We start from the raw sequence: 56,932 nt of genomic DNA, 5'->3' as shown, positions 1-56,932 counted from the left end.
CCTCGCCCTGCGCCACCGGCAGGGACTCGAGCCCCACGATGACGCCCTCCACCTGCTGCTCCCGGCCCAACCGCGCACGCACCCGCGCGCCCTTGATCTGCCCCAGCAGCGCCGTGAGGCTCCCCGAGTCCGGAATCCGGATGGTGGCCTCCTGCAGCAGCTGCTCCAGCGGCTTGGTGGAGTCGTAGCTCACCGCCGATACTGAACCACCCGATAAATCCAATACCGTCATCGACTTCAGGACGTCATTCATGTCCCGTGCCTTGAAGTCGAAGTGAAGTGTTTCACTTCCGTTCACCTTGCCGCGGCGCTCGAAGTAACCAACGCCATGCTTGTAGAGGACGACGCGGCGGATGGGCAGGGACGGGGGCATGCGCGCGGCTCCAACGAAAGATGGGAGTGAATACACTCCCGGTGTATCAAGTCTCCCATGCAAATGCGCCACTCCCCTCTTTCCATCGCCGCGCTGCTGGGCGCGGCACTGTCCCTCCTCCCGGGCTGCGAGAGCATGAAGTCGAGCGGCCCCTCCCCTTCCGACACCCAGACCCAGAAGGACGCCCCCGTGCAGACACAGGACGCCTGGCAGCGCGCCCGCGTGGGCGACCGGGTCACCTACTCGTTCTCCGCCAAACAGGGCCCGGATCCCCGCGGCGGCACCGCGCGAACGCTCAACGGGCAGGTGACGCTGGAAGTGGAGGCCGTGCAGCAGCCCTGGGTCTGGGTGCGCGTGACCTTCTCCGATGAAGCCGGCAAGCCCCTCGCGCAGACGCGGCTCGCGCAGGATCAACTCATCCCCGTGCGCACGGACGTGACGCGCCCGCTCGACGTGCCCCACGCGGGCGAGGCCACCGCCGAGAGCCCCACCACCGCCGGCCGCACCTGGGAGGCCATGCGCTACGTGAGCGACCAGCGCCCCGTGGATGGCCCCCTGCGCACGCGCGTGTACGCCAACGAGCCGGGCCCGCTCTACCTCACCCAGGGCCTGCTCGAGTCGAACACCGAGTCCGCCGGCTTCCACGTGCCGGGCGGCATCCAGGTCTCGCTGCGCGAGTTCCGCGAGGGCTCGGGAACCAACGCCGCCGTGCCCGCGCTGGACAGGCCGCTGGGCCCCGGCGCGTACTACGACCGGCGCGTGGACATGGGCCCCTCGCCCGCCGTGCATCGCGTGTGCTTCTCCGCCGAGCGCGGCTTCCTCCTGCGCACCGAGGGTCCCATCGACACCAACGCGGCCCCCTGCTCCGACTTCTCCCAGGCCGAGCCGGAGCGCCTCGAGGAGGTGCTGCTGGGCCTGCCCTTCGAGGCGCTGAGTGCCGGTGACTGGCCTCCCACGGCCGCCGCGTCCGGCACCCGCGGCACCTTCACGGTGGAGGAGCGCGCGGTGCCCGCCATCACCGTGCAGCGCACCGAGACCTCGGATGGCATCCAGCGCGTCTACTCGGAGACGGTCGCGGCCGATCCCTGGGGGCCGGTGCTCTCGGGCCTGCCCTACGAAGCGCGCTTCCGGACGCTCAGCGAGGGCACCGAGCGCGTGCTCCCGGACGGCAAGCGCGAGCCCGAGGGCAGCTCCCGCCTCGTCCGGTGGGGCACCTGGCTCGGGGGTCAGAAGTAAGGCACGCCGGCCAACGTCGCCGAGCAGCGCGCGCACGACCGGGCGCTGCTCGAACGATGGGCGGAGGGACGCTCGGGTGGCTCAGGCCACTTCGGACGAGAGCTTCACCTCGATGTTGCCCTGGGTGGCCAGCGAGTACGGGCACACCTTGTGCGCGGCGTGCATCAGCTCCTCGGCCTCGGCCTGAGACACGCCCTCGAGCTTGCCGTGGAGCTCCACCGCCAGGCCGAAGCCGCCCGTCGGCGTCTTCCCGATGGTGGCCTTGGCCGTGATGTGGGCGTCCTTGATCTGCTTCTTCATCTGCCCGGCCACCAGGCGCAGCGCGCCCTCGAAGCACGCCGAATAGCCCGCGGCGAAGAGCTGCTCGGGGTTGGTGGAGCCCGGGGTCTCCGGACCGCCCAGGGCCTTGGGCATGGTGAGCGCCATGTCGATCGTCCCGTTGTCGGAGCGGACGCGGCCGTTGCGGCCCCCGTGCGAGGTGGCGGTGGCGGTGTAGAGCGGCTGGATGGAGATGGGGGCCATGAAAGGACTCCTCGAGAGGGGACGGCGAGTGGAGCGCCCCTTCTAATCTCCCCACCCCACGGGTGCAGGCTCATTCTTCCGGCCAGTACACTGTCCATCAGAACGAAGCCCACCCTACCGGCGCCCGCGCACCGTGCGGCCCTTCGTCAGGTGCGCCACCGCGTCTCCCAGTCCCTCCAGCGTCAGGGGGAACATGTCGAAGACGCTCTTCACCGCCTGGATGGTGTTGCCCCGCCACGTCTGCGGAGGCTCCGGGTTGAGCCAGGCGCTGCGCTCGAAGTGGCGCGCCAGCTCCATCAGCCACACCAGCCCCTCCTTCCCCTCCGCGGGGTCGTAGCGGCCCTCCGCGTTCGTCCGCATCGCCAGCTCGTACGGCGCCATCAACGCGTCGCCCACCACCACCAGCTTGTGGTGCCGCCCCACCTGCCCCAACAGGTCCGGCACGCTGATGCCTCCCACCAGGTACGGCGAGTCGAACACGCGCCCGTACACGCAGTTGTGGAAGTAGTAGGTGCGCAGCTCCTTGAAGTGCGTGGCCTGCTTCGCCACCGAGAAGAGCCGGCTCACCAGGTGCGCGTACGGGTCCATCGACCCGCCCACGTCCATCATCAACACCACGCGCGTGTTGGGCCGGCGCGGCGGGCGCGTCACCACCTCCAGCTCACCCGCGTTCTTCGCCGTGGCCGCGATGGTGCCCTCCACGTCCAGCTCGTCCGGAACACCCTCGCGCGCGAAGGCCCGCAGCTTGCGCAGCGCCACCGCCATCTGCCGCGTGTCCAGCACCACGTCGCCCCGGTAGCCCTGGTACCTGCGCGCTCCCGCGAGCTTCATCGCCATGCGGCTTCCCGTGCCCTCGCCCCCCACCCGGAAGCCCTCGCGCGGGTTCCCCGAGTGCCCGAAGGGCGACGCGCCCCCCGTTCCAATCCACTTCGTCCCACCGTCGTGCCGCTCGCGCTGCTCGTCCAGCCGCTGCTGGAAGAGCCTCTCCAGCTCCTCCACGTCGAACTGCTCCAGCAGCGCCCGCTCCTCCGGGGTGAGCTCGCGCCGCTCGCGCGCGTCCTTCAGCCACTCCAACAGCTCCTGCGTGAGCTGCTGCCCCGCGCCCTCCATTCCCTTGAAGTGCGCCAGGAAGGCCTGATCGAAGGCGTCCAGGTGCGTCTCCGCGTGCACCAGCAGCGCCCGCGCCACATGGTAGAAGCCGTCCAGCGAGCTGTCGTGCAGGCCCGCCTTCAGCGCCGCCGCCAGCGAGAGCGCCTCCTGCGCGCCCACCGGCACCCCGCGCCGCCGCAGCTCGTAGAGGAAGGGCAGGTACATGGCTCGCCCTCGCTCAGGCCTTCGTCCGGCGGCCGCGCCCGAAGGCCTCCGCCACCGCCATCAGATCCTGCTCGCGCTTGAGCAGCGCGCCCAGGAAGGGCAGGTTCTCGTCCAGCTTCATGCTCGTGACACCGTTGGCCTTCAGCACGGCGATCCAATCGACGAGCTCGCTCGTGCTCGGCCGCTTGCGCAGCCGCGTGAAGTTGCGCAGCTCGTAGAAGATGTCGAGCGCCTGCTTCGTCAGCGACTCGTCCAGCCCCGGGTGGTGCACCGCGACGATGCGCCGCATCAGCTCCTGGTCCGGGAAGTCGATGAAGTGGAAGACGCAGCGGCGCAGGAAGGCGTCCGGCAGCTCCTTCTCGTTGTTGCTGGTGATGATGACGACGGGGCGGTGCGTGGCCACCACGTCCTCGTTCGTCTCCGAGACGCGGAAGCGCATCCGGTCCAGCTCGTGGAGCAGATCATTGGGGAACTCCACGTCCGCCTTGTCCACCTCGTCGATGAGCAGCACCACGCGCTCCTTCGAGGCGAAGGACTCGCCCAGCGGTCCCATGCGGATGTAGCGGCGGATGTCCCGGACGTCCCCGTCACCGAAGCGCGAGTCGTACAGGCGCTGCACGGTGTCGTAGACGTAGAGGCCGTCCTGAGCGCGCGTGGTGCTCTTCACGTGCCAGGTGAGCAGGCGCAGCCCCAGGCTCTCGGCGACGGCCTCGGCCAGCAGCGTCTTGCCCGTGCCGGGCTCGCCTCGGACCAGCAGCGGACGCTGGAGCGTCAGCGCACAGTTGACGGCGGCCTGCAGGCCCTCGCTGGAGAGATAGGAATCGGTTCCGCGGAAACGAGAAGGAGAGGACGTCATGGCGTGCCCCTTCCTTTAACACCACCCCGGCTCCTCCGCCTGCCTGGCGTCCGTCCCCGCCCACCCGCCATGCGTCCTTGCTTCCGGGGCACGACGTCCCCAGGGGGTGCATGCCCCCCCGGGGACCGGGCAACCCCGGTGGCGGCGGGGTATCCCGAGCTGGGGGTGACGCACCCGGACCGGGGCGCTCCCCCCCGGAAGGAAGAGGCAATACGTTCCCCCTACCTTTCCGCTTCCACACGACGCACGAGCGAGTATGGCCCAGACGCCTCTACGCATCGTCAGTTACAACGTCCGCTACTTCGGACATGCCCTGCGCGGGCTCGCCAGCACGCTGGGGCCCAAACGACGGGTCGCCGCGGCCCTGGCCACGTTGGAGCCACTGCCGGACATCATCTGCCTGCAAGAGGTGGAGACCCAGTCCTTCCGCAGCAGCGTCGCCCACCGCCCCTCCCACCCGGACGAGACGCAGTTGGAGGCCTTCATGGGGCGCATGGAGGAGACGTTCGCCAACCTCCGCCGGCCCATGCCCTACGAGGCCTTCTACTTCCGCGCCCACCACTACAAGCTGAGGGAGTTCTCGCTCTACACCACCGGGCTGGCCATCATCGTCAACACCCAACGGCTCGCGGTGGACACCCACAACGTGGACTCGCCCCACCACATCACGCACCACCACGTGCGGATGTTGCGCGAGCGCAAGCAGAGCCGCATCTGCGCGCACATGCGGCTGCTCCGCAAGGAGGACGGACTCCCCCTCCACGTCTTCAACACCCACCTCAGCCTGCCCACGCCCTTCTCCCGCGCCTTCTGGGCCACCCGGGACAAGATGGGCAACGGCATCAACCAGCTCCACGAGGCACGCGCGCTCTGCACCCTGGTGCGGCACCGGGCGGCCGGCGAGCCCTTCCTCATCTGCGGCGACTTCAACTCGCCGCCGGCCTCGCCCGTCTTCCACTACTTCTGCGACGAGGCCCACCTCGCCTGTGCCCAGGCGGCGGTGGGACAGATCGATCCGCACCTCTCGCGAGGCTTCCCCACCGCCGGCTTCATGCACATGCGCATGCACCTGGACCACATCTTCTCCGGGAACGGGGTGCGCTGGTTGGACGCCGACGAGACGCGCCCCTTCGGGGACACGCGCAGCCGCTTCCACGGACTCTCGGACCACATGCCGCTCATCGCGCGCTTCCAATTGGAACCACCGGCCGCGCACGCCGAGCCGCCCTCCCCTCCGTCCAACGAGCCGTCCGCTCCCACCGGGGCATGAGACGCCCCCCGCGCGCACCGTTGCCCGGCGGACAGGCAGCCCGAGACCCCGCTCCATCGCCTGCTTCGCGAGCCGGGCTTCGGCCCTCCGGCATCCGGACCGGGAGGACTCACGGGTCAGCAAGGCCATAGCCAACCTGTAGGCTCTAAGGAGGTGGCCCTCTCACACGAAAGGGATGCATGTCCGGCGATGACTTCAGGGTGCTGATGGATGCGATGGCGGATCCCCTCGTGGCCTGCGATGGCGACGAGCGCGTCCTCTACCTGAACCCCGCCGCCGAGCGCTTGCTTGGCTGGAAGTTGAAGGAGCTGGCGGGACAACCCTTCGACCGCCTTGTCCCCCAGCGTCTGCATGCCTTCGATGGGCAATCCTTCCTGCGCTACCTGCTGAGACGGCGGCGCGCGCTGAGCGGGCGCCCCGTTCGGGCCACCCTGCTGTGCCGGGGTGGACCGGAGCTGGAGCTGGAAGTGACGGTGGGAGCCGCCGAGGCGGCGAGCGGAGAGCGCATCACCGTGGTGCTGCGGCGCACGCCCGAGTTCCCCGACTACACCGACGAGCCCCTGGAGCGCCTGTCCTCCGCGGTACGCACGCGCGCCCTCCACCCGATCTCCACGGGGGAGCGCGTCTACCGGCTCGTCTTCGAGAACGCGCCGATGGGCCTGTTCCACTTCGACACCACCCCCACCCTCCTGGCGTGCAACGACTACTTCGTGCGCATCCTGGGCTCCTCCAAGCGGGCGCTCATCGGACTGAACCTGCTCTCGCTCCAGGACGAGGCCATCATGACCTGCGTGCGCGAGGTGCTCGAGGGACGTCACGCTTCCTATGAAGGGGACTACCGCTCCATCACCGCGGACAAGGTGACCCCGGTGCGCGTCCACTTCGCGCCCTGCCTCAATGAGTGCGGCGAGGTGGAAGGGGGCGTGGGCATCGTCGAGGACGTCACCGAGCAACGCATCGCGGAGGCCGAGCGCTCCCGCCTCTTCCGCGAGGCCCAGGAGGCCATCCGCGTGCGCGACGACTTCCTCACCATCGCCTCGCACGAGCTGAAGACGCCCCTCACCCCGCTCTCGCTGCGGCTGGCCAGCCTGGAGCGCCGGCTGGAGCGCCATGAGCCGGTGGACCCCACGCTGCTGCGTCACGCGCGCCAGCACCTGGTGCGGCTGGCGGCGCTCATCAACGACCTGCTGGATGCCTCCCGCATCGAGGCCGGCCGGCTCGCGCTGCACTTCGAGCCCACCCGGCTGGATGCCATCGTGGAGCGCGCGCTGACCGTGATGGACGCCGAGCGGGGCCAGCACCGCATCGACTACTCGCACCCGGAGGAGCCGGTCCCCATCCGCGGAGACCCGTACCGGCTCGAGCAGGTCATCGCCAACCTGCTGGAGAACGCGCTCAAGTACAGCCCCGGGGACAGCACCGTGCGCGTGACGATGGATGTGCGCGGCGACTTCGCGCTGCTCTCCGTGGCGGACGAGGGCATCGGCATTCCTCGCGACCAGCAGGAGCAGCTCTTCGAGCGCTACTTCCGCGCCCGGAACGTCTCCGTCACGTCCTACGGCGGACTGGGACTGGGCCTCTACATCAGCCGCGACATCGTGGAGCGCCACGGGGGCCGCATCTGGGTGGAGAGCGAGGTGGGCCGGGGCTCCACCTTCTACGTGGCGCTCCCGCTACTGTCCGCCGCCAGCCCCACGCCTCCCGAGCCGCGCCCGCCCACGGGCTCGTCGCAGCAGGTGCACTGAGTGCACTGAGAGGTGTCCAGGCCCGAGGCCGGATAGACTGCGCGTCCTCGACACCTCCATGAGAACGCCCTCGGTTCTTCTCCCGGTCGTACTGCTGGTGGCGGTGGCCGCGTGCAGGAGCCATACGGACAGCAGCCCTGGCCCGCGCCTGGCGTTCGCCCTGGAGTCACCGGGCACGGGTCCACTGCCCTCCCAGTCTGGAGAGGGGGGCCTGGGCAGGAAGGCCTCGGCATATACCGGGGCCGAGGTGCTGGAAGGGACGAAGGAGGTGCGTGCCCAAACGTGGGCAGCGGCACGCGGACTCAAGCGCGCGGGGGCATGGCTGGCCCTGGGGCTGCGCGTGGAGAACGGGCGTGTCCGGCTACTCGGCCTCCGCGTGCACGAGGGAACCGGCAGCGAGCTGGGAGCGGTGGACGCCGAGAGCTTCCGCGCCCTGCTGGAGTGGGCGTTGTACCGGTATGCGCGAGGCCAGCGGGGCGAGGTGGTGCTGACACTGCGACGCGGTGAAGGCCCCTGGCGCGAGGAGGTGGAGTCCACGGGCCCGGTGCTCTCGGCCACTCGGCCCCTGGCGCCCTATGAGGCCTTCCTGCGCCACCAAGGCAAGGCCTTGCAGGCCACGGGGCTTTCCGAGGCTGCGCGCCGCGAGGGCCTGGCGGCACTGAAGACGCTGGAGCGCGAGGTGCTCCTGCAACTGGAGGAGGCGCTGGAGAAAGCACCCTCTCCCCTGGCGCGCTACACGGTGCTGCTACAAGAGGAGCGACAGCGAGAGGAGCGCTGGCGCGCGGTGCAGCGCAAGCTGGCCGAGTACGAGGCGTGGGGCACAAGGCTACTGGACACCTACGCCCCGCCCCCACGCCGCCTCGCCCCGGGCTACCTCCTGAGCGAGTCGCCCCTGCGCGAGCACTCGCTGCGCGCCCTGGGTAATGCCACGCTGGCCTGGGCCTACGCCCATACGGAGGACCCGGACTTCCTCAAGCGCACGCCTGACGAGGTGGCCCTCTACCTGCTGGCGAGTCGCTCGGCCCTGGCCAGCGCGGTGCATCTGGGCCGTCTGGCTCCGGTGCACCTGGATTACAACGAGTCCTTCGACCCGGAGTCCTTCCGCTCCGAGGACCTGGTGCTGGAGCTGCTGGTGGGCCTGACGCCGGGCGTGGGCGAGGTAACGGACGCTCGGGCAGCCCTCACCGGCCACAGCCTCACCGGCCATACCCTCACGCGCACCGAGCGCGTGGTGTGTGCATTGGGCGTGCTGCTGCCCTTCATAACTGGGGCCGTGCTGATGAAGGCCACGGAGGACGCCGAGCGGCTGGCGTTGCTCACCGGCCGGGGCCTGGGCGAGGTGGAGGTGCTCTCGCGTGTGGCCTCGCACCTGTCTCCGGGGGACGCCAAGGAGATTGAGCGCCTGCTGGCACAGGCCTCGCGGGGCCACACCTTCACCCAGGAGGAATCGCGCTTCCTCGAGCGGGTGGCTCGCGGCCTGGAGGGGCCGTTACGCGAGGCGGCCGGGGCCCTGCGAGCGGGCCAGAAGGTGCCGCTGCTGGGCGTGCGCACGTTGCCGGACGGCACCCGGCTGCTGCCCGGCACCCCAGCCCACAAGGCTCAGCGCTGGGTGGACTACCAGTTCCGCCACCCGGAGAAGTACCGCCGCTTCTCCTTCCAGCCGGACTCGGACTGGGAGCGCCTCTACGCGACCATTCTGAAGAACAGGCCCGCGGGCAACGCCTTCGAGGACGCCATCCTCCAGGCCCACCGGTACGAGCGCAACGCCGCCATGATGATGCCGCCACCGGGCAGCCGCGCCCAGGGCTTCATCCCCGACTCGGTGAAGGGCAACCCCGCGGAGCTGGTCTGGGGACAGCCCTACTCCTTCGTCGAGTCCAAGGCTCGCAGGAAACTCTCCCTCTCCGGCAACCTCAAGGCGATGCTCGAATACATAGACAACTATGGTGGTCACCTCGAGCTGTGGGTCCGCTCCGCCAGACATCCCGATGGAGCCACGCACCTGTCAGAGCCGCTCCTAAACAAATTGAACGACCTGAAAGAACAAGGTAAGGCAATCCTTCACCACTACCCGTGATGTCTACTCAAGGCATGCCTATCCGATACCTCGAAACACGATTCAGGCTTCCGCCTGGACGTCCTCCCAGCCCAGAGGTGGGAACGTTTCTCGACCTCATTCTTCGTGAGTTTCGTTGGTTCGAGCCCAGGCGTCATGGATCGGTGGCTTTGGATAAACCCATCGATCCGAGTCGCATCGACATGGGTGCGCTCGTAGCCCATTACGAAGAGTATGGAACCTTGTTCGTGGCAGCCCGCACCGATCGGGACTTCATCTCAATTCATCCCATCACAACCGGTGCTCCACCCTACACGGGTTCCATCTCCTGGATGACCTCCGCGAGCCTGGCCTCGAAAGCCTCCTGGCGTGCATCTCATACCAAACAGGTGCGCGAGGTGATGCGCCTGTTTCAAGTACCGCTGGCCCTGTCCGGGTTGAAGACGGATCTCCACTCCAAGCAATGGCGGTTCATCCCCAAGAGCATTCCCATGGAGGGCGGAAAGGAGTTCACCTACTCGGAACAGGTTCTCACAGTGCCCGACTACAGCAAAGGACTGGCGGGCCTCGTCTGGCGCAACTTCTACGGCCCGCCTTTCGTCCGCATGTTCGGCGAGCGGCTCGACACATTGCCCCCCGAATGCCGCAAAACGCTTGGGGAGGAGCTTGTCCTCGTCCAGCCCTACGAGTTGCCCACGGATGCTGGCACCGAGGCGGGCATCGCACGCGAGCGCGAGCTCATCACCCTGCTCGGCCCCGAGTGCTTCTACGATCACGAGCACCACACCCTCCCCACCCGCCGCCCCGTCCTCAACTCCCTCGGCCAGCCCCTTCACTGAGCTGGATTGATCAGGACGTCGTCGTGTCCTCGCGCTTGAAATACTCCGCCACGGACTTCGAGAGGAAGTCGGGGTTGAGGGAGGTGGCCAGGTTGTTCTCTCGGATGACCGTGATGCGCTCGGTCAGCCTGTTGAACGGAATGAAGCCGCAGAGCGCGTTGAGAGGGCGCTCCCTCAGGGAGAACGCGGGGCGGCGGATCTCCTGCTCCACCTTGCTCCGGCGCTCGTCCGGGGCCACCAGGAACAGCCGGATGTTGAGGTTGGGCTGAAGGGCGAGCAGATCCGCCATCCGCAGCAGCCTCGAGTAGACGCTCGTGGTGCACTCGACCTCGAAGGCCGCGACGCGACGCCCAGGCCCGCATCCACATTGCCATCCTTCGCGTCCTGAATGAGCCAGCCGGCGAGTCGGAGGGCATCATCGATGTTTTCCCTGGCGAGGGCTTCTGGTGTGGTCACCCGATGATTCTGCCCGCAGATGGAGACGGACTGGAGACCCGGCAGGTCTTCCGGGGGCTGGAGGATGTAACGATGGAGGGGGCTCGCTCTCCGGAGGCCGGGATAGACTGCGCGCCCCTCGACACGTCCATGAGAACGCCCTCGGTTCTTCTCCCGGTCGTACTGCTGGTGGCGGTGGCCGCGTGCCGGAGCCATACGGACAGCGGCCCGGGCCCGCGCCTGGCGTTCGCCCTGGAGTCACCGGGCACGGGTCCGCTGGCCTCTCATTCTGGAGAGGGGGGCCTGGGCAGGAAGGCCTCGGCATATACCGGGGCCGAGGTGCTGGAAGGGACGAAGGAGGTGCGTGCCCAAACGTGGGCAGCGGCACGCGGACTCAAGCGCGCGGGGGCATGGCTGGCCCTGGGGCTGCGCGTGGAGAACGGGCGTGTCCGGCTACTCGGCCTCCGCGTGCACGAGGGAACCGGCAGCGAGCTGGGAGCGGTGGACGCCGAGAGCTTCCGCGCCCTGCTGGAGTGGGCGTTGTACCGGTATGCACGAGGTCAGCGGGGCGAGGTGGTACTGACGCTGCGGCGCGGTGAAGGCCCGTGGCGCGAAGAGGCGGAGTCCACGGGTCCGGTGCCTTCAGCCTCTCGGCCCCAGGCGCCCTACGAAGCCTTCCTGCGCCACCAGGGCAAGGCCTTGCAGGCCACCGGACTCCCCGAGGCTGCGCGCCGCGAGGGCCTGGCGGCGCTGAAGACGCTGGAGCGCGAGGTGCTCCTGCAACTGGAGGAGGCGCTGGAGAAAGCACCCTCTCCCCTGGCGCGCTACACGGTGCTGCTACGAGAGGAGCGACAGCGCGAGGAGCGCTGGCGCGCGGTGCAGCGCAAGCTGGCCGAGTACGAGGCGTGGGGCACAAGGCTGCTGGACACCTACGCCCCGCCCCCGCGCCGACTGGCCCCGGGCTACCTCCTGAGCGAGTCGCCCCTGCGCGAGCACTCGCTGCGCGCCCTGGGTAATGCCACGCTGGCCTGGGCCTACGCCCATACGGAGGACCCGGACTTCCTCAAGCGCACGCCTGACGAGGTGGCCCTCTACCTGCTGGCGAGTCGCTCGGCCCTGGCCAGCGCGGTGCATCTGGGCCGTCTGGCTCCGGTGCACCTGGATTACAACGAGTCCTTCGACCCGGAGTCCTTCCGCTCCGAGGACCTGGTGCTGGAGCTGCTGGTGGGCCTGACGCCGGGCGTGGGCGAGGTAACGGACGCTCGGGCAGCCGTCACCGGCCACAGCCTCACCGGCCATACCCTCACGCGCACCGAGCGCGTGGTGTGTGCATTGGGCGTGCTGCTGCCCTTCATAACTGGGGCCGTGCTGATGAAGGCCACGGAGGACGCCGAGCGGCTGGCGTTGCTCACCGGCCGGGGCCTGGGCGAGGTGGAGGTGCTCTCGCGTGTGGCCTCGCACCTGTCTCCGGGGGACGCCAAGGAGATTGAGCGCCTGCTGGCACAGGCCTCGCGGGGCCACACCTTCACCCAGGAGGAATCGCGCTTCCTCGAGCGGGTGGCTCGCGGCTTGGAGACACCGTTGCGTGAGGCGGCCGGGGCCCTGCGGGCGGGCCAGAAGGTGCCGCTGCTGGGCGTGCGCACGTTGCCGGACGGCACCCGGCTGCTGCCCGGCACCCCAGCCCACAAGGCTCAGCGCTGGGTGGACTACCAGTTCCGCCACCCGGAGAAGTACCGCCGCTTCTCCTTCCAGCCGGACTCGGACTGGGAGCGCCTCTACGCGACCATTCTGAAGAACAGGCCCGCGGGCAACGCCTTCGAGGACGCCATCCTCCAGGCCCACCGGTACGAGCGCAACGCCGCCATGATGATGCCGCCACCGGGCAGCCGCGCCCAGGGCTTCATCCCCGACTCGGTGAAGGGCAACCCCGCGGAACTCGTATGGGGACAGCCCTACCCCTTCGTCGAGTCCAAGGCTCGCAGGAAACTCTCCCTCTCTGGCAACCTCAAAGCGATGCTCGACTACGTGGACCGATACGGAGGTCACCTCGAACTGTGGGTCCGCTCAGCCAGGCACCCCGATGGAGCTACGCACTTGTCAGAGCCGCTCCTAAACGAACTGGCTCGTCTGTCACGTCAGTTCAAGGCAAACATTCGACGTTATCCGTGATTCCCATTCACAACATGCCCGTCAAATACATCAATACGGATTTTGATCTACCACCTGAACGACCATCTTGCGCGGTGGTGGGCAGATTTCTCGACCTCGTGCTTCGTGAGTTCCGTTGGTTCGAGCCCAGGCGCTATGGGTCCTCGGCCTTGGATAAGCCCATCGACCCAAGCCGCATCGATCTAGGTGCGCTCGTGGCCCACTACGAAGAGCATGGAACCTTGTTCGTGGCAGCCCGCACGGATCGGGACTTCATCTCGATTTATCCCATCACCACCGGCGCTCCGCCCTACACGGGTGCTATTTCCTGGATGACGTCCGCGAGCCGGGCCTCAAAGGCCGCCTGGCGTGCGGCCCATGCAAAGCAAGTGCTCGAGGTGATGCGCCTGTTTGGGGTCCCACTGGCCCTGTCCGGCTTGAAAACGGATCTCCATGCCAAGCAATGGCTGCTCGTCCACAAGAGCACTCCCATGGAAGGAGGAAAGGAGTTCACCTATTCGGAAGAGGTACTCACAGTGCCCGACTACAGCAAAGGACTGGCGGGCCTCGTCTGGCGCAACTTCTACGGCCCGCCCTTCGTCCGCATGTTCGGCGAGCGGCTTGACGCACTGCCTCCCGAGTGCCGCCAGACGCTCGGAGAGGAGCTCGTCCTCGTCCAGCCCTATGAACTGCCCACTGCAGCCGGCACCGAGGCGGGCATCGCACGTGAGCGCGAGCTCATCTCCCTGCTCGGCCCCGAATGCTTCTACGACCACGCGCACCACACCCTCCCCACCCGCCGCCCCGTCCTCGACTCCCTCGGCCAGCCCCTTCACTGAGCTGGATTGAGCAGGGCGTCGTCGTGTCCTCGCGCTTGAAATATTCGGCCACGGACTTCGAGAGGAAGTCGGGGTTGAGGGAGGTGGCCAGGTTGTTCTCTCGATGACCGTGATGCGCTCGGTCAGCCTGTTGAACGGAATGAAGCCGCAGAGCGCGTTGAGAGGGCGCTCAGGGCATCATCGATGTTTTCCCTGGCGAGGGCTTCTGGTGTGGTCACCCGATGATTCTGCCCGCCAATGGAGACGGACTGGAGACCCGGCAGGTCTTCCAGGGGCTGGAGGATGTAACGATGGAGGGAGCTCGCTCTCCGGAGGCAGGGATAGACTGAGCGCCCCTCGACACGTCCATGAGAACGCCCTCGGTTCTTCTCCCGGTCGTACTGCTGGTGGCGGTGGCCGCGTGCCGGAGCCATACCGACAGCAGCCCTGGCCCGCGCCTGGCGTTCGCCCTGGAGTCACCGGGCACGGGTCCGCTGGCCTCTCATTCTGGAGAGGGGGGCCTGGGCAGGAAGGCCTCGGCATATACCGGGGCCGAGGTGCTGGAAGGGACGAAGGAGGTGCGTGCCCAAACGTGGGCAGCGGCACGCGGACTCAAGCGCGCGGGGGCATGGCTGGCCCTGGGGCTGCGCGTGGAGAACGGGCGTGTCCGGCTACTCGGCCTCCGCGTGCACGAGGGAACCGGCAGCGAGCTGGGAGCGGTGGACGCCGAGAGCTTCCGCGGCCTGCTGGAGTGGGCGTTGTACCGGTATGCGCGAGGCCAGCGGGGCGAGGTGGTGCTGACGCTGCGGCGCGGAGAAGGCCCCTGGCGCGAGGAGGTGGAGTCCACGGGCCCGGTGCTCTCGGCCACTCGGCCCCTGGCGCCCTACGAGGCCTTCCTGCGCCACCAGGGCAAGGCCTTGCAGGCCACGGGGCTTTCCGAGGCTGCGCGCCGCGAGGGCCTGGCGGCGCTGAAGAGACTGGAGCGCGAGGTGCTGCTGCAACCGGAGGAGGCGCTGGAGAAAGCACCCTCTCCCCTGGCGCGCTACACGGTGCTGCTACGAGAGGAGCGACAGCGCGAGGAGCGCTGGCGCGCGGTGCAGCGCAAGCTGGCCGAGTACGAGGCGTGGGGCACAAGGCTGCTGAGCACCTACGCCCCGCCCCCGCGCCGACTGGCCCCGGGCTACCTCCTGAGCGAGTCGCCCCTGCGCGAGCACTCGCTGCGCGCCCTGGGTAATGCCACGCTGGCCTGGGCCTACGCCCATACGGAGGACCCGGACTTCCTCAAGCGCACGCCTGACGAGGTGGCCCTCTACCTGCTGGCGAGTCGCTCGGCCCTGGCCAGCGCGGTGCATCTGGGCCGTCTGGCTCCGGTGCACCTGGATTACAACGAGTCCTTCGACCCGGAGTCCTTCCGCTCCGAGGACCTGGTGCTGGAGCTGCTGGTGGGCCTGACGCCGGGCGTGGGTGAGGTAACGGACGCTCGGGCAGCCGTCACCGGCCACAGCCTCACCGGCCATACCCTCACGCGCACCGAGCGCGTGGTGTGTGCATTGGGCGTGCTGCTGCCCTTCATAACTGGGGCCGTGCTGATGAAGGCCACGGAGGACGCCGAGCGGCTGGCGTTGCTCACCGGCCGGGGCCTGGGCGAGGTGGAGGTGCTCTCGCGTGTGGCCTCGCACCTGTCTCCGGGGGACGCCAAGGAGATTGAGCGCCTGCTGGCACAGGCCTCGCGGGGCCACACCTTCACCCAGGAGGAATCGCGCTTCCTCGAGCGGGTGGCTCGCGGCTTGGAGACACCGTTGCGTGAGGCGGCCGGGGCCCTGCGGGCGGGCCAGAAGGTGCCGCTGCTGGGCGTGCGCACGTTGCCGGACGGCACCCGGCTGCTGCCCGGCACCCCAGCCCACAAGGCTCAGCGCTGGGTGGACTACCAGTTCCGCCACCCGGAGAAGTACCGCCGCTTCTCCTTCCAGCCGGACTCGGACTGGGAGCGCCTCTACGCGACCATTCTGAAGAACAGGCCCGCGGGCAACGCCTTCGAGGACGCCATCCTCCAGGCCCACCGGTACGAGCGCAACGCCGCCATGATGATGCCGCCACCGGGCAGCCGCGCCCAGGGCTTCATCCCCGACTCGGTGAAGGGCAACCCCGCGGAACTCGTATGGGGGGAGCCCTACCCCTTCGTCGAGTCCAAGGCTCGCAAGGAACTCTCCCTCTCCGGCAACCTCGAGGCTATGCTCAAGTACGTCGACAAATATGGTGGCCACCTTGAATTGTGGGTCCGTTCTCCTGGGCATCCTGATGGACCCACGCACCTGTCGAAACCACTCCTGGATTTTCTCAGCAGACTGAAGAACCAAAACAAAGCAACCCTGAGACACCATCCGTAGCTCGTCCCTTTGGCATGCCTCTGAAATATTTCCAGACTCAGCTTGGACTTCCCCCAGGCCGTCCTTCAGAAGTCGTCGTGAGAGAGTTCCTCAACCTCGCTCTCCGCGAATTCAAGTGGTTCGAGCCCAGGCGCTATGGTTCCGTATCGCTCTCAGAGACCATTGACCCGGCCCACCTGGATCTCGGCGCTCTCGTTGCCTATTACGAAGAGAATGGCCACCTGTGTGTGGCAGCACGCACGGACCGGGATTTCTTCTGGATTCATCCCACCTCTACTGGCGCTCCTCCCTACACGGGCGCAATCACATGGACGACATCCGCCAGTTCCACCTCGAAAGCCTCCTGGCGTGCAGCCCATGGTGTGCAGGTGGTTGAGCTCATGCGACTCGTCCATTCCCCGCTGGCCCTGGCCGGCCTGGACGCGGAGCTTCATGCCAGGCAATGGCGACTCGTGCACAAGAACATTCCCACAGAAGGAAAGCCGTTCACCTACTCGGAAGAGGTGTCCACCGTCCGAGACTACAGCGAGGGTCTCCCGGGTCTCGTCTGGCGCAACTTCTACGGCCCGCCCTTCGTCCGTATGTTCGGCGAGCGGCTCGACACATTGCCTCCGGATTGCCGCCAGACGCTCGGAGAGGAGCTCGTCCTCGTCCAGCCCTACGAACTGCCCACGGAGGCCGGCACCGAGGCGGGCATTGCACGTGAGCGCGAGCTCATCTCCCTGCTCGGCCCCGAGTGCTTCTACGACCACGTGCACCACACCCTCCCCACCCGCCGCCCCATCCTCGATTCCCTCGGCCAGCCCCTCCACTGAGGCGCATTCATCGCCCGCGCCACGGCTGGGAGCACACGGCGGCCGTGGGTCCCGCCCCGCCGGTGCTGGTTGATACCCCGATCGAGTCCGCGTGCGCGAGGAGCGCCCGAGCGATCTCCCCGAACAGCGGGCGGGGGAGATCATGCCCCAGCCCTTCCAGCATGAGCAGCCTGGCGCCCGGGATGGCCTCGGCCGCGGCGACCCCATGCGCGGGAGGAAGCATCGGATCGTCCGTCCCGTGAATGACGAGCGTTGGCACGCGCAGGTGCTTCAGCGCCTCGGCCTGTTCGCGAGTGGGTAATGGCACCAACCCGTGGTTCGCCGAGGCGGCCGGATCGCGAGCGCGGTCGAACATCCGTTCCACCCTGCGCCGACACTCCTGCTCGTCGAAGGGGGCTACGCTGCCGGACAGCGCTCGAACCATCTTCACCTGGGAGTCGATGGCTTCCTGGCGGTTGCCGGGCGGTTTGCTTGCCGCCGCCATGAGCAGCTCGCACACGAATGGGGCGGGTGGTGGCAGCGTCTCCGTCGTTGCCCTGCCCTGGAAGGTCTCCATGCGCCCGGCTCGCAGTGGCGTGGACAGCATCAAGGTGAGGGTGAGCACTCGCTCGGGGTGGTGGATGCTCACGAGCTGGCAGATCATCCCGCCCATCGATGCGCCCACCAGATGGGCCGCGGCGATGCCGTACGCATCGAGCACCCCCACCGCGTCCTCGGCCATGTCCAACAGCGTGTAGGGGTTCTTCTGGAAGTCGAAGCAGGTCGACTGGCCAGTATCCCGATGGTCGTAGCGAATGACGTAGTACCCGCCCGCGACCAGCAGCTCGATGAGCTCCTCGGGCCAGGCAATGCCCTGGACCGATGCGCCCATCACCAGGAGGAGGGGTGGATTTCCGGGCTCGCCAAAGCTCTCGGTCCACAGCTCGACGCCATTGGACTTCACCATTCGCTCCGCCATGACATTGCCCTCTTATCGCTCCATGAGCGGGTACGTGCACCGCCCAGGAGTCCGAGGAGAACGTCAGGTTTTGTGATCCGTGCTCGGCGCCACCAGGTTCCAGGCAGGCGGGCGAGCGAGTGTTCAGGCCCGTGTACCGCAGGCCCGTTGCCCGGTGCGCTCCCCCACCCCAGGGTTGCAAGATGAAGCGCGGGACGGAGGCGGAGGATGCTCACGGTATTCACCTTTGGCGATTCGGTTCTCGACTGTGGCCACTACAACCGTTACGGCGTCTCGCCCGGCGAGCTGCTGGTGCACAACTGGGATGACCTCTTCCCCGAGTTCCTCGGACAGGACCTGAGCGCACTCGGGGGTGGGCGACTCGAACAGCTCGCACAGGATGGGGGGACGGTGAACTCCCTTGCGCGCCAGCTGCGCGGAGTGGAGAGCCACGGGCCGTCGGTGGCGCTCGTCTCGGTGGGCGGCAACGACCTCCTCCAGGGCCTGCTCCTGGACGCGGGCCCGGGCTTCGAGGAGTTCCGGCGCAAGCTCTCCGCCTTCCTCACGGCCCTACCCATCCGCCCGGTGCTCATCGCGAACGTGTACGACCCCACGGTGGGTGATGACCGCCACAACTTCACCGGAGTGCCGGTGGAACGGGCTCGTGACAACCACCGGCGGATGAACGACCTCATCGCCGAGCTCGCCTCGGAGCACGGCGTCCTCGTCGACCTGCACAAGCACTTCCTCGAGGGCGACGCCTCCTGGTTCACCTCCACGATCGAACCCAGCCTGCGTGGCGCCTCCGAGGTGCGGCGCTGCTTCTGGAGGGAGTTGGTGAAGCTCCGCCCCGCCGGAGTCGCAGCGGCGCCCTGACACGGGTGCGCCGCGCAGTTGCCATGGGACCGGAGCCCGAGGAGAGTCACTGGCCATGCGAACTCTCGTAGGCCTGGGCTACTCCGGTTGGACCGAGAAGGCACGCTGGGCGATGGACCACCATCGGCTGGCCTACCAGTACAGCGAACACATCCCGCTCCTGGGCGAGCTGCGCCTGCGCCGCCATGCGCCTCCCGGAGGACGCGGCACCGTGCCGCTCCTGGTGGAGGACTCGGGTATCACGATGGGCTCCTACGCGATCGCGCAGCGCTGAAGCCCATGGCGCGAATGGCGGCGCGCTTCCTCGCGAGCAAGCATGAGGCGGCGTCGGACCCGGAGGCGCTCCTGCTCTCCACGGTCGTGCCCGGCCTGGAGCAACTGCGTGCCGCGCTCCAGGGGAGGAGCTTCCTCACCGGTACGTTCTCGTACGCGGACATCACCATGGCGGTGACACTCCAGTTCATCCAGCCCGTGGAAGAGCGCTTCATCCCGCTGGGGCCGGGCCGGAGGAAGGCCTGGTCCCATCCGGCCCTCGCGGAGCGGTTCGCGGACCTGCTCCGCTGGAGGGACCAGCTCTATGCCGAGCATCGCCCCCCGCCGGTGGCCCACTGACCCGGAAGCGCCAAGAGACACCATGAATCCGTTGTTCCTCGGTCTACTGCTGGTGGGCATGCTGGGGGTGCCCCTCCCCTTCGCTCTCCGATGGTGGAGGCGGCGCCGAGCCCGGCGCGCATGGCTCGCGTTGGCTCCGAAGCTGGAGCTCTCCTTCGCGGCTGATGGCGCGCACCGGCTGCTCTCCGGGCGCTATCAGGGCCACTCCGTAGAGGTGCTGCTTTCCCCGGATGGCACGGCGCAGATGCGCATGAAGGCACGGGCCGACCTGCCCTCCGGTCTCCACCTCTCGCGTCAGGAGGCGGGAACCCACCGTCTCCAACTCCGGGGCCTGCGCGATATCCAGGTGGGGGATGAATCCCTGGACGCGGCCTTCATCATCCAAGGCAGCAACCCCGCGGCCGTCATCCGCCTGCTGCGCGAGCCGGACTTACGCGAGGCGCTCCTGGCACTCGTGGCCGACAACCCACGAGCCGTGCTCACGGAGAACGAGGTGGTGGCCCCCATCGGCTACCCGGTGCGAGAGGAGCCATGCCGCCGCGCCCTCCGGACACTCGCGCAGGTGGCGTTCACGCTCGAGCGGTCCGCGGGTCAGCTCACACAGCAGGAGGTGTTGGCTCGAGAGCAGGTGCCCCAGGCTCCTGTCGAGCCAGAGCCCGCGAAGTCCCAGGTGGGCAGGACCCTGAGCGACAAGGACATCCGGGACGAGTACGGCCGCCGTACGAGCCTGTACATGCGGCTTGCCCTGTTTCCGCTCGTCGTGGGCTGGGGGCTCATGGTGCTCTTCGGCCCGAAGGGGCTCCTCGGACACGCGGGAACACCCTGGGGGACAGTGGGATTCGGGCTGTTACTCGGAGGCCTGGTGGGCGGCGTGTACGGCGACCTCAAGTTGCTCCGCTGCCCCGCCTGCGACGAGACCTTCACATGGTGGACGAGGAGGAACCCGTCCAGAGATGAGAACCTGAAAGCGGAAGTGAAGGCGCGCGGAACCAGGAGCGTGGAGGCCCTGTGGCTCGTCGCATGCCCCTACTGCAAGGCGCGACTACGCTGAGCGCCCATGCACGGACCGCCAGTGCCGCTTCTCGATCGTCCTCACGTTGACGGCATCCTCGAGAGTCGCCAGATACCTACCTGGAAAGGGCGGGTAACTCCTTGTCATCCGCCTCCCCGTTGTACTCCCTCACGTAGATGGCATTGCCATGGTTGTGGATGCACCTGGCGGGGGGTGTCATCCACGATGAGGATGACCCGGCGCATGGGGCCTGCCTGACAAATGCACGGAGACGCGAAAAAGGCCGGGCCCCGCATCCCATGAGGGAAGGGAGCCCGGCCCGGGACTCGAGACAGCGGGGTCGGGTTACTGACGGCGGCGACGACGGGCCAGCGCCAGGAACGTGCCCAGACCCATCAACACCAGCGACGAGTCACCGCCCGTGGCCGAGCAGCCGATGCCATTGCCCAGGAAGGCGATGTCACCCCCCGTGTTCGCGGACACGGTCCATGTCCGGGTAGCCGGAGTGGCGTCCACGTTGCCCGCGGCGTCACGAGCGCGCACCTGGAAGGTGTGCTCGCCCTCGGACAGGTCCGTGAGGGTGACTGGAGACGTGCACGGCGTGAAGTCGGCACCATCCAGGCTGCACTCGTACGTCACGCCCAGCTCGTTCGAGTCGAATGTGAACGTCGCGCTGTTCTCCGGCGTGGTGTCCGACGGACCGGAGGTAATGGTGGTGTCCGGCGCCGCGTGGTCCTGGACGATGGTGAAGCTGTGGCCCGCGCTCACCTCACTGGTGTTCCCCACCGCGTCCGTGCCGCGGACGGTCACCGTGTGCGGACCCTCCATGAGCGGAGTGGTCGGCGTGTAGCTCCAGTTGCCGGACGAATCCGTCTGGGCGGTGACCACCTCCACTCCGTCGATGATGATGGTGACGGTGCTGCCCGGCTCCGCCGTTCCGCTGATGACCGGGGTGAGGGTGTCCACCGTCCCCGTCGGGCCCGTCACCACGGGCACGGAGGGCGCCGTGGTGTCCACGGTCCAGGAGTAGCTGGCCGGCGTGGGGTCCACGTTGCCCGCGGCATCGACTGCACGAACCGCGAACGTGTACGAGCCATCCGCCGGGACCGTGAGGTCGAACGGGCTCGTGCACGGGGCGAAGGTGGTCGCGGGGCTCAGCCTGCACTCGTACGTCACGCCCGTGTCCGCCACAACGGTGTCGAAGACGAACGTCGCATCCTTCGAGTTGCTCGAGGCCGGCGGTCCCGAGACGATTCGGGTGTCCGGCACGGCCGTGTCCACGGTGAAGTCGCGCATGGGGGACTCGGGGCTGGTGTTGCCCGCCGCGTCCGTCGCCGTCGCCTTCACAGTGTGCGAGCCGTCCGCCAGCGGCGTCGTCGGCGTATAGCTCCAGTTGCCAGACGCGTCCGCCGTCACCGTGCCCACCGCCACGCCGTCGATGATGACCGTGACGGTGCTGTTGGGCTCCGCCGTTCCGGTGATGACGGGCCTGGACGTATTGAGCAGGGCTCCGTCCGCGGGCGCGCTCACCACCGGCGCCGCGGGCGCGGTGACATCCACGGTAAAGGTGTTGGCCGCGCTCTTGGGGCTCTGCACCTCATTGAGCTCCGTGGCCGCCTGCACCGTGTGATTGCCCTCGGAGAGAGCGGCGGGCAGGCCGAAGATGTAATCGCCGCTGGAGTTGGACATGGTCCGGCCGACCTCGACCCCGTCGATGTAGATGACCACCGTGGTGTTGGCCTGGGCGTTGCCCCGGATATCGGGCTGGCGGTTGTTGGTGATGAGGCCATCGGCCGGCGTGGTCACCGAGGGCACGGCAGGCACGACGAAGCCGCCCGTCAGGGTGACGGAGTTGCCATTGGCGCCCACCGTCGCCCCGTAGGTAGGGCCGTCGGGAGCCGTGGGATCCTGCTGGTTGCCGGGCGTGGCGCCGCCGAGGTTGAAGTTGCAGGTGCCTCCCAGCGCGGCCTGGAACAACACCCGTCCACCGCCGCCACCACCGCCGGGACCCACCCGGCCGGCATTCACCGAGCCACCCACACCTCCAGCGGCGGAGACCTGGCCGCACGAGGCCGTGCTGGCGAAACGCAGATAGATGGAGCCACCCGCTCCACCGCCACTGCCACCATCGTCGGACGAGGCGCCACCCGAACCACCCGAGGCCAGGATGGCGCCCGTGCCCGAGAGCTGGTTGGCCCGGATGAAGATGATGCCGCCGCCACGCCCACCCGGCACGCCCGTGCCGTCGGCACCATGACCGGCTCCGCCGCCACCGCCTGGAGTGAGGTGATTCAGCATCGAATAGACGAGCGCCGTGCCTCCCTGCCCGCCCACGAGCCGGGCCCCATCGACGTAGAACTCCGAGCGCCCGCCCACACCACCGGTCCCGTAATTACCACCGCCTCCGCCGCCCGACTTGAAGCAGATGCCGCCTCCGGCCCCGTTGGCCACGTTGCCACGCCCGGTATGAGAGGCGCCGTAACGCACGTCGGCGATGCCCTCGCCCTTCTGAGCTCCCTTGGCGGCATCCTCATCCAGCAACGCACAGCCCGTCGAACCAGAGCCATCATCGACGTACACGCCCCCACGGAATCCCATGGCGTTGGCGGTGATCTGCCCGGCGTTGCTCACCGTGCCCGTGGCCAGGAACGCGATGACGCCACCCGCGCTCCCGTTCCAGGGAACCGCGGTGATCCTCCCAGTCGTGGTGAGGGAGACGGTCGTGTACTCGGGGACCCGGATGACCTGGGTCACATTGGCCGCGTACGAGTGGATGAGCGGAGCGGTCAGCGTGAGCGTCGCTCCCGAGACCGAGGCCAGCCGCGCGAGCTCCCAGCGGCCTACCGCATCATTGGAGATGTCGATGGCGCCCGTGCCTCCAGAGGGGGGCACCGGGACGAGACCGGTCGTCTGGAGCACCATCACCAGGTCGCCGGCCGCGAAGCAGGAGACAGCACCCAGGCACGTCCCCATGGGAACGACGGTGTCCCCCGGGGCCAGGGGTCCCGTCACCTGGGCATAGCTGTTGATGATGGTGCCCGAGGTCGTCACCGAGAGCGCGCCATCGCGCCCGGAGCCCAACCCGAACGAATCCGGCTCGGCGAGCGCCGCCGTCGAGCCGAGGGCCAGCACGCACAGCGCCGCCGCGAGCCACTTCTTGAAGAGACCGTTCTTCATATGTATCGATTCCCTCGACTACTTCAGCTCGCGCTCGGCGGTGACGATGATGAACTCCACGCGGCGGTTGGCCGCGCGGCCCTTTTCCGTCTTGTTGGACGCGAGGGGCCGGTCCGGACCGAAACCCTTCGCCTCCAGGCGTGACGGCTCCACACCCTTGCTCACGAGGTAGCCCCTCACCGCCTCGGCCCGCGCCAGCGACAGCTTGCGGTTGGCCTCCGCGTTGCCACGGTTGTCGGTGTGGCCCTCGATGACCATCCGGTCGACCTCCGGGTGCTGCTGGAGCACCCGGGCCACCTGGTCCAGCATCTTGAAGGAGCGCGGCTGGATGATGGCCTTGCCCGTGGCGAAGAACACCGACTCCTTGATCTCCAGCTTGCCCGTCTGGATGGCCACGAGCTGCTTCTGCCGCACCGGGCAGCCCGCGTTGGTGGCCACGCCCTTGTCGGCGGGGCAGTTGTCCAGGTGGTCCGCCACGCCGTCGGCGTCCGTGTCCTTCGCCGGGCAGCCGCGCAGCTCCGCCAGGCCCGCCTCCGTGGGGCACCTGTCCGCGGCGTCCTCGAGGCCGTCCTTGTCCGAGTCCTTCACCGGGCAGCCCTGGCGCTCGGCCGGACCCGCCTCCGTGGGGCACTCGTCCAGGTCGTTCTCGATACCGTCCTGGTCCGAGTCCTTCACCGGACAGCCCTGGCGCTCGACCGGACCCGCCTCCGTGGGGCATGGGTCCATGTCGTCGCTGGTCCCGTCCTGGTCCGAGTCCCGCACCGGGCAGCCCTGGTTCTCGGCCGGACCATCCTCCGTGGGGCACGCGTCCTGGTCATCCGGGACGAGGTCCTGGTCCGAGGGCTCCGCCCGAGGGCAGCCCCAGCGCTCGACCGGACCCGCCATCGTGGGGCACCTGTCATCGTCGTTCCTCACGCCATCGCCATCGTCGTCACGCCGCGAGGCATCCGGCCGCTCGCCCCCGCCAAAGGCCACGCCGAGCAACAGGCGGAAGGTGGGCGTCCCCGGAGCATCACCGAAGCCCGGGCCACCGAGCGCGTAGGCCTCGACGGACTCGCCCACGGGCAGCCGGAGACCGGCCAGCACCTCCAGGGAGCTGGACTCGCGGGTGAGCGGCACGGTGCCGCGCACGTTGAGCTCGCCGCGCAGCCCATCGCCCGTGGTGGCCAGTACCGCGCCCAAGCGCACCTCGTTGCCCAGCTCGTCCTGCACCGCGCCCTCGTCCCCGAGGACGACCGCGGGCCGAATCAGCGCTCCCGCCTCCACGCCGACACGCAGCGCGCCGAAGTTCCGGCCCAGCATCAGCTTGGGCGAGATGCGCACGATGCTGTCGCGCGAGAGCGTGTCCACGCTGCCCACGGGCAGCCCCACGCCCAGCTCGAGCGCCAGGTCCACCGGCGCCTCCCGCCGTTGCGCGAGCAGCCCCAGCCGCACGTGCGCCGAAGGGGTGGCCAACCCCGTACGGCCCGGTGCCGTGACACCTTGCGCGCCGAGGTCATCCCCGCGCTGCCAGGCCACCAGCGGCAACTGCACGCCCAGCTCCAGCCAGTGCATCGGTGCCCATGCCGCCAGCAGGTGCGCCGTCACCCGGTCGCTCACCACCGAGCCCAGCCGGTTGCCATCCCGGTACATCACCAGGGGCTCGTTCTCGTACTGCCCCGCGAGCGAGACGCGAAAGCCGCCCTGGGGCAGCAGCTCGCCGGTGCCCATCAGCAGCGAGCCTCGGCCATTGGGGTTCAGCTCCAGCCGCTCCAGTTCGAACGAGGGCAGGCCCGAGGGCTGCGCGAGCGCGCTCGATGCGAGCAGGAGGGTGGCAATGGTAGACGAACGCACGTATCCCGCCCCCCGGCGGAACGACGGCCTGGTGTGTCTCATGATTTCTCCGTGTCGGGGCCCCTGCGGGTCCGCTTCCGACCGGACCCCCCCCGCGGCGCTGCATCCCAGGTGTGGAGAGACGGGAGCTACCTCCCCGTCTGGCACAGGGACGACGCCGCGCGCAAACAGACCCGACATTCCGTGGGCTGTCCAGGATTCGTCCAGGGTCCAACGCATGCCCGCCCGTCCTTCGAGGAACCACGGATCCGCGTCCAGCCTCGTTGGAGACATCCAGCGTGCTCGGCTGCCGTGTCGGTCAGTCAACCGGCATCAACTCCTGCCAGCGCACCCAAAGGGCGAGGAAGCGTTGCGGTGTCGGCAGCAGGTGCGCACCCTGGGCACGGATGAGCACCCTGGGGCGCATAGCGTGGGGTCTGGGCCTCGGGCTGATCGGGTTGGTGCTCAACCTGGCGGCCCTCGAGGTCCTGCCCGGGGTCCACCTGCTGCTCGGACCCCTGCTGGTGCTCATCGCCGCGGTGCTGTTCGGCCCACTGGCGGGCGGGCTGGCGGGGGCTGTGGCCGGAATGAGGACCCTCTGGCTGTGGGGCCATCCCTGGGGCTGGCTCAACATCATCCTGGAGGGTGTCTTCGTTGGCGCGCTGCGTCGGCGCCTCACCCCGTTGGTGGCGGACGCCTGCTACTGGGCGCTGAGCCCGCTGTACTTCCTCCTCACCTACCGGCTGGTGGAGGGCATCCCGCTGGATGCCACGCTGGTGGCGGGATTGAAGCAGGCGGTGAACGGGCTGTTGGCGGTGCTCGTCCTCCAGGTGGTGCTGCTCATCCCCCACGTGCGCGCGCGCCTGCGTGTGCTGCTGCCCCTGCCCCTGGCGGACATGTCCATCGGCCGTGCGTTCGGCTCGGCGCTCACGCTGGGGGCCATCATCCCGCTGCTGGTGGTGGGCGGCGCCGAGGGCCGCGCGCGCTACGCCTCCGAGGTGCGGCAGGTGGACGAGGAGAACCTGCACGCGGCCGGGGTGGTGGTCAGTGAAATCGAGAGCAGCCTCGCGCACGCCAGCCATGGCGTCTCGAAGCTGGCCCGTACGCTCTCGACGAGCCTCTCGCAGGAAGGGCGGCTGCCGGGTCCCCATTTCCTCGAGGGCGAGTTGGACGCGCTCGTCACGTACTCGCCAGAGGTCGTCAACGCCTACATCGGCGGCCCGGAGGGGGTAGCGCTCGCCTTCTCCCCGCGCAATGACGAAGCGGGCCGTCCGCTGGCGGGCACCGACTTCTCGGATAGGCCCTACGTGCGCGAGGTGCGGAGCGCGCGCGAGCCCCTCGTGAGTGACGTCTTCCTCGGGCGCGGCGGCGTGCAGGGCCCCCTGGTGGTGACGCTGGCCCCCATCCGCCGCGAGGAGCACTACGCGGGCTACGTGCTGGCGGCGATGGATCTCCCGAGGCTGCGCCGACATGCCCGCGCGCAGGTGGGGGACACTCCGAAGCGGGTGCTCGTGGCCGACGCGCGAGGGGGCATCATCTTCGACTCGGCCGACGAGGGACCGGGGCAGCTGCAGAGCATCCGCGGCACGTCGCTGGAGCGGGCGCTGGAGCGCGTGGGCAGCGGCGGCACGGGGAGCTACGAGGTCGAGCAGGACGCGGTGACACTGGTGCGCGTGGGCACGATGCGCCACTTCGGCATGGTGGAGGTCCCCGCGCTGGGCTGGCGGGTGGTGGTGGAGCAACCGGACACGCGGCTGCAGCACGACGTGGAGCAGGCCTACTTCGGCCTGCTGGGCACGATGGGGTTGGCCACGGTGGCGGCGGTGTTGCTGGCGCTCGGCTTCTCGCGCGTCATCGTCGCCCCGGTGCAGGAGGTGTCGCACGCGGCGGCCCGGTTGACCGCGGGGGACCGCACGGCGCGCGCCTCCGAGGCGGCCAGGGACGCGCCTCGCGAGCTGAGCCAGCTGGCGGAGACGTTCGACCGGATGGCCTGGCAGATCTCCCGGCAGCTCGAGGCCATCGAGCGCACCAGCCGGGAGAAGGACGCGTTCCTGTCCATCGCCTCGCACGAGCTGAAGACGCCGCTCACGGCGCTCAAGGCGCAGGTGCAGCTATTGAGGCGCAAGGTGGGCGGCGAGCACGTGGCTCGGCTGGACAACGTGAGCCGGCAGGTGGACCGGGTGACGCGGCTGGTGAACCAGCTGCTGGATGCCTCGCAGCTCGGCCTGGAGCAGCTGCCCCTGCAGCGCACGCGGATGGACCTGAGCGAGGTGGTGCGGCGGGTGGCGGAGGGGCTGGTGGGAGCCTCGCCGCTGCACACGTTGGAGCTCTTCACGCGCCCGCTGGTGGGCGTCTTCGACGAGCTCCGCATGGAGCAGGTGGTGCACAACCTCGTGTCCAACGCCATCAAGTACAGCCCGACGGGGGGACTCATCGAGGTGTTCACGCGGGTGCTGCCGGACGGCGAGGCGGAGCTGGTGGTGGCGGACCGGGGAATCGGCCTGCGCGTGGAGGACGAGGAGCAGCTCTTCGGGCGTTTCGAGCGCGGGGACCGGCGCGAGCAGACGGGCATCTCGGGCATCGGCGTGGGGCTGTACGTGTCGCGGGAGATCATCCGCCGCCACGGAGGGCGCATCTCACTGCGCCCGCGCGAGGGCGGCGGAGCGGTGGCCACGGTGCGGCTGCCGCTGGGCCTGGGCTCGGAGCACGACGGGACGAGGGGGGAGTGTGAGGCCCACTCGTAGAGGGAAGTGGCGGAGCCTCACCCCAACACGCCCAGCGCGTGCGCCAGCCGCCAGGCCACCACCAGCAGGTGCGCATCCTGCACCTCGTCCAACTGGCCGATGAGCACCTCGAGTGGCATCCAGCGCAGGCGCGAGTCACACGCCGCGTCGGCCTCGACCTCCACGGCGAACGGCCACACCAGCTCGGGAGTGACACCTGGAGTCGCGTGGTACGAGCCTCCGAGCTCCCAGACATCGCGTACCGTGACGGAGAACTCCTCGCGCAGGCGCTCGGTGATGAAGGCGGGCACCTGGCCCAGGTGGGTGAGCGTCCGGGGCAGCCGCCAGGCCGGTGTCACCGCGAAGTGGGCGCTGCCCGTGAAGTGCTGCACCACCGGCAACTCCCGGTGCTCGAGCCCCACCCAGAAGCCCTCCCGCGTCCGCACCACCGGAAGCGCCACCGTGGTGTTGCGGCTGGCCTCGCGCGGCACGAGGTACTCGCGCGGCACGCTCGCCAACACGCGCCCCTCCGCGTCCCGCTCGGAGAAGGTGCCGGTGCGCAGGTCCAGGTAGCCACTGGCACCCTCCTCGTGGGGAGTGAACGTCACGCGGCGCTCGGGCGTCAGCGCGTCCTGGGCCCAGCGAGGCCCACCGGTCTGCTCGGTGAGCTGGAGCGTCGCGCCGATCCACGGCCCGGGAGAGGTGCCCAGGTGGCGCAGCAGACGGTGGATGTTGATCTCCAACCGCGCGTCCACCATGCCGCCCACGTGGCAGGCACGGAGCACCTGGCGCGCATCGAGCTCGCGCACCGAGCCCGCACTGGTGAACGGACCGTAGTCGGGCGCGGGCAACCCGGCGGTAGGCGCGACCTCCACCAGGTACGCGGCCACGCGCTCGCTCACCCCACCGGGCGAGGTGAAGTAGCGCGCCGGCTCGCTCAGGGAGCGGATGCTGTCGGCGGACAGCCCGGCCCGCTCGTGCAGGATGCGCGCGATGGCCTTGTCCGGCGCCTCTCCCGCGTGGGTGATGGCGGCGAGGGGCTCGGTGACGTATCCGGACAGCGCCGCGCCTCCCAGGTTGGGATGGTCCGCGCACGCGTTGACGATGGGCCGCGGAAAGCCCTTCTTCGCCAGCACGAACACCTGGCCGTCCTGGCGGAACCAGGGCAGCAGATCCAACGTGCGCCCCGGACGCTCCACCAGCTCGAGGACGTGGCCGGAGTCGTGGCGCCAGGCGCGGAGGGACAGGAAGTGGGGCGTGGTGAGCGACTCCCGGCGCTCCTCGCGCAGCTCGACGCCCGCGCCCGGGGGCACCTTCTCCCCGACGATGAGGTAGTTGGTGGCCGGGAACGGCAGCGGCCGGCCCTCGAGGTCGCTCAAATGAAAACGGCCCTCGTAGCGGTTGGCGATGATCCACGGGTTGCGGATGGGCATCGAGCTGAGGATGCGCAGCCCGCGGCGCCGGAAGGCGGACTCGAACTGGGACTGGGAGAAATAGGAATACTCCTCGAGCAGCTCCACGTCCCAGTCGGTGCGGTAGTCCTTGCGGAGGATGAACTCATTGGCGGCGCGCAGGGTGAGCCGGTAGCGGACGTGCCCCGCGTGGGGCGAGGCGAGCCGTGTATGGGGCACCGGGCCGTCGCGGTTGACGCTGCAACGGAAGTCGCGTGCGAAGCGCTCGAAGAGCGCGGCGGTGGAGAGCCCGGAGACGGGACCCTCGGCCGCCCCATCCGTCTCGGGCAGGTCGAGGAACACCTCCTCGGGCCCCTCCGGAACGAGGAAGTCGCGGATGATGATGACACCGCCGGTACGCAGCGCGCGCACATGGTTGTCCAGACACTCCTCCAGCCGCGCGAGCGAGAAGCCGTTGAAGCTGGTGACGTGGTGGAGCACCGACGAGTCGAGCACCCCATCCAGCGACTCCGGAGGAAAGACGGGGTCGGCGATGTCGCCCACCACGAAGCGCAGGTTGGGGCGCTGGTAGGAGGCGGCGGCCATGTCCACGGACACGGGGTTGATGTCCACGCCCACCAACTCCAGGCCCCTGTAGAGACAGGCCAGGTCATGGGTGCCACGGCCCGAGCCACTGCCCATGTCCGCCACCCGGCCGCGCGTGGGGAAGTGCGCGGTGGTGAGGGCCACCTTCTGCTGCATGGACGCATCCATGCCCGCGAAGTAGGTGGCGTAGTGGTCCGCGTCGCCCCGGTGCTGGGCGGCATACGCCTCGACCGTGCTCTTCCTGGATGCCATGTCCGATGCCATTCCCCCCACTCTATGCCGGGCCCCACCGCTCCAGCATGGGGGGAGGCGCGGCGCTCAGCTCAGCAGGGTCCTCCCCAACAGGAGCACCAGCACGCCCCCGAGCAACGCGGCGAAGATGGCCAGCGCCGCGGGACCGGCCGGGGAGGGGTCGATGGGCTCCCCACGCGAGAGCGCCCGGTGGTTGTACAGGTAGCGTTGGACGGCCACGAGGTTGGCCACGATGCCGAACGCCACCATCAGCAGACCCACCACCATCGAGGAGGAGGACTGGCCCTGGTCCAGCACCGCACCGGGCGCGGTGACACCGAGCGCTCGCAGGAAGGCACCGAAGCGGGCCACGACGAAGCCAAACCCCATCATCGCCAGGCCGGTGCGGACCCACGCCAGCAAGGTGCGTTCGGCGGCCCAGTCGTAGCGCGCATCCCGGGCCGGGCGAGGGGCGACCGGAGTCACGGGGGGCGGGCTCTCCGGGGAAGGAGCTCCGGAGGAAAGCGGCTCTACGGGAAGACTCACCCCTTCATCACACCCGCTCTGGAGGTGCCATGCAACCCGGGACCCCCTCCCCTGCCCGCTCCCCGTGAGACGACCCGCGGAACAAAAAGTCCCGTGTTAGCGTCCAAGCGTCATGCGACCCGTCCCCGAGCCGCCGCCGATGTCCACCCGCGCCCTGCTGGCGTGTCTGGTGCTCGCCGCCGTGGCCAGCCTCTTCCTCTGGCAGACGGTGTGGCTGTACCCCTTCCGGCTGCTCGTGACGCTCATGCACGAGAGCGGACACGCCCTCACCGCCTGGGCCCTGGGCTCACACGTGGGCAGCGTCACCATCAGCCCGGCCACGGGTGGGCTCACCTACCACTCACTCACGGGTTCGCTCTGGAAGGAGCTGCTCATCGCCTCCGGTGGCTACGTGGGCTCCTCCGTCGCCGGAGCCCTGCTGCTGGTGGCCGCCGGTCGCATGCGCAGTGGACGCCTGCTCCTATGGGGCCTGGTCGCCTGGATGGTGGGTGTGGCCGTCCTCTGGGTGCCCCTGCTCCCGCCCGACCCCGGTGCCGCCCATGCGCTCGCCACCGGCTCCTCGCGCTCGGATGGACTCTTCACGCTCGGCTTCATCGCCGGCATGGGCGCCCTGCTGGGACTGGTCGCGTGGAAGGGCCCGGTGTGGATGAGGCGCGGGCTGATCGTGTGGATCGCCGCGCTGTCGTGCCTGATGGCCCTTCAGGACATCAAGGGCCTGTTCGGCTATGGCCTGGAGGTCGGTGTCTCCGACGCCCAGGCCATGGCGCAGCTCACGTACCTGCCCGCGCCCCTCTGGGCCGCGGTGTGGATGGGTGTGTCACTCGTGGCCATGTGGCTGGGATTGCGCTCCATCCTCCGGCGTCGGCGCATGATGGCCTCCCGGCTCCCCATGACCGGCCTGACCTTCCGGTAGGCCCGGAGCGCCTCAGAAGCGCAGCAGGGCCCCTTCCATCGTCAACCCGGGGCCGAAGGCGAGCATCACGCCGTACTCACCCGGCCGCGGCTTGTCCTTGGCGATCAGATCCTCCAGGACGAGGTAGACGGTGGCCGAGGAGCAGTTGCCGTACTCCTCGAGGATGTGCCAGGTGGAGCGGAGCTGGGAGTCGCTCAGCCCGAACTTCTGGCCGATGACCTCCACGATCTTCGGCCCACCCGGATGGACGGCCCAGTGCTTGATGTCACTGGCGCTCAGGCCCGCCTTCGCGGTGAGCGCTCCGATGAGCGACTCGATGTGCTCCCCGATGAGGCCGGGCACCTCGGGCGAGAGCGTCATGCGGAAGCCCTCGTCCACCAGCCGCCACGTCATCAGGTCGACCGCGCCGTAGAGGTGCGTGGAGTGGAAGTCCAGCACCTGCGGCCCGACCCCCGGCGGCTCCATGCCCATCACGGTGGAGGCACTCCCATCGGCGAAGAGGGCGTGGACGACGACCTGCTCGCGGCTGGACTCCTCGGGGCGGACGTGGAGCGAGCTGAACTCGGTGCAATTGAGCAGCACCCGCTCGTTCGGGCGCGCCATCAGGCTGTCCAGGGCGACGTTGAGCGCGTTCATCCCCCCGTTGCAGGCCATGTTGCCCACGAAGGTGCGGCGCAGCTGGGCGGGCAGGTGGTGCTGCCTCGCCAGGAGCAGATCCGGCGTGGGAGCGATGTAGCCGGTGCTGCTGGCCATGACGAAGCTGCCGATGGACTCGCGATCCACCTGACGCAGCACCGCCTCCACCGAGCGCCCTCCCACCTCCATGACTTCGCGCTCGAAGATGGCCATGCGCTCACCGAGCCCGACCTTGCGGCTCAGCACCTCGCGCGGGTCCAGGGCCAGGTAGCGGCGCTTCACGCGGACGCGCCGGATGATGCGCTCGAGCGCGGCGATGTCGCCGTAGATCTCCTTGCCGAACGTCTCGTAGAGATCCTTCTGCGCATAGGCATTCTTCGGGAACGCCGAGCTCAGGCAGAGGAACGTAGGATGGACTTCACGCGTGGACGTGTTGTTCTTCATGGATGGACCATTTCGGTGTGAGGGGGGGGGGACCTTCGAGGGGGAAACCCTGTCCCGCGTCTTGGCCGGGACATTCGGATGGAAGGCCGCGGAATGTGTTGTGACGCGCGCTCTTCAGCGGACATCCAGCGGGCCGCGCCCCGCCTCCACCCGGGCCTCCGCGACGGAGGGGGTGCGCCGCTCCTCGCGGACGCTGGTGGTGACGAGCTCGAGCAGCTCGTTGATGATCCGGATGATCTGCTTCGAGGTGTAGCCGTACGAGCGCATCTCCTTGAAGAACGAGTGCGCGGTGATGCGGGGACCCCGGGTGTCTGGGTTCATGGAGGCTTCCTTCCTGAATGGGTGGAATGAAAAATCAGTGTGTGGATACACAGACAGAAGGAGCCGAGCGAACGTGTGACGGAGCCGCCTTCACGAGGGAAGGGCGGCTCCGTCTTTCGTTCCGTGAATTTTCGAGAGGAATTGCGCGGGCCGGAGAGGGCTGGGGGGTCTCCCCAGCCCTCGATCCCGCCTCAACGCATACGACGGGCGATCGTGTCGAAGAGGGCGCCGGGCAACACCTGCATCACACGCATGAAGGCGGCGGCCTGCCAGGGCATGGCGCACCGGGCCTTCCCCTGGAGGATGGCCCGTCCCATGCGCGCCGCCGCGTCCTTCTCGTCCAGGGTGAAGGGCTCGGAATGGCCCCACACCGCATGGTGGTTGCGCAGGTGCCCGGGGTAGACGCAGGTGACGCGCAGCCGGGTGTCCTTCAGGTCCACGCGCAGGCTCTCCATGAAGTTGGAGATGAAGGCCTTGGTGCCCGAGTAGGCCGAGCGCCCCGCCAGGCCCCGGTACGCGGCCAGGCTGGAGATGCCCACCAGGTGCCCGCGGTCACGCTCCAACATGCGTGGCAGCACCGCGGACAGGAGCGCCACCGCCCCCATGACGTTGGTCTCGATGAGGTGGCGCGCGCGCTCCCAGGAGAAGTCCCGGGCGTTCGTCTCCTCGTACGTGCCCGCGGCCACCACCAGGTCCAGCCCACCGCACTCCTCGTCGAGCGCGAGGAGGCGCTCGCGTGCCGTCTCCACCCGGGAGGTGTCCAGCTCCACCGGCACGAGCCGGGCACCCGAGCCCCGGGCCCGCGCGAGGTAGGGCTCCAGCTCCTCCTGATTTCGCGCCGTGACGTAGACCCGCGTGCCCCTCTCGCCAAGCCATAGCGCCAGCTCGCGCGCCAACTGGCTCGGAGCGCCCGTGATGAGCGCGTTTCGATACTCCTGGTCCATCATGTGCCGTATCTCCACCGTGGAAGGTTCAGCGCGCGGCCCGGCGATCGTGGTGCCGGTCCTTGTGGAGCGGGAGCTTCCAGAGTTGCTCGCCGCGGTCGGCGCCCTGGTTCACGAAGAAGAGCTCTCCGTCCGAGCGCGTCAGGAACAAGGGCGCCGAGCCGGTGGGCCCGGGCACGAAGTCCATCAGCACACGCGTGCCAGACACGGTGCCATCACTCTTCCACAGCTCGTTCCCCGTCTCCGGGCTGAAGCCGGTGAAGACGACGCCGTCGCGCATGGGGATGAGGTTGGGCGGCGGGTAGCGGTCCGAGAGGAACAGCGGCCTGTGCAGCAGCCGGGTCCCGCCCCCGGTGCCGTCGGTGCGCCAGAGCTGCACGTCCCGAGGGGTGGGGGCGGTGAGGTCGGGGAAGTTGACGGTCATGAAGAGCTGGTTGTCAGTCCCCGCCGCGTAGATGACGAGAGGCTCCCTCGGCGGAGGCGCTCCGGGACCGAACGGGTTGGGGATGTCGGTGATGTGCTCCGAGCTCGTATTGCCCGGCACGAGAGTGCGCAGCCGCAGGGCCCCATCGGGCGACTCGCTCGAGGTGAAGTAGAGCCGCCCCTTGAAGAACGTGAAGGGCCGCGGCCGGGAGCCCGTGGGACCGGGGACGATGTCCTCCACGAGCACCGTGCCGCTCTCCGTGCCATCGGACCGCCATAGCTCGCGTCCGTTCTCGGGGTTGGTGGCGGCGAAGTAGTTCACTCCCGATTCCACGAAGACGGGGAAGTTGGGGAAGGAGCTCTGGGGCCCCGGGTTGATGTCCTTGACCATCCGGGTACCGGCCTCGGTGCCATCACTCATCCAGGGCTCGCGGCCGTGCGCTGGATCCAACCCGCTGAAGAAGAGGCGATCGCCGGAGCCGGTCAGCCCGATGGCGATGCCCCCGCTGGGCGCCGTGCCCAGGTCCTTGAGGCGAACGGTCCCGGCCGCGGTGCCATCGCTCTTCCACAGCTCCTCATGGACCTCGGTCCCGGGAACCCTGCGCACGAAGAACAGGGCGTTGCCGACGGCGGCCAGCTCTTCCAGGGACGAGGAGGCGGCTCCCGGGGTGATGTCCGCGAGCATGCGCGTGCCCTGAGAAGTGCCATCGCTGATCCACGGCTCGGCTCCGTGCACGCCATCATCCGCCACGAAGAAGAGACGATCGCCCACGACGGTCAACTCGCGGATGCTGGCACCGGTCACCTCGGGGAACTGCTTGACGAGCACGGTGCCCTTGACGGTGCCATTGCTCTTCCAGAGAGACGGCCCTCCGGCATCCGGGCTCCGGCCGAAGTAGGTCTTCCCCCGGAAGTCCACCAGCTCCGTGATGCTACGGACGTCGGGGTTGTTCATGGCCGGGAAGCGCTTCAGGAGCTGCGGGGACCCTCGCTTGGAGTCGTGCTTCTTCCCGGCCGCCTCACCTGGAACCTCTCGTTGCGTGGAGTGGGCGCACCCCGCTCCCGCGAGCGCTCCACCGGACGCCAATGCCAAAGAACAGGCCAATGCCCATCTACTCCCACTCGTTCTCATGTCGTACCTCCTGGGTTCAGAGGTCTGAGTTCATGAGTGGGGGATGTGAGCCATTCCTCTCACCTGGAGGAGAGGGAGCGTCTGTCTGGCCTCCAGGCGGGCGGGCCGGTGCGTCCTGGATTCAGAAGGGCAGTGAGGCGCGCCCCTCGCGGTGTGCTTGGAAGAACTGACGCACCTGCTGCACGGCGGGCTGCCCTGCCAGGGGGCTCATGTCCACCGTCTCCAGACGCCGGCACAGCTCCTCGTCCAACGCCCAGCTCTCGAGCCCGAGCTGCTCCTCCAGGACGCGCCGGGGCTCGGTCTGGCCACGTGTCAGCTCCGCCTCCGTCGGCTCCCGCCCAAGCACCTGGCGCAGCACTCCCCGCTCCTGGAAGAGCAGCACCTCCATCTGCGGCACCAGCAAGGCCACCTTCCACAGGTCCGCGCAGGCCACGCTGATGAGCAGGTACACGATGGAGCGGTGCGTCTGCCGGAGCTCCTCTGGCTTCGCATCGGTCACCAGCGCCACGATGGACTTGCGGTTGAGGAGGATGGAACGTGCCAGGGAGACTCCATCTCCAGTGTGATCCGACTCGAGCACGTGAAGCTCGCGTCCGAATTCCGGCTCGAGCAACTTGCGGAATACCAGGACCATCGCCTTCCCTCGCACGATCAAGACCGGATTCATTGGAAGTCCTCCCCCTTGAGCTCGTAGTCCATCGCGGCTTCCTCCACATCCCTCCTCTGCCACAGCAAGACATCGCGCACGGGCTACACTCGAGCCTCGCGCAGCGCGGGCAGGGAGAACCCACTCACGCAGAACAGCAGCCCGATGGTCGCCGCTAGCCGCCGCTCGACCCGGGCCTTGAACTTCGCAATCGGGCTGAAGTCCAGGGGCTCCCGCCAGTGTTTGCACTCGATCAGACGAGAGAGACCATCGGCGTAGACCGCCCCATCCACCTGCTCCCACTCTCCCCGGCAACGCCCCCCATCCTTCGCGAGGCTAACCAGCCCCTCTGACACGCATTGCGCTCCGACCGCCCTGTCAGTCATTGCGCACGACCACGCCCTACCTGGTCACCCGCTCATGAGTATCCCCCCTGAGAACCCATCGAGTCAAGCGCACGACTCTACCTGTCTCGTCACATGACGAGATGTCCGATGCATCCCGGATTCGAAGGAACCGGGGGTCTCGACGCCCCGCGCCTCGTTGTATCCTGGTCACCTTCGTAGGAGCCATTCATGACCGCTGTCACTCTCACCGGTCCCACACCGGCCCGCACGGGCTGGCTCGTGGACCGACGGCACGATCTGATTTCCACGTTGGGAGGGGTCGCCGCGAGCGGCGCGCTGGTCGGGCTGCACGTCCTGGGTGGTGTCAGCGGCTTCGTCCTCTGGTGGGCGTGGGTGCTGGCGCTGGACGGGCCGCACCTGTTCGCCACGGTGTCCCGCACGTACCTGGACGCACGCGAATGGCGGACACGGCGGCGTCTGCTCCTGGGCAGCCTGGGGTGGTTCGCCTCGGGGCCCCTGCTCTTCGGATTGTCGGCGGCGCTGGGGACCCGCTTGCCCTTCGAGCTCTTCCTGACGTTCGCCTCGCTGTGGGCGTACTGGCACGTGGTGCGGCAGCACTACGGCATCATGGTGCTGTACCAGCGCAAGGGTGGCGAGTCGCTGCCCCTGGACCGGCGGCTCGACAGCGTGACGCTGTACGTGGGGCTGCTGGCGCCCTTCGTGGCCTTCGCGGTGACACATCCGGTGGCGCGCAAGCGGCTGGGGCTGACGGGAGCCCCCACCTGGGAGCCGGTGCTGGCGGGGGCGTGCTTCGCGCTGGTGCTCGCGCTGGTGACGCTCTACGCGGCCCGGCAGGTGCAGCGCAGGCGCGAGGGGCTGCGGGTGAACGGGCCGAAGCTGCTGATGATGGGCGCGGCGCTGGGGCTGACGGCGGTGGTGTTCTGGCCGTCGGTGGCCGTGCGCATGGACTTCATCATGTTCGCGGTGGCGGTGACGGCGTTCCACAACGTGCAGTACCACGGCGTGGTCTGGTTCTATCACCGCAACCGCTACCACGCGGCCGGGGTGGACCCGGCTCCGTTCGGACTGGCCCCCAGGGTGAGCCAGCGCTTCATCATTTACGCGGTCTGCGGCGTGGCCTTCACGCTGATGTACCGCGGGCTGGGCTGTGGCTTCGGCGCGCACCCGGGTTGTGGACGCTTCGACTGGCACATTCCGCTGGCGGCGGGGCTCACGCTGAGACACCTGATGGAGGGGTTCATCTGGGGCTTCGCCCTCCACCACTACTACCTGGACCAGAAGATCTGGCGCGTGAGCCGGGACGCGGGACTCAACAAGGACCTGAGGCTGGGCACGGCGGCATCCGCGTAGGGGATGCTGTCGGTGATGGCGGCATGGCCGGCTCTGGCGCTCACGCCGGAATCAGCGCCCGGGTGAGGTGCTTGACGTAGTCGGCGCGGGCGCGGCTCGTCCCCAGCGTGTCCGGGCTGGAGATCGCCAGGTGCAGGAGACCCACGTACGTGGAATAGGCCTGCAGCGCCCAGTGGCGCGCCTCGCGAGCCGGCAGGCCAAGCGCCCGGTACAGCGTCACCAGATAGCCCATGCGCCGCTGTGACACACGCGCGAGGACCGGCTGGATGCGTGGATCCGCGGCTGCGCCCGCGACGATGGCGACCTCGATCTTCCCGTGCGGGTCCGCCTCGAACGTCAACGCCAGGAGTTGGTACAGCCGCTCCCGGGGATCTGTCAGTGCGTCCAGCCGGGCGATGACCTGGGTGGTCGCCAGTTGCTCCCAGCGCGCGAGCGCGGCCTGGAGCAACTCCGCGCGGTCCGTGAAGTGCCAGTAGAAGCCTCCCTTCGTCACCCCGAGCCGCCGGGCCAGCTTCTCCACCGAGAGGGCCTCGACGCCGTCCGCGAGGCTCCAGAGCGCGGCGTCCGCCCAGTCCTCGGCCGAGAGCCCCGGGCCCCGGCGCTGCTCGCGGATGTCCTCGAGCGTCCGGAGGGGCGTGGGCGCTGGTGTGCGTGCGGAAAGGCGTCTCATCGTTCGCCGCAGTCTGGCGGACCCCCTCCCCGACGTCCAGGGTGGCGTCCACATCGGCCTGGGACTATACGGTATCGTATCGCGATACGGTACCGTATCCGATGACGAGAACAGGGGCCGCACATGCGGGTGACGAACGGGTCGTTGCTGATGCTCACCGGAGCGCTGCACCAGGTCGTGGGGCTGGTGGTCTACCGGAAGCCGCTGCTGGAAATGGTGCACGCGGGCGTGTTCAACAGCGTGGGCGAGGACACCAGCGCCCGCGCGGCGGCCTTCTGGTTCCTGGCCGCAGGCGGGCTCATGCTTCTCATCGGAGCGCTGTGCCACTGGGTGGAGCGCGAGCTGAACCGCCCGCTCCCGGCGAGCTTCGGCTGGGGGCTGCTCGGCGTGGCTCTCTTCTGCGTGGTCCCCATGTTCGAGACCGGAGCCTGGGTGTTCTTCCCGCTGGGCCTTCGCGTCCTCTTCCAGGCCCGAACGCCCCAGGCACTACCCGAGGTGCTGCGCCCCTTCGCGAAAGGAGCGGACCACGTGGACGTGAAGACGGTGGAATCAGAGGCCTCACTGCGCGCCTTCCTGGCGGGCCTGCTGTCGTACCAGCCCGCCTGGGTGACGGCCCTGTATGGAGTGCGGCGCCTCTTCGTCCGGATGCTGGGGCTGAGGCAGCTCGGCATTCCCAAGTCCCAGCACCTGCGCCCGGAAGACATCCCCATGGCCCCGGGCAGCGCCGCCTCGTTCTTCACGGTGCGCCACGCGGAGGAGGAGCACGTCTGGGTGGTGGCGGCGACGGACTCGCACCTGGAGGCCACCCTCGCCGTCGTCATGGAGCCAACCGACGGAACCCGGAGGCGCTTCCACGTCGTGACGCTGGTGCACTACCGGAACTGGACCGGACCGGTGTACTTCAACGCCATCCGGCCCTTCCATCACCTCGTCGTGGGGGGAATGGCCCGGAGCGCGGCACGGGGAGGGCCGGCCCTGGGCCTGGCCTGAGCCTAGAGCTTCTCCACCGTCACCGTGTTGTCGTCCGGCTTGCGGTCGATGAGCTTGTTGAGGGGATCGATCCCCGCCTTCGCCGGGCGCGCGTCCACCAGCGCGGTGAACTCCACGTCCTCCTTCGTCACCTGGAGCTTCTCCAGGTAGAGCGGCTTGCCCTCCGCGTCGAGCACACCCACGTCCACCCAGTCCGCGAGCTTCAGGTCCGACTCCGCGCCCGTGCCGGTGGCCTCCACCTTGTGCGCCTTCGCCGTCACCTTCACCTCGAACTTCCCGCCGGCCACCTCGGTGTACGTGGCCTTCAAGGCCCGGTTCTCGTAGAGGGTGATGCGCTCGAAGAAGTCCGGGATGAGGTAGCTCAGGTGCTCGGGCGTCACCGCGCGCAGCTCGGCGAGCAGCTCCGGTGAGTTCGTGAAGGGCGGCTGCTGAAAGGCCACCTTCTTCAGGTACGAGGCCAGGGCGCGGTTGACGGTGTCCTCACCAAGGAAGTCCTGCAGCGCGTACATCACCACGCTGCCCTTGTTGTAGTGGACGTAGGTCTGGCCCTCCACGCGCATGAGCGGCATCTCCTGCTTGCGCTCGAAGGAGCGCCCGCGCAGATAGCCATCCATCTCGTAGCGCAGGAAGCGCCCCATCTTCGCCTCCCCGTACCTCTTCTTCATCACCATCAGCGCCGAGTACTGCGAGAGCGTCTCGGACAGGAGCGTGGCGCCCTGCACGTTGCCGCCGATGACCTGGTGCGCCCACCACTGGTGCGCCACCTCGTGGGCCGTCACGTAGTAGGGATAGTCCACGTCCTCCGGGTCGTCCGGATCCACCTTCGCGATGAAGCCGATGCTCTCCGAGTACGGAATGGTGTTCGGGAAGGCCTGGGCGAAGGTCTGGTAGCGGGGGAACTCGAGGATGCGCACCTGCCGGTGCTGATAGGGCCCGAAGTTCTTCGTGTAGTAGTCGAGCGAGTCCTTCACCGCCTGGATCATCCGCTCGACGTTGTACGCGTGGCTCGGGTGGTAGAGGACCTCGATGGCCACGTCATTCCACGTGTCGCGCTTCACCTCGTAGCGCGCGGAGAGGAACGAGTAGAAGTTCAGGATGGGACTGTCCATCTTGTAGTGGAAGTAGCGACGGCCGTTCTCCGTCCACTCGCGCAGGAGGTAGCCGGGCGCCATGGCGATCTGCTCCGGCGAGGTGCTCACCGTGGCCTCGAAGCTGACCCAATCCGAGTCCGAGGCGATGTACGTGTTGCGCCGGGCCTCCAGGTCGTTCACGTCGGCCATGCGCGCCTTGGGCGCGAGCCCCTGCTTCTTACGCACCTCGTCCTCCTGGAGCTCGAGCTCCTCCAGGTAGCCCAGCCTCGGCAGCACGTCGTGGTGGATGAAGGTGCCGTTCTCCACGATCCGCGTCTCCGCGCCCTTGTTGCGGAAGCCGTGTGGCTCCAGGCCCAGCTCGAACTGGAGCTCGGCGGAGGCCCCAGGCGCGAGCGGCGCGGGCAGCGTGTACGTGAAGAAGCCCAGCCGCGAGTCCTGCTCGGACGGAGCCTCGGCGCCCGCCACCACCAACCGGTACACCTTCACGTCGTCCGGCAGGTTGACGTACACCGTCTTCACCGGCTCGGCCGTCTTGTTGACGAGCCCGAAGGTGCCCCGGGCCCGCATGCGCGGCTCCTCGGGGAAGAGGTCCACCTGCACGTTCGCCGAGACGATGCGCGGCTGCGCCACCTTCGCGAGCGGCTTGTACTTCTTCTCGTAGTCGGCGGACTCCGTCTGCTCCTCGTGCTCCGTCTTGAAGGGGTTGAGCTCGTTGGTGTTGAAGAAGATGAAGGCGCCCACGACCACGGCCCCCACCACGGACCGGACCAGCCCCCTCCGCACCGGGCGCGAGGCCCGCGCGCCGGCAAGCTTCAGCCGCCAGTGGAAATCGCTCTCCGTGCCGCGCACCCAGAACAGGTGGATGACGAGGGCGAGCACCACCGCCACGAGCGCCCAGTACACGCGGAACCACACCATCTGCGCGACGAACGGCCCATAGCCATTCATGTCCGAGTACATGTGCACGGGCGCGCCCGCGTAGTTGTAGAGGTTGTGCTCGAAGCCCAACTGCGCGGCGAACGTGGCGGCCAGCAGGTAGAGCACCATCACGAAGTGGCCCACGTACTTGTGATTCACCAGCACGTGGACGAGCACCGCGAGCACACACAACTGCCACATATCCACCAGCCGGTAGCCGAAGAGGTCCGTGAGGTAGAGGCCGAGCTCGATATCCGTGAAGCCGCGGAAGAGCTGCACCAGCACGCCGCAGACGAGCAGCATCGCGCTGAGCAGGACCTGCACGCCCATCAGCGCCAGCAGCTTGGAGAGGAAGGGCAGCCACCCGGGCACGGGGAGCGCGTCGTAGAGCTGGTGCATGCGAGCGTCGCGCTCGCGCCAGATGAGCTCGCCCGAATAGAAGGTGATGATGATGACGTGGAAGAGGCTGAAGCCGCCGCCCACCATCTCCACCACCAGGTACGTCACCGGGTGGATGGGAGTGCCGAACATGGTGCCCAGGGTGCTCGAGGCCGCGAAGACCATGAGGACGCCGGCCAGCACCATGACCAGGAAGTAGACGTTCTTCACCGTCTCCTGGAGGTCCAGCCACGCCAGCCGCGGGAGCAGCCGCAGGAAGGTGGCGTCCCGGAAGTCGCGCGTGACGGAGGGAGGCGCGAGCGGCGCCTGGGCGGACACGGACTCGGTGACGGCCTCCGCGCGGCCTCCCGTCAAGGCGTGGGAGCGTTGGAAGCGGACGAGGGTATAGCCAAGCATGGCGGCACCCAGCCCCACCCAGAGGAGACGGTTGACGAGGAACCAGCCCTCGAGCGGCACCAGGCGGGAGTTCTTCTCCGCCACCGTCCAGTACTCCATCACCATGCGTAGCGCGTTCATGCCGAACGGGTCCGCCAGCGCGGCGATCCACTTCGTGTCGAGCTCCCGCAGCAGGCGGCCCGCCGCGAGGTAGCCCACGAGCAGCACCACGCTGGTGACGTAGACGGGGAGCATGCGGCGGGAGAGCGCGGCCATCCCGAAGAAGAGCGCGCCGGTGAAGAAGAGGTTGGGCAGGATGCTGACCAGGTAGGGCCGCAGGTACGAACCGGACACGGTGGGGCCCAAGAGGGTCTGGTCCAGGAAGGGCAGCGAGGCGCCGAAGCGGGCCCCCAGGCCGATGCTCGAGAAGATGACGACGAGCGTGAGGAAGGCCCCGAGGAAGCGGCCGAGCAGGAACCGGGTGCGCGAGATGGGCGCCGTGAAGAAGAGCGCGTGCGTGCCGTGGGCGAAGTCCTGGTAGACCGACTGGCCCATCACTCCGCCAGTGATGACGACCCCGGCGAAACCGAGCAGGGAGAGAAGCGAGGCTAGCGCGAAAGGCGAGTTGGCGAGCACCTTGCCGCCGCCCCCCGCGCTGAAATTGACGGACTCGAAGGCGCCTCCCGCCACACACATCGCCAGGCAGGCGAGCGAGAAGAAGACGCCGAAGTACACCCAGGTGGACAGCATCTTGAGCCGCTGACGCAGCTCGAAGAGGGCAATGGAGAGCATGGGGGATGGCTCCTCAGCCCGCGGTGGCCTGGAGGGTGGGCGCGGCATCCCCCGCGAGGTGCCCCTTGATGGCGGCGAAGTAGGCGTCCTCGAGGTCCGGGACAGCCGGAGTGAAGGAAGCGTCCGGAGCACCCGGGCTGTAGACGTGCACGAGCGTGCGGCCCATCAGCAGCCGGTGGGAGATGACGGGCAGCTCGGCCTGCAATCTGGGAAGTTCAGCCTTGTCCACGAACTTCTTCCAGATGCGGCCCGCCAGGCGGGCGATGATGTCCTCGGGCGCGCCGGTGAGCAGCACCCTGCCCCCGTTGAGCACGGCCATCTGCGGGCACAGGTCGCGCACGTCCGAGACGATGTGCGTGGAGAGGATGACGATGACGTCCTGGCCGATTTCACTCAGCAGGTTGTGGAAGCGCACGCGCTCCTCGGGGTCGAGGCCGGCGGTGGGCTCGTCCACGATGAGCAGCTTGGGATTGCCGAGCAGCGCCTGGGCAATACCGAAGCGCTGGCGCATGCCTCCGGAGAAGCCGCCGAGCTGCTTGCGGCGTGCGTGGTGGAGGTTGGTCTGGTGCAGCAGTGCGTCCACCACCTGCTTGCGCTCGCGCGCGCTGGAGATGCCCTTGAGGGTGGCCAGGTGGGTGAGGAGGTCCTCGGCGGTCACCTTCGGGTAGAGGCCGAAGTCCTGGGGCAGATAGCCGAGCACGCGGCGCACGGCGTCCTTGTCCTTCAGCATGTCGACGTCACCCAGGAAGGCGCTGCCGCTGTCGGCCTCCTGCAGGGTGGCCAGCGTCCGCATCAGCGTGGACTTGCCCGCGCCATTGGGCCCGAGCAGCCCGAACATGCCAGGCGGAATGGTGAGCGTGACGTCCTGGAGCGCCTGGGTCCCGTTGGGGTAGCGCTTGGACAGGTTCTGGATGCGGAGCTCCATGAGCCCTCCCGAGTAGGGTGGGCATCATGACGCGAACCTACTCGAACGTCACCTCAAGCGTGGGACGCCAGCTCGCGAACCCGTCACAAGCAAAATGAGGCAACTCCATCCTCCTGAACGTGTCCTCTCATTTCGGAGAGCGCCAGCCAGGAGGAACAGCATGCGAGTAGAGACCATCATCCGTGCGTGGAAGGATCCGGCGTTCCGCGCGAGCCTCACCTCGGAGGAGCGGGCGGCACTTCCCGAGCTCCCCTCCGGCAGGCCGGTGACCGAACTCGACGAAGGCGAGCTGTCGGACGCGGTGGGGGGCGTGAGCCGTCCCCGTGGGGGCTGTAACCCGCCTGAGTTCACCGACATCCCGTGCAGTGCGATCGACGCCTGCCCCAGCGCCCTGGGCTGCACGTTCGTCGCCTGCTGACGACGGTCACCGCCTCAACCCTCCTGAGGAGGCCAGTGGCGCATGACGCAGTCAAAGGCATCGCGCAGTGAGTCGTCTGGAACTCCGGTGAGCACCGGGCCATGCCGGGGGGTGAACTGGTATCCCTGGCCAGAGGGCGCGGAGCCGTGGGTGACGGTGGCCGCGGGCCAGAGCGCTCCGCCACCGGCGCGGACAGCGTCCTCCACGCACCGGTCGAAATCCGCCTCAGGAAGAAGGGAAAGCTGCTGCATCATCAGCGGCAGGGTCAGCTTTTTCGGGCAGCCCCTGGGCCACTCGCCGAAGAGAGCGCGCAGCATGAAGTCAAAGCCCTCCTCTGGGAGGAAGGCCACGTAGCCGGAGCGCAGCACCAGCATTCCCGGCTCTCCCGCGTGCTCGGGGCCCGAGGACGCTGGGCGGCGGGTCGCCTGGAACAGGGCCAGCGGGTACGTGGGCGGGCCCAGGACGCGTCCGAACAAGAGCGGCCTGCGGTGCAGCTCGAGCAACGCCTTCATGCGCTCGAGGAGCCGGACATCACTGAGGGTCAGCGTCTCCGTTCCCCCTTTCACACGCAGGACACCGGTCTTCTTCGTGAAGGCATGAGGCTCGGTGGTGATGCCATCGTGAGGGATCGAGTCCAACGAGAGCTGCTTCGTCTTGCCCAGGAGCGGTTTCCACACCAGCCGCCGGGGCGTGAGCAAGAACCGACCCACGCCCCACAGTGTGCGAACCACGGGTACCGTGAGCATGAGGAATTGCATACCGGCGAGGACGAGCCGCAAGACGCCCCCCGAGGGGATGCTGCGGATGAACCCGAGTACGTTGTCTGCCTTCCAGTACAGAAGGGCGATGAGGGAGACGACATACAGGACGGGGACCCACCGTCCGTCGCTGATGGAGAGGAGCACGAGCTCACCCTCGAAGAGAGGCGGGGCGGGCGGCTCGCGCAGCTTCGTCTCCAGCCGTTCGAGACCCTCCACGAAGGACAGGCTTCCCTGTTCGCCGAGCCGAGCGAGCCGGTCGCGCACCAGTGTCTCCAGCCTGGTGCGCTGGGTACGAAGCTCGTGGGCGAGGAGGGCCAACGGCTGCTGCTCAGACCGGGAGCCTTGCTCAAGCCGGCGCTCCGCACGAGCGAGTGCCTCGCCAAGAGGGGCCTCCAGCTCGCGAACCTGTCGCAACAGCGCAGGCTGCCGCCGAAGGTGGCGCATCCAGCGCCGGGAGGCGAGCGGCTCCAATAGAGCGCTCTGGCGGACCCGGGCCTCCTCGAGCACCTCCCACGCGCCCTCGAGCTGGACACGGAGCTCGTGCTCCAGTGAGTCTGGCGAACGCTGGGACAGGGGATGCGCGGAGTGGGTACTCATCGGGCGTACGGACTCTAGCCCACTGAAAGCACCGAACACCTCATACGGAAGGTGTGTTCCGCCTCCAGGTCCGGCCCGAGAGAAGCGCGCGATGCGCCTCTATCAGGCCGGCCTGCTACAGTGAAGCCGGTGGCACCATGGTAGTGCTCCTACACGACCAGCGAGCCTTCACTGCGCTGAAGGAAATTGCCTCGAGACCCCATCCAAGGGGGAGACAATCAATGCGCGGGAGGTGCGGCCATGGGAGTCTGCGCGTTCCGTTCTGGAAGCTGGTAGTCGGCACGCCAGCCCTCGGGAGTGCTCACAAACCGGAGCGATTTCAAAGAAACATCACGGGCGGCGTTTCCGCGCTCCATCTTGAGATGGACGATGGCCAGGTCCTTCGACTTCACCACCGCTGTTACCTCACAAAGGTCATTCAGAGCCCGCGCATCGCGCCACTCCGGCCTTTCGGGTTCCGGCAGCAACACTTGTGGGGAATCCTTCTGGAGGAAGTCGAGATCCTGCCGCCGGATGTAGAAAGAGGGATCGACGTTCTTCGGCATCCGCGCTACCACGGGCGCCTCGAACATATCAAACTGACAGAGCCACACGGCTTTCTGTCGCGGCTCCAATTCTTCACGAACCACGACTTTCGAGACGGCGGATTGGATCTTGTCGGCAAGGACCTCCCCCCCAGGCAGCGAAAGCCGAATGTTGAACGTGTAATCCACCGAAACAGGCTTGCCATTGATAGTCACAGGCTTATAGCGCTGTTGTTCCAGGGTCAGCAGCACAGCCTCCCCCATGTGTGGGAGGTTCTTGAGGAGACGGCAATTCGTAACATCCCCCTCGTAGGTAATGGTGCACTTGGCGATGAGCAAACCCTCGATGCGGTCCTCCAAGGCTTCCTTTGTATAAAAGATTCTTGGCCCCGAGACGAACTCGGGCCGACTCATACCCGCACCAAAAGGCAAAACGTTGATGCTCACGAACCAATTCGTCAGGAGGGGATCGTTTTCAGCCACGCGAGCCGCAGAGGCTGATCTCACAACATTCACAGGACGTTCCGACCCGCTGTCGGGCGGGCGTTGGACGGGCGCCTTCTCCAGAGGGTTGGCTGGAGCCCTCGCATCCACCACACGTCCGGTCGCGCACCCCAATAGCGAAACATGGATCTGGAGCAGCAAGGCAGTCCACGACGAGATTCTAGGAATCGGCATACCCCGAAATGTTACAAGTGCCGAGCTACCAACAACGTGTGACAAATGCGTGCCGCATGGCCCTCCGATCATTCGACACTGGGGTGAGCGCCTGCGCTCGCTCCAGCAAGACCTGCAGGCGCTGACCTTCTGAATCTCCTCTGCTCTCGTTCCAATCACTTCCCGAGCGACTGGGGCGCCGGCTTCTTGGCGCTGAACATGGGCAGGAAACACTCACCCTTGTACTCGTAGAGTTCGTCCGGGCATGGGGCCTTGAGCTTGTGCGGCCCCCAGCATGCGCCCATGATCTCCACCTCGACGAGGCGAGTGCAGGGCGGGCGCTTCTGCCCTTTGAAAGGCTCGCGCGGCATGGGCCGGGCGAACACAGGTTGTCCCTCAGGCACGGTGTCCGCGAGCCATCCGCTGGTGAATGGCTCCGGCATCCAGGTGTCCGCTGGTACCTCGTGGCTCATGGGTGCTGGCCCGCTCGCTACGGAGTCCGGCCCACTCGATGGTGGGCACGCGGAGTCCATACGCATCAGTGCGAACCCCAAGGCGCACGCCGTGGCAACTCCCGCCATCGCCCATCCCAGGCGCTGCCAGTGACGAGGCTCGTTGGACGCGGAGACGGCCTGGGCCATGCGGCGCACTCCGGCGAGCACATCCTCCAACGTGCACACCAGCGTCTCCGTCGATTGCTTGTCGGGAGCCACGGACCAGGGCGTCTGCTCCACCTCCAGCGCTACGTAACCCGGCGAGGCCGAGCTGACGCAGCGCACCCGCCAGTCCGTCGGTGGTTCCGCTCCGTCTCCTTCCGCGGGCTTGAACAGCAGGGCCGTGGCCCCGCTCTCCTCGTTCCTGGCCCGGTAGAGCTCGCCCTGGCTGTGCTCGTCCAGCGGCACCTGCTCCCGCAGTTGGTACGGTCCCAACCGCTCCACTTCCTCCCAGTTCGACTCGTCGTTCTCGTCCACGCGTGCTCCTCGCTGGCCTTCCCGACCGCTCAAGGCCCGGACCTCTCCTTTGCACCGAGTCGTGCCCCCGCTCCAGGAGGTGCATGGTGGCATCGCGCCGTCCTACTCCACGAGTGTCGCGGGCTGGTTACGAGCGAGGTGTGTCCTCTTCATTTCGAATCATGAAGGCCCTCCTTCCTCGCTGGAGAGAGGGTCTTCATGCGTTCACCCATGTAGAAGCAAACCCAGGTTCAGCACCGGCAACCGTAATACGGGTGGCAATAGATAGCCGTCTGCCCGCACATGCGCCCCGAGTAGTCATACCAATAACAGAAAGCATTATCATACATATAGTACGAGGGGGTGCAACTGATCGCCTGGCAATCAGGATCTGGATTGCTGCATCCCTGGTCACAGTATCCATTGCCATAGAGATTGTAGCGCTGGCAGTAATCCAGAGCGCCGCCGCAATCGGCATCCGAGCTCCCGCAGTCCGGATCACAGCTCCCATCCGCAAGGCATCGGTTATTTGGCGCGGTGCATGAGCCGTCCGGACACATCGACGACCAGCAATCCGCGTCCTCTTCACATGCGCCATTGCAGGAGCTGTCCTGCTCGCATGCTCTCTGTGTTTCCTGTACTGGGACGCCACGTCCGGAGAGCCAGGCCTTGTGGAGATCAACTCGTTGATAGAAGCCGTACTGAGTGCAGTTCTGGTCGCCATATGATGTGACGCCAATCTGCCACCACCTTCCACCTGCTTCGACAAAAGCCGGCCCTCCCGAATCGCCCTGGCACGCCCCCTCTCCCTTGAACTGGTAACCGATGGACTGCTGGGTCAGTCTACCAATGGAGACACGCGCCAGCCGGCGGATGCCGGTAACGAAATCGCCGCTCGTACGACCGTAGCCAACCAGGGTCATCTGCTGGCCAATCGTGGGAGAGCTACTCACCAGCAATACAGCGGGTTGGACCCCGGTGATGGGTGATGCCAGCGTCAACACAGCCAAATCGTTTCCGTTCTCGAATTGGTTGTGCACCCAATTGGGGTGGATATCTATGCTCAGAACATTCGACCGCAGTTGTGACTGCGAGAGGTCTACTCCGAGAACGAAGCTGAGGCTTCCTGGGGAGGCTGTATCCACGCAGTGCGCGGCAGTGAGCACCTTGTTTTGAGCCACAAGGGTGCCTGTGCATATGGCGTTCTGGTTGTAATGCACCAACGCGCCAGTCGCCGCGAAGGAACGAGTGAGTTGACCACCGGTAATATACTCGGAGGGCTCATCGGTATCGCCACCACATGTACATACACTCTGGGTTGCCCCCGCGCCACAGGAAGCGCTGCAACCCTCCACCTTTGCCTTACCGGTTTCGCAGCTGGTCGCCGTGACCGTCATTCCACTGGTCAGGCCATCCACGCAGGAGCACTGACGCGCAACATCACCGCACGTCTTCTGGCCGTCTTCGGAGGGATCTTCACAATAGCCGAAGTTACAGACGCGATCTCCCTTGCAATCGGAGTCAGTGTCACAGCCCGTTATAGGGTCACAACCCGCTTGAAGACACATCAAGCATGTCAGGGTCAGATTCAAAAGCAGCCAGGCTTTACGTGACGGCATCCCGTTCTCCTCCTCGCTGGGACCCTACCTCAGCAGCCACGCACATGGGGAGAGGGGGGGGCGCCGGGCCGGTGTACCGGCCCTCCTCCACGCGTGCTCCTCGCTGGCCTCCCCGACAGCTCAAGGCCCCGGCCTCTCCTTTGCGCCGAGTCGTGCCCTCGCTCCAGGAGGTGCATGGTGGCTCCGCACCGTCCTACTCCACGCGAGCGGTTCGAGAAGCGCGGCTTCTCCAGCGAAATGAGGTTCGGGGTGTCTCCCCGACGGCTGGCCAGCCGTGCTGAATGACGCCAACCACATCACGGTCGCCATGGCGCTCGGCTCTTGGTTTGCCCCTGTCTGCCCTATGCGTAAACTTCCATCCAAGACGTCAGGAAGTGATGGACTGACAGTTCGCTGGCGTTTCAGGCCGAGTCCCGGCACCATCAGGTGGCCTTGCGGCCGTCTTGTAAGAACATGCGCGAAGCCCCTACCGTGGTCTCGCAAACCGGACAACGCCGGTGTGCCCATGTCGCCGAAGACGGCCCATGGCGTCCCCACGTTCCACCTTCAAGAGGAGATTCGTCACATGAACCGTCGAATGGGATTGCTCAGCATCATGCTGTTCGCCACCGCCTGCGGTCCTGAGTCCGCCGCGGACGAGACGAACAAGGAGACCTCGGCCTCCGAGCTGAAAACCAGCGTCAGCCAGCTCGTGGACCCCCCCGTTGTCACGTTCTGGGAGGGCAATGGCTGTAGTCAGGATCAGGTCGGCTGGTATATCTACAACAACACCCCGATGATCATGCCCAACAGCGGCGGCTCGGGGTGGGTCAATGACGAGGCTCGGTCCATGATGCTGTTCAGGATGCCGGCCAACACGATCGTCCGCGTCTACAACAGCGGTTCCGGCTCCCATAGTGAGGACTGGGCGGAAATCGTGGTCAAGGAATACGCAGACCAGCTTTGCATCCATTCCTTCGAGGATGCGGTGGACAACGCCGCCTACAGTCTCCGCTATTGCCGTTACAACGGCGACCTCGACGGGAAGGTCTCCCAGGCCAGAATCCAGGGCTATCCTTTCAACGGCGACACCTGCAATGGCACGTGGATGCCGTGGTAGTCACGCTGTAGCTTCGTAGAACACGAGCCCGGAGTGCGAGGCCGCGGGCTCACTCATGCACCGCAGCCTCCACTCCGAGGTGCCGTTCGGCTCGCCCGCCGGGCCCGCTCTCACGCTTCGAGAACCCGAGCAGTGCGCCGTCACGACACTTATCCGTTACCCGTGGATGGCTCTCCACCCGTCGTCTGCTCCACAGTCACGTGTGTGTGTCTTCTTCAATCCGCATGAGGCGGTCCCGCTTCGAGCTGTATAAGGCGGCCCCCCCTCGGCCAAGGAGGCCACTTTGACACGGACTGTTGCTCGACTCGCTGCGCTGTCTGTCTGGATTCTGTGTGCGGTTCCTTCGTCTGCCTTCGCGCAACTCACGTGCCCGGACTATGGCTCGGTCGCGAATCCCCCCGCGCTCCAGGGCCCGACCCGGCGGAGCTTCCGGCACACGGGCAGCCAGCTCCTCTCCTGGACCCATCCGCCCTATCACATGGTGCATGACCAGATCGTGCCCGTGGGGACCCAGGCCACCGTCGTGGGCAAGTTCGACTACGGCGGCGTCCTGCACAAGGACCTCGAGGACGAGGACGTCCACGTCTACATCATGGGGACCAACGCACCGGGCTGGCAGTATGTCGGCGAGTTCCGCACGGACTCCGATGGGAAGATCTACGTCCCCATCACCCGCCCCGTGGGCGAGTACCGGGTCACCATGATCGTCGAGGGCGATCTCAGCTCCGCCACCGGCTTCCTCTCCGTGGTCGAGCCCGGCCGCCAGACCGTCCTGTTCGACATCGACGGCACCCTGACCCTCAATGACTTCGAGGCGGTCGGCGACTACCTCGGCTGCAGCACGGCCCAGGCCTACGCGCATGCGGTCGATGTGGTGAACAGCTACGCGGCCAAGGGCTACCAGATCATCTATCTCACGGCCCGCCCCTATTGGGTCGGCAAGGACACGCGCGAGTGGATCGACTACCAGGGCCTCGTCGACGGGCACGTCCACACCAATCCCTATGGAGATGGTCCCATTCCGCCGAACACCGAGCAGTACAAGACCGACTACCTCACCTACCTGCTCGAGGATGTCGGGCTCGACATCGTCCGCGTGTATGGGAACGCGACCACGGACATTGGCGCCTATGAGGCCGCGGGTCTGCCCAAATCCGAAACCTATATCATTGGCGAGCACGCGGGCGTCGACGGCACCATGCCCATCCGCAACGACTACCTCCAGCACCTGCTCTCGGTCGTGGCCTCCACGCCCGACGCCGATTGCATCCCCCGGTAGTCGAGTCTGTCCCACTCCCGGGCGACCCGGTGGCAAGGCAATGGACGGCAGGGGGAAGATACCCTCACCCTGGCCCTCTCCCAGAGGGAGAGGGGACATCCACGGGTCCGGAGCTCAAGGATTGAGGCGGACGATCTCCTCGTTGAGCGCGCTCGCGAAGCCCACCCAGCCGAGATAGGGCGCCATCATCCACGCGGCCCCCCGGTCCACCTTCCCCGCCACCGCGGTATACGCGGCGAGGCTCACGCCGAGCGCCGCGATGTCCGCGAGCGCCGCCCGCGTGCGGTGCTTGCCGAAGAAGAGTGGGGACCAGAGCGCGTTGAAGCCGAGTTGCAGGCCCCACAAGGCGAGCGCCCACGAGCGCTTGGGGCCCGCCGGCCGGTTCCACACCCGCCACGCGGAGAAGGACATCAATCCGTACAGCACCGTCCACGTCGGCCCGAACACCCAGGACGGCGGGGTGAAGCCCGGCTTGCGCAGCCGCCGGTACCAGAGTTGTCCGCTGTTCGAAACGCCCGCTCCCAGCAGGGCCGAGCCCGCGGTGAGCGCCCCGAAGGTCCCCAGCGCCACGAGCGACTCCGTCCGCAGCGACGGGTTCTTCAAGGTCGTGAGCGACGGGCTGTCCAGATTGTATTGCTCCTGCATTCTCCAACCTCCATCAAGGGGCGCGTCGTGGGAAGCTGGGGGCCAGGAACTCGAAACGCAATCCGCCCAGGAGCAACCCATGGCCAGCGTGGACGACATCCTCACCTTCTGGTTCGGCCCTCCGTCCGAGCCAGGACACACCGCGCCGCGCGCGCTCTGGTTCGAGCGCGACGCCGCCTTCGATGCCGAGTGCGCCCACCGGTTCCTCGCCACCCACGAGAAGGCCGCCGCCGGGGAGCTGAACGCCTGGCGCGATGAGCCACGCAGTGCCCTGGCCCTCGTGCTCCTCCTGGACCAGTTCCCGCGCAACCTCTTCCGCGAGTCGCCGCGTGCCTACGCCTCGGACGCCCAGGCCCGCGAGGTCGCGCGTCACGCGCTCGCCCGTGGACTCGACGTTCCCCTGCCCCCTGTCTGGCGTTGGTTCTTCTACCTGCCCTTCGAGCACAGCGAGGACATCCACGACCAGCGTCTGGCCGTGTTCCTCTTCGAGGTGCTCGCCCTCCAGGACCCGGGCAGCGCCGAATCACTGGAGTACGCCCGCCGCCACCACGACATCATCGCGCGCTTCGGGCGCTTCCCCCACCGCAACGCCCGGCTGGGCCGCGAGTCGACTCCGGAGGAAGCCGCCTTCCTCCAGGAGCCGAACTCGTCCTTCTAGTTACGCCGGAGCGCCAGCGGCCTCCTCGCCGACCCTCGCCTCCAGCATCGTCCCGGTGGAGATCCAGCTGCGCACCAGCGCCAGGTGCTCCTGCTCCACGTCCAGCGCCCGCTGGAACTCCTCGGCGATGGCGGAGTGCCCCAGCTCGCGCGCCAGCTCGATGAGCAGCTCCCAGCTCGCGTTGTCCACGAGCTCGGCCGTCAGCAACCCCTCCAGCGACTGCAGCAGGTTGACGCGCGGATCCACCATCATCTTGGGCACGCCCGCAGACATGTTGGCCTGCAGGTCCGCCGCCGGCGTGAGCGCCGTGGGATCGGCTCCCAGCTTCTCCATGGTGCGCTTGATCAGGGCGAAGTGCGACAGCTCATCCAGGCGGATCTTCTCCAGCTGCTCCCGCGAGGGCCCGCCCTCCCACGTGCCGAACACGTCCAGCTTGGACAGGGCCGCCTCGTACAGCCGCACCCCGGTGCGCTCGAAGCCGGCGCGCTGGCCCAGCTTGTCGACGAACACGGTGGCCCGGCCGCCCTTCAGCATGTCCACCGCCGTCTTCACCATCCCCTTCGGAGAAGGAGGTGGCACCGACCCCAGGCCATCCACCTCGCGCGAGAACTCCTGACGCACCTTCGCGATGCCCGAGGCATCACCGAGGCTGCTCGGGCCCCGCTTCTCGGCTCCCTCGATGGCTTCCTTGCTGTGCACCGGAGAGGCCTTGATGCCCGTCCGGTTCATTCCAATCTCGCTCGCCTTGCGTTCCATTACTGGATCCTCCCTTCGGCCACGGTGCTCACGCCCATGCGATCGGCCTCGGCCGACAGCTCGGTGCCCGGACGCCAGATGTAACCCGCCGCGGCGATATCGGACGGAACGCCGTCCGCGTGGAGCGCCTCGCGGTAGCGCAGCGTGCGCTCGTGCTCCTCGGCGCGCGGCACGAACTCGGTGCCCTTGGCGCTCAGCGTCTCCTCGTTGCGGAGCACCTGGCGCACGAACTCGCGGTGGGTGTCGAAGCGCACGGGCTCCGGCAGCTCCTTGGGCAGCACCTCCGCGGCGTCCCGGCCCTCCAGCCGCTGGAAGAGCTCCATCACGTAGTGCATGTGCCCCAGCTCGTAGTCCACGAACCGCTGCCACACTTCCTTGAGGACGGGGTTCGACTCGTAGTGCAGGCAGCTGTAGTAGTTGTAGACCTCGTTGGCCTCGTGCAGCAGCCACTTCTCCAGCCACGACTCGCTCGGGTCGCACAGCGACTCGTACTGCGTGACGTGCTGCTCCTCGATGGCGGCGATCTCCGCGTAGAGCTGGCGCGCCACCGGGTCGGTGAAGATGGGGCCGATGTTCATGTAGTAGGTGTGGACCTGGTTCTCGGCCGAGACGATGGTGAGCGCGTTGAGCTTGGAGATGGGGTCCGCCTTGCGCGCGTCATAGGACCGGCGGACGTCGTCCAGCGGGTGACGGTGCTCGACGACGGTGGGCCGCCCGGGAATGATGTCCGTGTAGCTCTGGACGATGTAGTTGGGATCCTTGCCCATCAACCGGTCGTACAGGGCCGAGTAGCGGTACAGGTGATCGAAGTCCTCGAGCATTCCGAAGCGGTAGGTCTGCGCGAGGTAGGGATCCGGCTCGTGCTGGGCCACGCTCGCCGTCACCTCGATGGCCGTCTGCTCGTAGCCGAGCGTGGTCTCGAGGGGAGACTGGTCCGGCGGGTTCATCCAGTTCACCATCGTCTGCTGGAAGTGCTCCACCCGGCGGATGATGGCGAGAGGTTCGCGAAGCTCACGGTTCATCCGCGCACAGGCGTGGCTGAAGCGCACGGACTCCGCTTCGATGCCGTTCATCAGGATGACACGCACTCGCGTGAAGGCGTCATCGTCCAGCTTGCTGAAGGTACGGCGTGTGAGGTCCTTCCAGGTGAACCTCTGGCGGTCCAGGGGAACACCCTTCTCCTTGAATAGATCCAGGGCCACTTCTGACTCCTTTGCGCGGCTCGTGTGAGGGGAAACGGACAGCGGAATGGCCTCCGAGTCCCCCCGGGTTCGGCGGTAAAGCTCCGACGTCACTCCAAGTGCGGCAATGGCACCCGGGTTGGGCCCCGCGTTCTCCGCCCGTAAGGCATCAGGAAGGACGATGGCTCGGCTGGCCGCTCGCCCTGGACCCCGGTCCAATGTCTGTCAGTTCGATGTCAGTCAAAGCGAAAGCCCGCCGGGTCACGAGGACCCGGGCGGGCTTGCGAGGCAACAGGAGGGAGCGCGCGGCTCCCGGAGTCAGCGCGCCACGGCCTGACTGAGCGCGCGGTGGACGGCCTCGAGCGCCTTGCGGGCCTCGAGCAGCTCGGCGCGCTCGGCGGTGAGCGAGGCCACCTGCTGGGCCAGCACGTCCCGCTCGCCCTGGAGCGTGTCCACGGCGCGGCGCAACGCGGCGGCCTCGTCCTTGGAGGACTCCAGCTCGCTGGCGAGCCGCTCCTCCTCGGAGAGACTGTCGGCGAGCGCCTTCTTGGCCTCCGCGACGGCGGCCTCGAGGGTGGCGCGCTCCTGGGCGGCGGCCTGCATGGCCTGACGTGCCTCCTGCAGGGACAGCAGGGCCTCGTCGCGCTCACCCTCCAGGGCGGCCAGCTCGCGCTCGAGGTCACCCAGCAGCTTCAACCGGCCCTCCATCTCGGAGGCGAGCCGGCGGGCCTCGTCCATGCGCAGGCGCGCCTCCTCGGTGGCCTTCTCCGCCTGGCGACGGGACACCTCCAGCTCCTGGGTGAGCGAGAGGTTGAGGGCCTTCACCTTGGAGAGCTCGTTCTGCAGCGCGGAGATGCGCTCCACCGCGCGCATGCCCGCCTCGGCGACGCTGGCCGGCAGGGGCTCGGGGCGGGGATTCTCGCGCACCGCCTTGAGGCGCTCCTTGAGCCGCTCGCGGCGGGCGTGCGTGTCCATGTCCTCGCGGGGCGAGGGCGAGGGCGGCGTCTGCACCTCCACCTCGGGCTCGGGAGCCTCCACCCGGGCCACCGGCGCCGCGGGGGGCGTGGCCACGTGAGCGGTGTGGGCCGGGGCGGTGTGGGCCTGGGCGGCGGCCACCTGCGTCGCGTGGTGCGGCGCCTGGTGCGGGGGCGAGCGCAGGGCGGCTTCGATGACCTCGGAGGCGGTGGGGCGCGGGGCGCGGGCGCGCTCGATACGGGCCCGCACCTCGGCGGACAGATCGTTGGCGGCGGCGGCCGGCGGCTCGGGCTCCCGCGTGGGCTCGGGGGCCGCGTACTGCTCGGGCTCCGGCTCGGGAGCATGCACCTGGGCCTGCGGCTCGGCGGACTCCGGGGTCTCCTCGGGCGTGGCGGGATCGACGACGCCGGTGAAGGCCCCCAAGCGGAGGCGCGGCTTGGCGCGGGACACGTTCTGTTCGAAGGCCTTCTTCATGGGCTGTGCCTTGAAGCGGAAGAGGTGGGGTGACGTCAACCGGCCTGCTGCGTACCGCTATCGCTACCGGGAGCCGTGTTCACCCGCAAGCGTGGAAGCACGTTCTGGATGAGGGCCTCGATGTCGTTGGCCCCCTTGGAGTTGGGATCGGCCACGAAGACGGGCCGGCCCTCGCTCGAGGCCTGGGCGAACTTGGTGCACTGCCGGATGATGGTGGGCAGCAGGTACTCCGGGTAGTGCGTCTGGAGGGCCTCGAGCGCCTCCT

The 56,932-nt window shown here is 67.9% G+C and carries 49 protein-coding genes (2 of these 49 cut by a window edge); 21 read left to right on the top strand and 28 right to left on the bottom strand.

Features of this window, described 5'->3' with window-relative positions:
- Positions 1-373 carry the 5' end (the start) of a hypothetical protein gene (locus tag JQX13_RS20290; protein ID WP_203410601.1) on the bottom strand. The gene continues 1,658 nt to the left of window position 1, outside the view, so the window shows 373 of its 2,031 coding nt (coding positions 1-373); it begins with the start codon at positions 371-373; its stop codon lies beyond the left edge, outside the window.
- A gap of 57 nt (positions 374-430) precedes the next feature.
- Here JQX13_RS20290 and JQX13_RS20285 point away from each other — a divergent pair, with 57 nt between their 5' ends.
- Positions 431-1,609, top strand: coding sequence for a DUF6068 family protein (locus JQX13_RS20285; protein ID WP_203410600.1), 1,179 nt, complete (start codon positions 431-433; stop codon positions 1,607-1,609).
- Positions 1,610-1,690: 81 nt separating this feature from the next.
- Here the strand turns inward: JQX13_RS20285 and JQX13_RS20280 are convergent, their stop codons facing one another.
- The 3 genes from JQX13_RS20280 to JQX13_RS20270 all read right to left on the bottom strand — a co-directional run bounded on the left by JQX13_RS20280 (position 1,691) and on the right by JQX13_RS20270 (position 4,301).
- Positions 1,691-2,131: an organic hydroperoxide resistance protein gene (locus JQX13_RS20280; RefSeq protein ID WP_203410599.1), complete on the bottom strand. Its 441-nt coding sequence runs from the start codon at positions 2,129-2,131 to the stop codon at positions 1,691-1,693.
- A 114-nt stretch (positions 2,132-2,245) separates the two neighbouring features.
- Entirely contained in the window at positions 2,246-3,445 is a 1,200-nt protein-coding gene (locus tag JQX13_RS20275) for a vWA domain-containing protein (protein WP_203410598.1), read from the bottom strand.
- Positions 3,446-3,458: 13 nt separating this feature from the next.
- On the bottom strand, positions 3,459-4,301 hold the full coding sequence (locus JQX13_RS20270) for an AAA family ATPase (protein ID WP_203410597.1): 843 nt from the start codon (positions 4,299-4,301) through the stop codon (positions 3,459-3,461).
- Between the two features lie 256 nt (positions 4,302-4,557).
- Between JQX13_RS20270 and JQX13_RS20265 the strand changes: the two genes are divergently transcribed.
- The 4 genes from JQX13_RS20265 to JQX13_RS20250 all read left to right on the top strand — a co-directional run bounded on the left by JQX13_RS20265 (position 4,558) and on the right by JQX13_RS20250 (position 10,211).
- Positions 4,558-5,571, top strand: coding sequence for an endonuclease/exonuclease/phosphatase family protein (locus JQX13_RS20265; RefSeq protein ID WP_203410596.1), 1,014 nt, complete (start codon positions 4,558-4,560; stop codon positions 5,569-5,571).
- Between the two features lie 179 nt (positions 5,572-5,750).
- Positions 5,751-7,316 carry a sensor histidine kinase gene (locus JQX13_RS20260; protein ID WP_239014944.1) on the top strand — a complete coding sequence of 522 codons (1,566 nt, stop codon included), beginning with the start codon at positions 5,751-5,753 and terminating at the stop codon, positions 7,314-7,316.
- A 58-nt stretch (positions 7,317-7,374) separates the two neighbouring features.
- Complete coding sequence (locus JQX13_RS20255; protein WP_203410595.1) at positions 7,375-9,393, top strand: pre-toxin TG domain-containing protein; 2,019 nt, start codon at positions 7,375-7,377, stop codon at positions 9,391-9,393.
- Between the two features lie 77 nt (positions 9,394-9,470).
- Positions 9,471-10,211, top strand: a complete 741-nt coding sequence (locus JQX13_RS20250) for a hypothetical protein (protein WP_203410594.1) — start codon at positions 9,471-9,473, stop codon at positions 10,209-10,211.
- 10 nt (positions 10,212-10,221) lie between these two features.
- Here JQX13_RS20250 and JQX13_RS20245 read toward each other — a convergent pair whose 3' ends face one another.
- Complete coding sequence (locus tag JQX13_RS20245) at positions 10,222-10,500, bottom strand: hypothetical protein (protein ID WP_203410593.1); 279 nt, start codon at positions 10,498-10,500, stop codon at positions 10,222-10,224.
- A 296-nt stretch (positions 10,501-10,796) separates the two neighbouring features.
- Between JQX13_RS20245 and JQX13_RS20240 the strand changes: the two genes are divergently transcribed.
- The 4 genes from JQX13_RS20240 to JQX13_RS20225 all read left to right on the top strand — a co-directional run bounded on the left by JQX13_RS20240 (position 10,797) and on the right by JQX13_RS20225 (position 16,814).
- On the top strand, positions 10,797-12,815 hold the full coding sequence (locus JQX13_RS20240; protein ID WP_203410592.1) for a pre-toxin TG domain-containing protein: 2,019 nt from the start codon (positions 10,797-10,799) through the stop codon (positions 12,813-12,815).
- The gene (locus JQX13_RS20235; protein ID WP_203410591.1) at positions 12,812-13,633 is read left to right on the top strand and encodes a hypothetical protein; all 822 of its coding nucleotides are present in this window, start codon (positions 12,812-12,814) and stop codon (positions 13,631-13,633) included. Before JQX13_RS20240 ends, JQX13_RS20235 begins: the two co-directional genes overlap by 4 nt.
- Before the next feature lie 347 nt (positions 13,634-13,980).
- Positions 13,981-15,999 (top strand): pre-toxin TG domain-containing protein, encoded by a 2,019-nt coding sequence (locus JQX13_RS20230; protein WP_203410590.1) that lies wholly within the window; start codon positions 13,981-13,983, stop codon positions 15,997-15,999.
- Positions 16,000-16,379: 380 nt separating this feature from the next.
- Entirely contained in the window at positions 16,380-16,814 is a 435-nt protein-coding gene (locus tag JQX13_RS20225; RefSeq protein WP_203410589.1) for a hypothetical protein, read from the top strand.
- A gap of 7 nt (positions 16,815-16,821) precedes the next feature.
- On the opposite strand, the gene JQX13_RS20220 is transcribed toward JQX13_RS20225, so the two are convergent.
- On the bottom strand, positions 16,822-17,772 hold the full coding sequence (locus JQX13_RS20220; protein ID WP_203410588.1) for an alpha/beta fold hydrolase: 951 nt from the start codon (positions 17,770-17,772) through the stop codon (positions 16,822-16,824).
- Positions 17,773-17,979: 207 nt separating this feature from the next.
- Between JQX13_RS20220 and JQX13_RS20215 the strand changes: the two genes are divergently transcribed.
- From JQX13_RS20215 to JQX13_RS20205, 4 genes are read left to right on the top strand one after another with little or no spacing between them, the layout of a single operon-like run.
- Positions 17,980-18,627, top strand: coding sequence for an SGNH/GDSL hydrolase family protein (locus JQX13_RS20215; RefSeq protein ID WP_203410587.1), 648 nt, complete (start codon positions 17,980-17,982; stop codon positions 18,625-18,627).
- Positions 18,628-18,682: 55 nt separating this feature from the next.
- Positions 18,683-18,901: a glutathione S-transferase N-terminal domain-containing protein gene (locus JQX13_RS54275; protein ID WP_239014942.1), complete on the top strand. Its 219-nt coding sequence runs from the start codon at positions 18,683-18,685 to the stop codon at positions 18,899-18,901.
- 5 nt (positions 18,902-18,906) lie between these two features.
- A complete protein-coding gene (locus JQX13_RS54270) occupies positions 18,907-19,239 on the top strand; it encodes a glutathione S-transferase C-terminal domain-containing protein (RefSeq protein ID WP_239014940.1) in 333 nt (110 codons plus the stop codon).
- A gap of 22 nt (positions 19,240-19,261) precedes the next feature.
- Positions 19,262-20,290 carry a hypothetical protein gene (locus JQX13_RS20205; protein WP_203410586.1) on the top strand — a complete coding sequence of 343 codons (1,029 nt, stop codon included), beginning with the start codon at positions 19,262-19,264 and terminating at the stop codon, positions 20,288-20,290.
- A gap of 306 nt (positions 20,291-20,596) precedes the next feature.
- Here the strand turns inward: JQX13_RS20205 and agmC are convergent, their stop codons facing one another.
- Both agmC and JQX13_RS20195 read right to left on the bottom strand, forming a co-directional pair.
- Positions 20,597-23,428, bottom strand: a complete 2,832-nt coding sequence (agmC, locus tag JQX13_RS20200) for an adventurous gliding motility protein AgmC (protein WP_203410585.1) — start codon at positions 23,426-23,428, stop codon at positions 20,597-20,599.
- An 18-nt stretch (positions 23,429-23,446) separates the two neighbouring features.
- Positions 23,447-25,261, bottom strand: a complete 1,815-nt coding sequence (locus JQX13_RS20195; protein WP_343211110.1) for an OmpA family protein — start codon at positions 25,259-25,261, stop codon at positions 23,447-23,449.
- Positions 25,262-25,647: 386 nt separating this feature from the next.
- On the opposite strand from JQX13_RS20195, the gene JQX13_RS20190 reads away from it, so the two are divergent.
- Entirely contained in the window at positions 25,648-27,984 is a 2,337-nt protein-coding gene (locus JQX13_RS20190) for a sensor histidine kinase (RefSeq protein ID WP_203410583.1), read from the top strand.
- A 17-nt stretch (positions 27,985-28,001) separates the two neighbouring features.
- Here JQX13_RS20190 and JQX13_RS20185 read toward each other — a convergent pair whose 3' ends face one another.
- The gene (locus JQX13_RS20185; RefSeq protein WP_203410582.1) at positions 28,002-30,212 is read right to left on the bottom strand and encodes a class I SAM-dependent methyltransferase; all 2,211 of its coding nucleotides are present in this window, start codon (positions 30,210-30,212) and stop codon (positions 28,002-28,004) included.
- Positions 30,213-30,278: 66 nt separating this feature from the next.
- Entirely contained in the window at positions 30,279-30,677 is a 399-nt protein-coding gene (locus tag JQX13_RS20180; protein ID WP_203410581.1) for a YidH family protein, read from the bottom strand.
- 199 nt (positions 30,678-30,876) lie between these two features.
- On the opposite strand from JQX13_RS20180, the gene JQX13_RS20175 reads away from it, so the two are divergent.
- Positions 30,877-31,650, top strand: coding sequence for a M50 family metallopeptidase (locus JQX13_RS20175; protein ID WP_203410580.1), 774 nt, complete (start codon positions 30,877-30,879; stop codon positions 31,648-31,650).
- 12 nt (positions 31,651-31,662) lie between these two features.
- Here the strand turns inward: JQX13_RS20175 and JQX13_RS20170 are convergent, their stop codons facing one another.
- From JQX13_RS20170 to JQX13_RS20145, 6 genes are all read right to left on the bottom strand, one after another.
- Positions 31,663-32,730: a type III polyketide synthase gene (locus tag JQX13_RS20170; RefSeq protein WP_203410579.1), complete on the bottom strand. Its 1,068-nt coding sequence runs from the start codon at positions 32,728-32,730 to the stop codon at positions 31,663-31,665.
- A 114-nt stretch (positions 32,731-32,844) separates the two neighbouring features.
- The gene (locus JQX13_RS20165) at positions 32,845-33,051 is read right to left on the bottom strand and encodes a hypothetical protein (protein ID WP_203410578.1); all 207 of its coding nucleotides are present in this window, start codon (positions 33,049-33,051) and stop codon (positions 32,845-32,847) included.
- A 191-nt stretch (positions 33,052-33,242) separates the two neighbouring features.
- Positions 33,243-33,998 (bottom strand): SDR family NAD(P)-dependent oxidoreductase, encoded by a 756-nt coding sequence (locus JQX13_RS20160; RefSeq protein WP_203410577.1) that lies wholly within the window; start codon positions 33,996-33,998, stop codon positions 33,243-33,245.
- 25 nt (positions 33,999-34,023) lie between these two features.
- Entirely contained in the window at positions 34,024-35,373 is a 1,350-nt protein-coding gene (locus JQX13_RS20155; RefSeq protein WP_203410576.1) for an ELWxxDGT repeat protein, read from the bottom strand.
- A 298-nt stretch (positions 35,374-35,671) separates the two neighbouring features.
- Positions 35,672-36,217 carry a hypothetical protein gene (locus JQX13_RS20150; protein WP_203410575.1) on the bottom strand — a complete coding sequence of 182 codons (546 nt, stop codon included), beginning with the start codon at positions 36,215-36,217 and terminating at the stop codon, positions 35,672-35,674.
- Between the two features lie 83 nt (positions 36,218-36,300).
- Positions 36,301-36,489, bottom strand: coding sequence for a hypothetical protein (locus tag JQX13_RS20145; RefSeq protein WP_203410574.1), 189 nt, complete (start codon positions 36,487-36,489; stop codon positions 36,301-36,303).
- Between the two features lie 282 nt (positions 36,490-36,771).
- Between JQX13_RS20145 and JQX13_RS20140 the strand changes: the two genes are divergently transcribed.
- Positions 36,772-37,914: a hypothetical protein gene (locus JQX13_RS20140; RefSeq protein ID WP_203410573.1), complete on the top strand. Its 1,143-nt coding sequence runs from the start codon at positions 36,772-36,774 to the stop codon at positions 37,912-37,914.
- Positions 37,915-37,954: 40 nt separating this feature from the next.
- On the opposite strand, the gene JQX13_RS20135 is transcribed toward JQX13_RS20140, so the two are convergent.
- A complete protein-coding gene (locus JQX13_RS20135; RefSeq protein WP_203410572.1) occupies positions 37,955-38,584 on the bottom strand; it encodes a TetR/AcrR family transcriptional regulator in 630 nt (209 codons plus the stop codon).
- Positions 38,585-38,707: 123 nt separating this feature from the next.
- Between JQX13_RS20135 and JQX13_RS20130 the strand changes: the two genes are divergently transcribed.
- Positions 38,708-39,574, top strand: a complete 867-nt coding sequence (locus JQX13_RS20130; protein WP_203410571.1) for a DUF6463 family protein — start codon at positions 38,708-38,710, stop codon at positions 39,572-39,574.
- Between the two features lie 2 nt (positions 39,575-39,576).
- On the opposite strand, the gene JQX13_RS20125 is transcribed toward JQX13_RS20130, so the two are convergent.
- Positions 39,577-43,149 (bottom strand): ABC transporter permease/M1 family aminopeptidase, encoded by a 3,573-nt coding sequence (locus JQX13_RS20125; protein WP_203410570.1) that lies wholly within the window; start codon positions 43,147-43,149, stop codon positions 39,577-39,579.
- A 13-nt stretch (positions 43,150-43,162) separates the two neighbouring features.
- Positions 43,163-44,074, bottom strand: a complete 912-nt coding sequence (locus tag JQX13_RS20120; RefSeq protein ID WP_203410569.1) for an ABC transporter ATP-binding protein — start codon at positions 44,072-44,074, stop codon at positions 43,163-43,165.
- A 160-nt stretch (positions 44,075-44,234) separates the two neighbouring features.
- Here JQX13_RS20120 and JQX13_RS20115 point away from each other — a divergent pair, with 160 nt between their 5' ends.
- Entirely contained in the window at positions 44,235-44,492 is a 258-nt protein-coding gene (locus JQX13_RS20115) for a mersacidin/lichenicidin family type 2 lantibiotic (protein ID WP_203410568.1), read from the top strand.
- A gap of 14 nt (positions 44,493-44,506) precedes the next feature.
- Here JQX13_RS20115 and JQX13_RS20110 read toward each other — a convergent pair whose 3' ends face one another.
- From JQX13_RS20110 to JQX13_RS56385, 4 genes are all read right to left on the bottom strand, one after another.
- The gene (locus JQX13_RS20110) at positions 44,507-45,850 is read right to left on the bottom strand and encodes a hypothetical protein (RefSeq protein ID WP_203410567.1); all 1,344 of its coding nucleotides are present in this window, start codon (positions 45,848-45,850) and stop codon (positions 44,507-44,509) included.
- A 218-nt stretch (positions 45,851-46,068) separates the two neighbouring features.
- Positions 46,069-46,821, bottom strand: a complete 753-nt coding sequence (locus tag JQX13_RS20105) for an energy transducer TonB (RefSeq protein ID WP_239014938.1) — start codon at positions 46,819-46,821, stop codon at positions 46,069-46,071.
- Positions 46,822-47,207: 386 nt separating this feature from the next.
- Entirely contained in the window at positions 47,208-48,002 is a 795-nt protein-coding gene (locus tag JQX13_RS20100) for a hypothetical protein (protein WP_203410565.1), read from the bottom strand.
- A 230-nt stretch (positions 48,003-48,232) separates the two neighbouring features.
- Positions 48,233-49,378: a S1 family peptidase gene (locus JQX13_RS56385; RefSeq protein WP_430384211.1), complete on the bottom strand. Its 1,146-nt coding sequence runs from the start codon at positions 49,376-49,378 to the stop codon at positions 48,233-48,235.
- 787 nt (positions 49,379-50,165) lie between these two features.
- Here JQX13_RS56385 and JQX13_RS20090 point away from each other — a divergent pair.
- Positions 50,166-50,699 (top strand): hypothetical protein, encoded by a 534-nt coding sequence (locus JQX13_RS20090; protein WP_203410563.1) that lies wholly within the window; start codon positions 50,166-50,168, stop codon positions 50,697-50,699.
- A 283-nt stretch (positions 50,700-50,982) separates the two neighbouring features.
- Positions 50,983-51,978, top strand: coding sequence for a lipin/Ned1/Smp2 family protein (locus JQX13_RS20085; protein ID WP_203410562.1), 996 nt, complete (start codon positions 50,983-50,985; stop codon positions 51,976-51,978).
- A 114-nt stretch (positions 51,979-52,092) separates the two neighbouring features.
- Here the strand turns inward: JQX13_RS20085 and JQX13_RS20080 are convergent, their stop codons facing one another.
- On the bottom strand, positions 52,093-52,623 hold the full coding sequence (locus JQX13_RS20080) for a TspO/MBR family protein (protein WP_203410561.1): 531 nt from the start codon (positions 52,621-52,623) through the stop codon (positions 52,093-52,095).
- A gap of 79 nt (positions 52,624-52,702) precedes the next feature.
- On the opposite strand from JQX13_RS20080, the gene JQX13_RS20075 reads away from it, so the two are divergent.
- Complete coding sequence (locus JQX13_RS20075; RefSeq protein ID WP_203410560.1) at positions 52,703-53,281, top strand: DUF924 family protein; 579 nt, start codon at positions 52,703-52,705, stop codon at positions 53,279-53,281.
- Here JQX13_RS20075 and JQX13_RS20070 read toward each other — a convergent pair whose 3' ends face one another.
- The 4 genes from JQX13_RS20070 to JQX13_RS20055 all read right to left on the bottom strand — a co-directional run.
- The gene (locus tag JQX13_RS20070) at positions 53,282-54,037 is read right to left on the bottom strand and encodes a ferritin-like domain-containing protein (RefSeq protein ID WP_203410559.1); all 756 of its coding nucleotides are present in this window, start codon (positions 54,035-54,037) and stop codon (positions 53,282-53,284) included.
- The gene (locus JQX13_RS20065; protein ID WP_203410558.1) at positions 54,037-55,239 is read right to left on the bottom strand and encodes a hypothetical protein; all 1,203 of its coding nucleotides are present in this window, start codon (positions 55,237-55,239) and stop codon (positions 54,037-54,039) included. Before JQX13_RS20065 ends, JQX13_RS20070 begins: the two co-directional genes overlap by 1 nt.
- Positions 55,240-55,536: 297 nt before the next feature.
- Positions 55,537-56,667, bottom strand: coding sequence for an extensin-like protein (locus JQX13_RS20060; RefSeq protein ID WP_203412127.1), 1,131 nt, complete (start codon positions 56,665-56,667; stop codon positions 55,537-55,539).
- A gap of 35 nt (positions 56,668-56,702) precedes the next feature.
- Positions 56,703-56,932: the final stretch of a ParA family protein gene (locus tag JQX13_RS20055; protein ID WP_203410557.1), read on the bottom strand. Its footprint extends 730 nt past the window's final position; 230 of the gene's 960 nt are visible here — the last part of the coding sequence; its start codon lies beyond the right edge, outside the window; the stop codon is at positions 56,703-56,705.

The sequence above is a fragment of the Archangium violaceum genome, assembly GCF_016859125.1.
GTDB lineage: Bacteria > Myxococcota > Myxococcia > Myxococcales > Myxococcaceae > Archangium > Archangium violaceum_A.
This window is presented reverse-complemented; position numbering and strand designations above follow the sequence as displayed.

What these genes read in the sequence shown, in the direction of transcription:
- agmC (WP_203410585.1), bottom strand. Translation starts at nt 23,428, where the DNA reads ATGAAGAACGGTCTCTTCAAGAAGTGGCTCGCGGCGGCGCTGTGCGTG.
- JQX13_RS20175 (WP_203410580.1), top strand. Translation starts at nt 30,877, where the DNA reads ATGTCCACCCGCGCCCTGCTGGCGTGTCTGGTGCTCGCCGCCGTGGCC.
- JQX13_RS20230 (WP_203410590.1), top strand. Translation starts at nt 13,981, where the DNA reads ATGAGAACGCCCTCGGTTCTTCTCCCGGTCGTACTGCTGGTGGCGGTG.
- JQX13_RS20185 (WP_203410582.1), bottom strand. Translation starts at nt 30,212, where the DNA reads ATGGCATCCAGGAAGAGCACGGTCGAGGCGTATGCCGCCCAGCACCGG.
- JQX13_RS20110 (WP_203410567.1), bottom strand. Translation starts at nt 45,850, where the DNA reads ATGAGTACCCACTCCGCGCATCCCCTGTCCCAGCGTTCGCCAGACTCA.
- JQX13_RS20240 (WP_203410592.1), top strand. Translation starts at nt 10,797, where the DNA reads ATGAGAACGCCCTCGGTTCTTCTCCCGGTCGTACTGCTGGTGGCGGTG.
- JQX13_RS20080 (WP_203410561.1), bottom strand. Translation starts at nt 52,623, where the DNA reads ATGCAGGAGCAATACAATCTGGACAGCCCGTCGCTCACGACCTTGAAG.
- JQX13_RS20140 (WP_203410573.1), top strand. Translation starts at nt 36,772, where the DNA reads ATGACCGCTGTCACTCTCACCGGTCCCACACCGGCCCGCACGGGCTGG.
- JQX13_RS20150 (WP_203410575.1), bottom strand. Translation starts at nt 36,217, where the DNA reads ATGAATCCGGTCTTGATCGTGCGAGGGAAGGCGATGGTCCTGGTATTC.
- JQX13_RS20075 (WP_203410560.1), top strand. Translation starts at nt 52,703, where the DNA reads ATGGCCAGCGTGGACGACATCCTCACCTTCTGGTTCGGCCCTCCGTCC.
- JQX13_RS56385 (WP_430384211.1), bottom strand. Translation starts at nt 49,378, where the DNA reads ATGACGGTCACGGCGACCAGCTGCGAAACCGGTAAGGCAAAGGTGGAG.
- JQX13_RS20265 (WP_203410596.1), top strand. Translation starts at nt 4,558, where the DNA reads ATGGCCCAGACGCCTCTACGCATCGTCAGTTACAACGTCCGCTACTTC.
- JQX13_RS20270 (WP_203410597.1), bottom strand. Translation starts at nt 4,301, where the DNA reads ATGACGTCCTCTCCTTCTCGTTTCCGCGGAACCGATTCCTATCTCTCC.
- JQX13_RS20160 (WP_203410577.1), bottom strand. Translation starts at nt 33,998, where the DNA reads ATGATGGACCAGGAGTATCGAAACGCGCTCATCACGGGCGCTCCGAGC.
- JQX13_RS20280 (WP_203410599.1), bottom strand. Translation starts at nt 2,131, where the DNA reads ATGGCCCCCATCTCCATCCAGCCGCTCTACACCGCCACCGCCACCTCG.
- JQX13_RS20245 (WP_203410593.1), bottom strand. Translation starts at nt 10,500, where the DNA reads ATGGCGGATCTGCTCGCCCTTCAGCCCAACCTCAACATCCGGCTGTTC.
- JQX13_RS20225 (WP_203410589.1), top strand. Translation starts at nt 16,380, where the DNA reads ATGCGACTCGTCCATTCCCCGCTGGCCCTGGCCGGCCTGGACGCGGAG.
- JQX13_RS20170 (WP_203410579.1), bottom strand. Translation starts at nt 32,730, where the DNA reads ATGAAGAACAACACGTCCACGCGTGAAGTCCATCCTACGTTCCTCTGC.
- JQX13_RS20190 (WP_203410583.1), top strand. Translation starts at nt 25,648, where the DNA reads ATGAGCACCCTGGGGCGCATAGCGTGGGGTCTGGGCCTCGGGCTGATC.
- JQX13_RS20220 (WP_203410588.1), bottom strand. Translation starts at nt 17,772, where the DNA reads ATGGCGGAGCGAATGGTGAAGTCCAATGGCGTCGAGCTGTGGACCGAG.
- JQX13_RS54270 (WP_239014940.1), top strand. Translation starts at nt 18,907, where the DNA reads ATGGCGCGAATGGCGGCGCGCTTCCTCGCGAGCAAGCATGAGGCGGCG.
- JQX13_RS20165 (WP_203410578.1), bottom strand. Translation starts at nt 33,051, where the DNA reads ATGAACCCAGACACCCGGGGTCCCCGCATCACCGCGCACTCGTTCTTC.
- JQX13_RS54275 (WP_239014942.1), top strand. Translation starts at nt 18,683, where the DNA reads ATGCGAACTCTCGTAGGCCTGGGCTACTCCGGTTGGACCGAGAAGGCA.
- JQX13_RS20125 (WP_203410570.1), bottom strand. Translation starts at nt 43,149, where the DNA reads ATGCTCTCCATTGCCCTCTTCGAGCTGCGTCAGCGGCTCAAGATGCTG.
- JQX13_RS20205 (WP_203410586.1), top strand. Translation starts at nt 19,262, where the DNA reads ATGAATCCGTTGTTCCTCGGTCTACTGCTGGTGGGCATGCTGGGGGTG.
- JQX13_RS20260 (WP_239014944.1), top strand. Translation starts at nt 5,751, where the DNA reads ATGTCCGGCGATGACTTCAGGGTGCTGATGGATGCGATGGCGGATCCC.
- JQX13_RS20120 (WP_203410569.1), bottom strand. Translation starts at nt 44,074, where the DNA reads ATGGAGCTCCGCATCCAGAACCTGTCCAAGCGCTACCCCAACGGGACC.
- JQX13_RS20070 (WP_203410559.1), bottom strand. Translation starts at nt 54,037, where the DNA reads ATGGAACGCAAGGCGAGCGAGATTGGAATGAACCGGACGGGCATCAAG.
- JQX13_RS20285 (WP_203410600.1), top strand. Translation starts at nt 431, where the DNA reads ATGCAAATGCGCCACTCCCCTCTTTCCATCGCCGCGCTGCTGGGCGCG.
- JQX13_RS20215 (WP_203410587.1), top strand. Translation starts at nt 17,980, where the DNA reads ATGCTCACGGTATTCACCTTTGGCGATTCGGTTCTCGACTGTGGCCAC.
- JQX13_RS20115 (WP_203410568.1), top strand. Translation starts at nt 44,235, where the DNA reads ATGCGAGTAGAGACCATCATCCGTGCGTGGAAGGATCCGGCGTTCCGC.
- JQX13_RS20135 (WP_203410572.1), bottom strand. Translation starts at nt 38,584, where the DNA reads ATGAGACGCCTTTCCGCACGCACACCAGCGCCCACGCCCCTCCGGACG.
- JQX13_RS20255 (WP_203410595.1), top strand. Translation starts at nt 7,375, where the DNA reads ATGAGAACGCCCTCGGTTCTTCTCCCGGTCGTACTGCTGGTGGCGGTG.
- JQX13_RS20090 (WP_203410563.1), top strand. Translation starts at nt 50,166, where the DNA reads ATGAACCGTCGAATGGGATTGCTCAGCATCATGCTGTTCGCCACCGCC.
- JQX13_RS20060 (WP_203412127.1), bottom strand. Translation starts at nt 56,667, where the DNA reads ATGAAGAAGGCCTTCGAACAGAACGTGTCCCGCGCCAAGCCGCGCCTC.
- JQX13_RS20130 (WP_203410571.1), top strand. Translation starts at nt 38,708, where the DNA reads ATGCGGGTGACGAACGGGTCGTTGCTGATGCTCACCGGAGCGCTGCAC.
- JQX13_RS20155 (WP_203410576.1), bottom strand. Translation starts at nt 35,373, where the DNA reads ATGAACAACCCCGACGTCCGTAGCATCACGGAGCTGGTGGACTTCCGG.
- JQX13_RS20275 (WP_203410598.1), bottom strand. Translation starts at nt 3,445, where the DNA reads ATGTACCTGCCCTTCCTCTACGAGCTGCGGCGGCGCGGGGTGCCGGTG.